We start from the raw sequence: 57253 nt of genomic DNA on the forward strand, positions 1-57253 counted from the left end.
CGACCGAGCGTGACGACGGCACTGCATCTGCTCGAAGGTCGCAAGCTGATCTACTCCGAGCGTGGCATGATCATCGTCAGAGACCGTAGCGCACTCGAGGATTTCGCCAAAGATGCCTACGGGGAATGCGAGCGGGAATACGAGCGTCTGATCGGACCCTTGAGGTAGAAGTCGACCTCAGTTTGTCGCCGCGGGCAGCGAGAACTCCCCAACCTTCGTTCCCTTGTAGTCACGGACCTCAATCATTGGAGAGACGGAAGGACGACCCTGTCGCAACCGGTCGGCCATGATTTCGCGCGCAGACGCCTCGGCCTCGGCCAGGGCGCTTGGAAGATCCGGAAGATCGTTGCCTTCTTCGTCTTCGATCAAATCTTTGCCGTCACGAACGTGGAAATAAAATCGGGGCATGTGGGTACCTAGCGAGCTTTTTATTCATACCCGCGAGGCTCGCTTAGGTTCCAGATCCGTGTTCATGTCGGCAAAGACTGTACGGTTGCGTACATAGGCTCAGGCGCGCTCTTCCCAGAGCTTGGCCAGTTCAACGATCGTGTCGACCGCCTTTTCCATATCCTGGCTGCTGACCCATTCCAGCGGGGAGTGGAATGCATGGCCGCCGGCAAAGATGTTGGGGCAGGGCAGGCCCATGAAGGATAGCCTTGAACCGTCAGTGCCGCCGCGGATGCTGCCGCGCTTCGGCGTCAGACCGGCCCGCTTGATCGCATCGATCGCATTCTCGACGATCTCAGGATGACGGTCGAGCACCAGCTTCATGTTGCGATACTGCTCGATGACGGTGAACGTGTAGGTCGAACCGGGATAGTCGTGCATGACGTCCTTGACGATATCCTCGAGCAACGTCTCCTTGGTGTTCAAACCCTCGTCGGCGAAGTCCCTGATGATCAGGCTGATCTTTGCCTTCTCCATGCTGCCGCTCAGATCCGTCGGATGGATGAAGCCGTCCCGGCCTTTCGTCGTTTCCGGCGCCATGTGTTTTGGCAGGCGATCGACGATGGCGCCGGCGATGCGGATCGCGTTTTCCATCTTTCCGTAGGCGAAACCGGGGTGGATCGCGACGCCGGTGATGGCGATCTCGACCGCGTCGGCAGAAAACGTCTCATCCTCGATCGTGCCGACTGTTTCGCCATCCAGCGTATAGCCAAAATCGGCGCCGAGCTTTTGAATATCCACCTTTTCCACACCGCGGGCGATCTCTTCGTCGGGCGTGAAGAGGAGGCGGATCGCGCCGTGCTTGATGTCGGGGTTGTCGATCAGGTATTTCGCGGCCGTGACGATTTCGGCAAGGCCCGCCTTGTCGTCGGCGCCGAGAAGCGTCGTGCCGTCGGAGGTGATGATGTCGTGGCCGATCTGGTTCTTCAGTTCCCTGTGCTCGCTCTCGCGGATCACGCGACCCGCATGGCCGGGAAGTGCGATATCGCCGCCCTGGTAGTTACGGATTACCTGCGGCTTGACATCGGTGCCGCTGAAGTCTGGTGCCGTATCCATATGCGCGCAGAAGCAGACGACGGGCACGTTGTTCTTACCCGTATTGGACGGCACCGTTGCATAGACATAGCCGTGTTCGTCGAGATGCGCGTCTGAGAGGCCGATCTCCAGCAGTTCTTCGACCAGAACACGGCCGAGCGTCAGCTGTTTCGAGGTCGATGGCTGGGTGGGTGAGGAGGCATCCGACTGGGTATCGATGACGACGTATCGGAGGAAGCGGTCGGTAACGGTATCGGTCATGAGCAAATATCCGGATCAAATCAAAGCCGGACTGTAGCCTGACATCTCCAAAATGCAAAAGGTCCCGTGCTGGACGGGACCTTTGATTTCAGGAGCGATGACTATCCGACTTGAACAGCCTCGGCCTACTTGAACAGAGCCGGCAGCCAGAGCGACAGGCCGGGGATATAGGTGACCAGCAGCAGCACGAAGATGCTGGCGCCAAAGAACGGCCAGATGGTCTTCATAGCTTCGCGGATGGTGATGCCGCCCACCGCGCAGCTGACGAAGAGCACGGTTCCGACCGGAGGCGTGTTCAGTCCGATACCGGCGTTGAGGATCATTACCACGCCGAAATGGACGGGGTCGATGCCGAACGCCTTGACGACCGGAAGCAGGATGGGCGTGGCGATGATCACCATCGGCGCCATGTCCATGAACGTGCCGAGCACCAAAAGGATGATGTTGATCATCAAGAGCACGATGATCGGATTGTCGGAGATCGCCGAGATCGCCGCGATGATCAGCGTCTGCACCTGCAGGAAGGCCATCAGCCAGCCGAAAGAGGCGGCCGTGCCGATCACCAGCAGCACCATCGCCGTGGTGCGGACCGCACCCATCACGGCTTCGACAAAGCCATCCCAGTCCAGTTCCCGGTAGACAAGCATGGCGACAAGGAAGGCGTAGAGCACCGCGATGCAGGAGCTTTCCGTGGCCGTGAACACGCCCGAGCGGACGCCGCCGAAGATGATGGCGATGAGCAGAATGCCCGGGAGCGAGGCGAGGAAAAAGTAACCGACACGTCGGAAACCGGGGAACGGGTCTGAGGGATAGCCGCGCTTGACGGCAACCCACCAGGCCGTAACCATCAGCGCTGCGGCGAGAAGCAGTCCGGGAATGATGCCCGCAGTAAAGAGATCGGCGACGGAGACATTGCCGCCAGCTGCGATCGAATAAAGGATCATGTTGTGCGACGGCGGGATCATCAGCGCGATGATCGCAGCGTTTGCCGTCACGTTGACAGCATAGTCGCGGTCGTAGCCGCGGGCTGCCATCTGCGGGATCATCAGGCCGCCGACGGCCGAAGCATCAGCCACCGCAGATCCGGAAATACCACCAAACAGGGTCGAGGCGACGACGTTGACCTGGCCGAGACCGCCGCGCATGTGGCCGACGAGGCCTGCTGCAAAACGGATCAGCCTTGTGGCGATGCCGCCGCGCACCATCAGGTCGCCGGCAAAGATAAAGAACGGGATCGCCATCATGGCGAAGACGTTCATGCCGGAATTCATCTGCTGGAAGACGACGATCGGGGGAAGGCCGATATAGAGCACTGTCGCAAACGATGCGATGCCGAGGCAGAATGCGATCGGCATGCCGATGATCATCAGGAAGGTGAAGGAGCCGAGGAGAATTGCATAGGCCATTACGCGGCCTCCTGAACAAGCACGTCCGCTGCGATTTCCTCGCCGATCGCGACGTCGATGAAACGTTCGAGTGAAAAGATCGATATCATTGCGCCACCCAGGATCATCGGGAAGAAGTCCGTGCCACCAGGCCATCCCAGAACTGGGATGCGGGCCGTCCAGGTTCCGATTGCCAGCAGCGACGAGTAATAGGCCATGCCGATGCCGAACAGCACGATCAGTCCGAGGCTGAGCAGGTCCATCGCCCGCTGGATGGCCGGCGGCATCACGTAACGAACGACGTCGAGACCGAGATGGACGCTTTCGCGAACGCCGACAGCAGCGCCAAGCATGATGAACCAGGACATCAGATAGAGCGCCAAAGGCTCCGACCAGCTGGGACTATCGTTGAGGATATAACGGCTGAAAACCTGCCAGCCCACGATCAGCGTCATCGAGACCATGCCGATACCGGCGATCCACAATGATAAGCGGCTGATCACGCCCAGAACCGGTCTTACGGCCTGCATGAAATTACGCATTGTCCCGTCCTCCAAAGCCCGACCCGTTCCCCGATGTCGGAAAAGCACAGCCGGCCCCGGTGTGGCGGGGCCGGCCGATCAGGGCTGTCAGTTGACGGCCTGGATTTCTGTCAACAGTGCCTTCATGGTCGCGTCGGTGACGAACTTGTCGTAGACCGGCTTCATCGCGGCGGAGAACTCGTCCTTGTTGACGTTGATCACCTTGACTCCGCTGGCGCGGACCTTTTCTTCCGAGGTCTTTTCGCGGGCGGTCCAGAGCTCGCGCATCTTTACGACGCTGTCCTTGGCTGCCTGGCGGATGACCTTCTGGTCATCAGGCGTCAGCTTGTCCCAGGAGAGTTTCGACATGACCAGGATTTCCGGGTTCATCGAATGCTGGGTCAGTGTGTAGTTTTTGGCGACTTCATAGTGACGGGCCGATTCGTAGGACGGCCAGTTGTTTTCAGCGCCATCGACAACGCCGGTTTCCAGCGACGAGTAGACCTCGCCCATCGGCATCGGTGTCGGGTTGGCGCCAAACGCCTGCATCATCGAGATCCAGAGATCGGACTGCTGGACGCGGATCTTCATACCCTTGAGGTCGGCCAGTTTCTCGACAGGCTTCTTCGTGGTGTAGAAGGAGCGTGCGCCTGAATCGTAGTAAGCAAGACCGATCAGGCCGTGCGGTTCGAAGGCGGCCAGGATCTTGTCGCCGATCGGTCCATCAACGACCTTGTGCATGTGGTCGGTCGAGCGGAACAGGAAGGGCAGGCCGAGAACGACCGTCTCCGGGATGAGATTGTTGAACGGCGCGGCATTGACGCGGTTCATATCGATGACGCCAAAACGGGTCTGTTCGATCGTGTCCTTTTCGCCGCCGAGCATCGAGTTGTTCATCACCTGCACGCCAATGCGACCGCTGGTGCGCTCCTTGACGAGTTGACCCATGTACTTGACCGCCTCGACAGTCGGATAGCCATCGGGATGGATGTCGGCGGAACGCAGGGTAATCTCCTGCGCGCTCACGCTGGTATGGGCCGTGGTGGTGGCCAGTGCGAGGCAAAATGCGAGCCCGAGGGCTTTCGTCAGTTTCATGTCTTCCTCCTCCAAAAAGCCGTCGCCTCCACGCGCCGGCGGTGATTAAATTTATTTGGTCGATGCACTCCAGTCCGGAAGGCCAAACAGTTGTTCCGGGTTCTTCACGAGCGCCAGCTCAAGCGCTTCTTCGTCCGCCAGCCAGCTTAGAACCGTGTCGGTCAACGCGACGTCGTCCGGATAGTCCTTCTGCTCGCGTGCAAGGTTGTGCGGCCAGTTGCTGCCCCAGACGATGCGTTCAGGCGCATAGGCGGCGATGTCGCGCGAGAAGGCCGCGACGTCGGCATAGTCAGGTGCGCCGGACTTCGAGGACTCGTAGACGCCTGCAAACTTGAACCAGCATCTGCCGATATCCATCAGTCGCTTGACGGCTGCGATCTCCGGGCCCTCTGGCGTTGCGCCGGAGAAGAACTTGCCGTGATGGTCGAACACCCAGCGGCTCTTGAGTTTGGCAAGGCGTGGCTCATGCTCGAGGATGTTGCTGCCGTCGAACTGGACTGCGAGCATCCAGCCGCGGGCGGCAGCCTTGGCGTCGAGTGCTTCGAGCGCCGAAAGGTCCACGGCACCGCCGGGCAGATCCATGATGCGCAGGCCGACAATACCGGCTTCGGCGAGTTGGTCGAGTTCGCCATCGGAGACATCACCCGCGACTGCAGCGACGCCACGGGCAACACCGCCCATTTCCTTCAGGCAGGCGACCAGGTTGGTGTTGTCGCGCTGGTGGGCATTGCCCTGCGTGATTACGACACGATCGATGCCGAGCCATGCCATGAACTGGCGATACTGCTCCGCATCGGGGAGAGTTCCGACTGGCAGGCCTGGGCCGCCGGGCTGCGATGGGAAACCCGGCAGGTACATATGCATCTGCGAGTCGACTGCGCCCGACGGCAGTTTGGCCGTTGGCGCGTCTCCGGAGAGCGGACGAACAAGCATCAGACGTCTCCCGACTTCGGTTCAGGCATTTTGAATTCCTTGAGCGCATCGCGGTTGATCTCGATCCCGAGACCAGGGCCATCGGGGATCTGCACCACGCCGTGCCGATGTTCGATCGGTGTTTTGATCACCGCCTGGCGGAAAGGGTTGTCGGTGCGGTCGAATTCGAGAATGGGTTCGATCGGATTGACACGAACCGGGCTCGGGATCATCGCCGCCATGAACTGCAGGGCTGCTGCGATATGGACGGCCGTGCCCCAGACATGGGGCACAACGCGGATACCATGGAGCGCCGCGAGATCGGCGACGCGCTTGGCCTCGGTAAACCCGCCGACGCCGGCAAGATCCGGCTGGAGAATGTCAACGGCGCGGGTTTCCACGGGCTCGCGCATGCCCCACCGGCTGTGCCAGGTTTCGCCGCCGGCAACCGGGATCGGCTGGCGGGCGCGCACTTCGCGGTAGGCCGCCAGCTGTTCCGGCACGACGGGCTCCTCGAACCAGTCGATATCGTATTGTGCCGCCGCGTTGCCGAGTTTGACGGCTTCGATGGTGTCATAGCCGTGGTTGGCGTCGATCATCAGGCGCATATCGGGACCGGCTGCTTCCCGCACGGCGCGGATGACGCGAAGGTCTTCCTCGACGCCGAAGCCGATCTTGATCTTCGTCGCGTGGAAACCCTCGTCGCGGTAGCGGGCGACATCGCGGGCATTGTCCTCTACGCGGTCGACGCCGTCGCGCTTGAAGCTGCCGGTGGCATAGGCCTTGACGCTTTCGCGAAAACGGCCTCCGAGCAGGATGGAAACAGGCACGCCGAAATGCTTGCCCTTGATGTCCCAGAGCGCGATGTCGATGCCCGAGAGTGCAGTGACGGCAAGGCCGCGCTGGCCCTGGTCACGCAACGCGTTATAAAGCCGCGCCCAGATCTTTTCGGTTTCCAGCGCGTTTTCGCCGATCAGCCAGTTTGTATACGCCGCCACCACAGCTGCGTTGGGCCGGGCCGGGCCAAGGCATTCGCCCCAGCCGATGGTTCCGTCGTCGCACTCGATCTCGACCAGGATATGGGCGCGGCGGTCGAAGCGCATCGAGGCGCTTTCGAAGGCGACATCCAGCCTGTGTTCAAGAAGGTGGGTGCGGACCGAAGCGATCTTCATGGGTTCACCGCTTCTGATCGCCGATGAGCTTCAGCAGGATCTGCTCTTCTTCTTCCGTCAGGTCATCAAGCGGCGGGCGGACCTTGCCGGCATCGAAACCCTGCAGACGCACGCCGGCCTTGATGGCCGAGACGGCATAACCCTTGCGGCGGCCGCGAAGCGCCATGAACGGGTAGAAGAATTCGGTGAGGATCTGTTCGCAGCGGGTGCGATTGCCGGCCCGCAGCGCCTTGTAGAACTCGACGGCAAGACCGGGCACGAAGTTGAAGACGGCCGACGAATAGGTGGTGAAGCCGGCACCGAGATAGGCTTCGGCGAACAGTTCCGCCGTCGGCATGCCGCCGAGATACATCAGCCGGTCGCCCATCGTCGCGGTGATCTGGCGCACGAGGCCGATGTCGCCGGTGCCGTCCTTGAAGCCGATCAGGTTCGGGCATTCGTCGCAGAGCCGCTGCAGCGTGTCGACCTGAAGCACGGAGTTGTCGCGGTTATAGACCATGACGCCGATGCCGACCGACTGGCAGATCGCCTTCACATGCTTGTACAGGCCTTCCTGCGGCGCATCGATCATGTAGTGGGGCAGCAGCAGAATGCCGTCCGCGCCTGCTTTCTCGACCTTCTTTGCAAGATCGACGCCCACATGCGTGCCGAAGCCGCAGCCCGACACGATCGCGGTCTTGCCGGACGCTTCCTTGGCGGATTTCACGATTGCGGGAATTTCGTCGGGTGCCAGCGAGAAGAATTCTCCGGTGCCGCCGGCGGCAAAGAGAACGGGCGCCTCGAAGCCGGAAAGCCACTCGATATGACGCTGATAACTTTCAGGCTGAAACTGGCCCTCGGCATCGAAATGGGTCACAGGGAACGACAGCAGGCCGGCGCCAAGCGCTGCCTTGATCTCTTCAGGCGTCATGTAGTGTTATCCTCTCAGTGTCTCCTCCAGACAATGTTGTCGTACATGTATGATGAATTTGTGTCAACACGTCATCTGACAGATTGGCGAACTTCGCGCAGCAACGTCCGGTAGCGCAGTTGCGCGCCACGCAGATGGCTGCGCATGGCCTGCCTTGCGCCTTCTTCGTCGCCTTCCGAAATTGCCACGACGATCGCGTCATGCTCCTTGTCGAGAAGGGCGATATAGGCCGCCTGATCGGATTCGGAATCGTCCGGACGCAGGGCCGCACGGGGGATCAGCCGCTTGCCGATCATGGTGAGGAATTCGCGGAAGCGAGGGTTGTTCGTCGCTTCGGCAATGGCGAGATGGAGGGCAAAGTCCGCCTCGCTGGTCGGCTTGTCTGCCTCGAGACAGGCGCGGACGGCGTGGTGGTGTTCGAAGATGCTTTCCTCCTGCGCGGGCGAGCGACGCACCGCTGCAAGGCCTGCAGCCTCGACTTCGACGGCGGTTCTGAGCTCCAGGAGCTCGATCATCGAGGACACCTGAGCAAGATCGATATTGTTGAGCGAGAGCATCGTGGGCTGGGTGTTTTGCCGTGGTTCCAGCACAAAGACGCCGGCACCCTGGCGCGCTTCCACAAGACGGTCGGCGCGGAGTGCGGCGATCGCCTCGCGCACAACGGTGCGGCTGACGCCGTGGGTTTCGGTCAGCTGCGCTTCGCTCGGCAGCCGCGCGCCGGCGGTAAACTGGCCGGCGGCGATCGCCTGGCGCAATGTATCCGTCAGCTGAGACACCAGCGTTCCTGCACCCTTTGCCGGCTCCAGCCGCGTCTCTCCAGCCATTCGTCTCTCCTTGCGCTCTCGTTATCTGCTCCCCTTAACCTGTATGATAAGTCGGCTTCGTTGTCACGGCTTTTGCTTATGGAGCCTTTGCGGCAGTTGAAAGCGGCCGCACTTGTCTCTAGGTTGCGGCATTGATTTCAGATGTCCGGTGATGAGTGCGCGAGAGAGTTCGGTGTATCGGTCTGTTGTGTGCTCTTTTCCTCTGGCCGGCGGCGGCGCAGGCGCAGTGGAAGCCGGTGGAGAAGGTGAAGACCTATCCGGTTAAAGGCACGTCCGGCATCGAGCTCTACTCCTCGATCGGCGAAAACGGCCCCAAGGTCGGCAGCCAGGTTCGGGCGATTGCCCATACGGATTTCAAGCTGACCTGGTCGCGCAAATACGAACCGCAGCCGGACGGCGCCTGCACGCTGGTTTCGGCGCGGCCCAACATCGTCATCATCTACACACTGCCGAAGCTTGTCTCTAAGCTTTCGCCCGAGCTTCAGCAGAAATGGGACGCGTTTACTGACGGCGTGCGCCGGCATGAGCGGGTCCACGGCGCGATGATCGAGGATCTCGTGCGCCAGATCGAAGCGGCCAGTATCGGGCTTTCGGTGCCTAACGATCCGAAATGCACCAAGGTGCGGACTGAACTGCAGAGTAAGATCGCCGTCATCTTTCCCGCCCATCAGCAACGCAACCGGGATTTCGACAAGGTAGAACTCGGCGATGGCGGCAACGTGCAGCAGCTGATCCTCCAGCTCGTCAACGAGCGCTAGAGACAGGCGAATTTTTCAAAGGAAGCTTTCAATGACGCAGGTTCTTTCCGCTGGTGATGTCGATGCCGAGGCTCTGATCGAAGAGCTGAAAGAGTGGGTGCGGATCGAGACACCCTCCGGCAATGCGGCGGCGGTGAACCGTCTGGTTGATCGCGTCGAAGCAATCGCGGAAAAGGCCGGGCTTTCCATCGAACGGCTGCCGGGCACGCTCGGGTTCGGCGATATTCTCGCAGTCCGATCACCCCGGCAGGCAGGCAGCAACGAGAGATCGGTTCTGGTGCTCGCTCATCTGGATACGGTCCATGCGATCGGCGTGATCGATAACCAGCTCCCACTTCGCCAGGACGGCGACAAGCTCTACGGACCCGGCATCTACGACATGAAGTCCGGTGCGCTGATGGCGCTGGAGGCGTTGAAGATCGCGGTTGCGAAGGGCAGCAGAATGCCGGTCGATCTCGTTTTCGTGCCGGACGAAGAGGTTGGAAGCTTTTCGTCGCGGGCCTTCATGGAGGAATGCGCGCGCAGCGCCGGTTATACGCTGGTGGTGGAACCGGCGCGCGACGGCGGCAAGATCGTCATCGCCCGCAAGGGTGTGGCGATGTACGATATCGTCGTGCGTGGCCGGGCCTCGCATGCGGGCACACGGCCACAGGACGGACGAAGCGCCGTGCGGGCGGCAGCAAGGCTGGTGCTCGATCTGGAGGCGCTGAACGACGCAGGGCGCGGCATCACCGTCACGGTCGGAACGATCAGCGGCGGCACCGGCCGCAATACGGTGCCGGCGGAATGCCGCATGCAGGTGGATGTGCGCGTGCCCGACGATGCGGCCGCCACGGAAGTCACGGCGAAGATCGCCGCCATGCAGCCGGTCGATCCGGATATTACGTTTGAGATCAATGGACAGATGAACCGGCCGCCATTCGCGCAGTCGGATGCGGGGCGGAGACTGTTCGATAGCGCAGCGAAGGTCGCAACGGATCTGGGCATTGCGCTGGAGGGCGTCACGACCGGCGGCGGTTCCGACGGCAATTTCACCGCAGCGCTTGGCGTGCCCACGCTCGATGGTCTTGGCGCCGACGGTGCGGGGGCGCATACGTTCGACGAGCATATCTTGCTGTCGAGCGTCGCACCGCGGACGGCGCTTCTCGCCAACCTGATGATGTCGCTCGAGCCCGAAGCCTGACGGGTGCCGCTTTGTGAACGGTGCGGCACCGGCCGCACCCGTCACGGCATCTTTTCATCGTCCAGAAATTGCGTCCATATGGCTGATATCGAAGACCAATCGGGAATTCCGACATGACCAGCGGCCTGCACCACATTACCGCCATCACCCGCAAGATACAGGCGAATGTCGACTTCTATGTCGGCTTCCTCGGATTGCGGCTGGTGAAACGCACCGCCGGTTTCGAGGATGCGCAGCAGTTGCATCTGTTTTACGGCGACGGTGCCGCATCGCCCGGATCGATCGTGACGTTTCTCGCCTGGGAAGATGGATCGCTCGGTCGGGTCGGGCATGGGGCGCCGAGCGAGATCAGCCTGGAGATTTCGCCGGAAGCGATCGGCTTCTGGCTGACGAGGGCCCTCCAATATAACATCAAGCTATCCGGGCCGGCGCAGGAATTCGGCCAGCCCGTGCTGCGGCTGACGGATCCGGACGGTATCATCGTCAAGCTCGTCGGCGTCGAGGAGACGGGACCCTGGGTCTGGTGGCCGGATGGCGGTATCGCCGAAGAAAACGCAGTCCGCAGGCTTTACGGCGCGACGATCCTTTCCGAGAAGCCTCAGGAGACCGCTGAATTCCTTGTGAGGCATATGGGGTTGGCTGTTGGAAGCCGGGAAGGCAACATCCAGCGGCTGGTTTCGGATGCGCATGATATCGTCGATGTCCGCGATGCATCGGGTTTCTGGACGTCGGCGCCGGGCACGGGCGCGATCGATCATATCGCTTTCCGGGCTGCGGATCGCGCGGCGGTCGAAGCGGTGTATGCAGACCTTGCCGCTGCCGATGCGGGCGAAATGAACATCCACGACCGGCAGTATTTCCATTCGCTCTACGTGCGCGAGCCGGGCGGCACGCTGATTGAACTCGCCTCGGACGGGCCGGGTTTTGCCACCGATGAACCGGTCGAGACGCTCGGAAGCCAGCTGTTCATTCCGAAGCATTTCAAGGCGGATCACGAGGCGCTGAAGGTGATGCTGCCGCAGTTCGGTCTCCCCGGCGAAGAGCGCGTCATCTACCGCGATCTGCCGTTTGTTCATCGTGTTCACATGCCTGATGACTGGGATGGCACGACGCTGGTGCTGATGCACGGCACCGGCGCCAATGAAACGTCACTGCTGCCGCTTGGCCGCAAAGTGGCGCCCAATGCCATGCTGATCGGTCTGCGCGGCCGTTCCGTGGACGAGGGCTATCCGCGGTTTTTCCGCAGGCTCAGTCAGACGACGTTCGACCAGAAGGAGATAGCCTCGGAAGTGGAGGCTTTCGTCGGGTTCATCGAGGATATCGCTCCGGCCTATGGCGCGGATCCGGCGCGCACCGCGTTCCTCGGTTATTCCAACGGCGGCAACATGATCGGCGCGACGATGCAGCTTTACCCGGAGGTCATCCGCAGAGCAGTGCTTCTGCGCTCGATGAACGTGCTCGAAGAGCGCCCCGTCGTTGATCTTTCCGGGACAGAGTTCCTGTCACTCAGCGCCACCAACGATTTTTACGGCCCACTTGCCGGCGAGATCGAGGACAGGCTACGGACGGCCGGGGCGGACGTGACGGTCCGGGTACTCGACGCGGATCACGGCCTCGGCGCGGAAGACGAGGTCATCGTGCACGAATGGCTCAAGGAGCGGATTGGTTGACAGGTAACGTGTTCACGACCGGAAACGACAAGCCGGTATTCTGTGCCGATATCGGCGGTTCGTTCATCAAGTTCGCGGTGTCGCCGACGCATGGTGTCATCGAGCCTCTGGAGCGGGTTCCAACACCCGCGTCCGACTGGGATGCGTTCGTGGCAGCGCTGTCTGACCTGATCGCGCGGCATGCCCATCTGGTCGAAGACAATGACTCGACGCCGCTGGCGTTGTCGATCACCGGGATCGTCGATCCCAAGACCGGTGTTTCGATTGCCGCCAACATTCCCTGCATCACAGGACGTCCCGTGGCGGCGGAACTTTCCGCGCGGCTCGGAAGGCCGGTCGTTGCGGCCAACGACGCCGATTGCCTGACGCTTGCCGAAGCCAGTGAAGGTGCCGGCAAGGGCCATGACGTCGTGTTCTGCGCCATCATCGGCACCGGGATCGGCGGTGGTCTGGCGATTGGTGGCAAGCTGGTGCGCGGTGCGGGCGGCGTGACCGGCGAATGGGGCCACGGGCCGATCGTCAATACGACCGTCGAGATCGCCGGCGAGACGATCCACATTCCGCGCCTGGCCTGCGGTTGCGGCCAGTCCGGCTGTGCCGATACGGTCGGCGGCGCACGCGGGATAGAGCGTATCGACGGCCTGCTCCATGAGAGAGCCGAGACCAGTCACACGATCATTGAAGACTGGCAGGCCGGCGATGCGTTGGCGGAAAAGACGATCGCCGTCTGGCTGGAACTGATTGCCGATCCCCTGGCGCTTGCGGTCAACACGACAGGGGCGTCGGTCGTGCCCGTCGGAGGGGGACTGGCCTCCGTTCCGGCACTGATCGACCTGCTGGACGGAGCAGTGCGCAAACGCATCCTCAACCGGATAAGTCACCCATTGGTGATCCCGGCGCTTCGGCAGGCGGATGGTGGGCTGGTCGGGGCAGCGGTGCTCGGCCGGCAGGAGGGCTGATGGCGATGCGGATCACGCTCGAAGTCTGTGTCGATACGCCTGAGGGGTTCGAGGCGGCTGTGGCAGGCGGGGCCGACCGGATCGAACTCTGCGCGGCGCTCGATCTGGGCGGACTGACGCCGTCGCCGGGGCTGATGGCACTGGCGGCGAAAGCGTCGACCCCGGTCTATGCGATGATCCGACCGAGGGCAGGGGATTTCGTCTTCGGTCTCGGTGACGAGGCCGCCATGCTCGGCGATATCGACGCTGTGCGGTCCGCCGGGTTGGCGGGTGTGGTGATCGGTGCGAATCTGGCCGACGGCCGTCTCGATGTGGCGCTGCTCGAACGCCTGATGCGACATGCTGACGGTCTCGGTGTGACGCTGCACCGTGCCTTCGATCTGGTGCCGCATCCGGTTGAGGCCCTCGACGTGGCGATGACGCTCGGCGTTGAGCGCATCCTGACGTCCGGGCTGGTTCCGCGCGCCATAGACGGCGTGAACCTGTTGAAGCAACTGGTCGATCAAGCCGGGACACGGTTGTCGATCATGCCGGGCAGCGGGGTCACGCCGGCAAACGTTGTCGAATTGTTGAACTGCACCGGTGCCCGCGAGGTCCACGGCTCCTGCCGCGCTGTTCTCAAGCGCGGTGACGGCAGGGCTGTCGAGTTCGGTTTTGAAGCTAACCAATCATACCGGACAAGCGAAGTCATCGTGCGCGAGATGCGGACGATCTTGGATGGTGTCGGCAGCTGAGGGTTCGCTCAGCCTCAGGCGCAGAGGCTGGCGAGGGCCTTGAAGTCCTGGATCTGCACGCAGCGGACGCTTTGCAGTTTGATCAGGTTGGATGCGCGCAGCTTTGCGAACACACGCGAAACGGTTTCGATCGTCAGGCCGAGATAATCCGCGATGTCGAGCCTCGACATCGGCAGGTCGAAATGGTCGAGATTGCCTTGGCGGTTGGCCATGTCCAGCAGGAAGCCGGCGATGCGCTCCACCGCGGTCTGGCGGCCGATGACCGCCAGGTGCTCCTGGGCGCGCAGCATGCCGCGCAAGGCGAGCTTCAGAATGTCGTCGCCATTGCCGGGTTGGGAAATGCTGCGCAGTCCCGTCGGAACGATCGCTTCCGCAAAAAAGGCATGCGTGCGGTCGGCTTCAAAACCAAAGGTCTCGCCGGCAAGGTAGAAGCCGATGACCTGACGGCGGCCATCGGACAGCAGCCGATGGAGGCGGACGGCGCCGAATTCGACCTCGTAGAACGTGCCGGATTTCTCGCCGGGCGTGTAGATTTCCTTGCCGCCGGCATAGGTCTGGACCTGGGTAACCCGGGTGACTGGTGCGGAGGAACACGGAAACGCGATCGGCGTTGCGTTTAGCATCTTTGCCTGGGCGTTCGCGACCGGAGCGTTCACGGCTCTTCCTCCAAGTGATCAGAGCTAGGATGCCGCAAGCCACTCTTCGGCGATATTGAGGTGTCTCCCTACGGAGTTCTACGTAGCAACCGGTGCCGGCGTGGCGTGGCTGAGATGGGCGAAATCCCTCACCATCCGCAGCAGTTCCGCGCCATCGAACGGCTTTATCAGGATGCGCGCCGTGTTTTTGGATGGGATCGGCGTCATTCCGTCTGCCAGCATGATGAAACGGCTGGGAGAGTCGAGAAGCTTGTGCTGGGCGTCGAGGTTGCCGTGGACTTCGTGGGAGTCGATGATCGTGCACGCTGACGAGGCTGCCGAAGCGTGGCCCGCGCACCAGCTTTCATAGGAGAGGACCTGAAAACCTTCGACCTCCAGCGCGAACGCCAGCGACTGTCTAAGCCCGGCATCCGGAGCGATCACTGCAATAGTGGTCGAGAGTGACAACACGTGGACTATCCAGGATCCGGGGGGCGCTAGGGCGACATTGGACGCCGATTGTAATATGCGCGCCACGCCCCAAGCGGACTTTGCGTTAGATCAAGAAGTTGCAATTAAATCGCGGATTGTCCGTTTGTTCAGGTTCGGCGTCACTCCTGGTCGAAGCCGGCCGCCATGGTCATCCGAACCAGTTGCGGCAGGCTGCGCGCCCGCATCTTGGCCATCACGTTGGCGCGGTGGACTTCAACCGTCCGGGGGCTGATGTCGAGATCGTAGGCGATCGACTTGTTCGGCAAGCCGGCAACGACTGCCAAAAGGACCTGGCGCTCGCGATCGCTGAGCGACTGGAGGCGGCTCAACACTTCCTGCACCTCGGTCACTTCCGTCGGCTTTTCGACGAGAAGCTTGGCAGCCCGCTCGATTGCTTCGATGATGGTCGTATCGTCGAACGGTTTTTCGATGAAATCGACAGCGCCGGCCTTCATTGCTTCCACTGCCATTGCCACGTCGCCGTGGCCGGTTATGAAGATCACAGGCATCCGGATCTTCTGGGCGGCGAGTGACCTGATCAGCTCGAGACCCCCGATATCGGGCATCCTGAGGTCGCTGATGAGCAGGGCGTTGCGAGTTCCGGGCGCAAATTTCAGGAAGGCTGTCGCGCTTTCATGCACGCGCACGGCAAATCCGTTCATCGTCAGCATGAAGGCGAGCGACTTGCGCACCGGCTCCTCATCGTCGACGATATGCACCACGTAGTCAGCGGTCGGCATTCTCTTCGTCCTCCTTGTACAACGGCAGCGTGAACCGGAACGTGGCACCTCCGGCGACATTTCGGGTGACCACCATCTCACCGTCATGGGCTTCGATAATACGTTTGCATATCGAAAGTCCGATTCCCATACCACCCGCCTTGGTCGTCACGAATGGCTTGAACAATTGGGCCTCGATCTCCTCCGCAATCCCGGGGCCTGTGTCTTCGACGACCACAGCCACGTGCTCGTCGTCCTGGACCAGCGTGCGGATCGTGAGCTCTTTCCGCTCACTGTCGCGCATCGCTTCGATTGCGTTGCGCATCAGATTGGTCAGGACCTGCTGGATCTGGATCTTGTCAGCGACGACGATTTCCGGGCCGTCGTTGAATTCGAACATCGTCCGCACGCCGTTTTCCCGAGAGCCGACCAAGGCCAGAGCCGCGGCTTCTTCAATCAGCCGGCGTATGTTGTGGGGTGCTTTCTCCGTTTCACCCTTCGTCACGAATTCGCGCAGGTGCTTGATGATCTGCCCGGCGCGGAGCGATTGGTTGCCGGCTTCCTTCAGCGCGTCTCGCAATCGCGACGCCATGTCGTCGTCCATGTCCCGCAGGAGTCTTGCGCAGCCGTGGACATAATTCGCGATGGCCGAAAGCGGTTGGTTCAGTTCATGGGCAAGGGTCGAGGCCATTTCACCCATCTCGTTCAGTCGCGCGAGACGGGCAACTTCACCCTGCATTTCCTGCAATCGTGCCGCCGATTCGGCGCGTTCGGTAAGATCTCGCACGAAGCCGGTATAGAAGGTCTCGCCACCCGACCGGGTTTCGCCAACGGCAAGCTTCATCGGGAAGGTGGAGCCATCCTTGCGACGGCCGACCACGACGCGATCCCGGCCGATAATCCGCTTCTCGCCGGTGCGCGCGTAGCGCTCGAGATAGCCGTCATGCTCCCTGTGGTAGGGCTCCGGCATGAGGATACGCAGGTTGCGTCCGACGACCTCGTCTTCCGTATATCCGAACTGGCGAACGGCCGCGGAATTGAAGGAGACGATGATGCCTTCCTTGGTAATGACGATAGTGGCATCGAGCACGGTGTCGAGGATCGATCGCAGATGCGCCTCGCGAACCTCGGCCTTGGCCTGGGTCTTTGCGATGATGATCCGGGCGATATGCAGGACCTTGCCGGTGACGGCGATTGCCAGGCTGGTCAGAGCGACCACTCTCAGTTCCGCCGAGGTCGCGCTGACGGGTGACAGTTCCTTCAACGCCCAGACACCGATTACGGAGAGGATTGCGGCGACCACGCCCGGTCTCAAGCCTCCGATGACGGAGGCGAAGATGATCGACGGCACGAAAAAGAAGTAGATCCCCTTGCCGTTCATGGGAACGGACAGAGCCAGACGAACTGCAAAGCCGACCAGGAAGCCGACGACAGCAAGGAGATAGACCTCACCACGGGTGAAATCACGTTTCTGAATGAACTGTACGAAGCGTTCGGTGCGCCCGGTCATTTCGCTTAGGATCATCGCTCATCCTACTGAAAAGGCGATCGACAGGCGCGCGGAGAGACGGGCGCGGATGTCTTGAACGCGTTGTAGCACAGGCTTAAATGCAGCGTCCAACGGGCAAATCGGGGAGGGGTCTTCATACACATGCTTTTCACCATATGTCAGAGAAACCACGCATTCGCTCCGGAACCCTGTTCATCCCGGCGTGCAATTGATCGGTAAACCCGATAAGGCTGGGCCTTGGCCTAAACATTCCGCTAGGTTATCAACCAGAATCAGACTGGTAACACACACGCAGCCATGGCTGCTGCCGGAGAATTTGATATGTCGACCGTAGCCGCCGAAGCAAATGAAGGGCGCGCCGCACCGATCAAGGTTTTGTTCGTAGAAGACGAAGCCCTGATCCGCATCTCTACAGCCGATTTCCTGCAGGATGCCGGCATGGGCGTCGTCGAAGCCGGCACAGCGGGTGAGGCGCTAGGCCTTGCCTCCGAGCAGCCGGTCGATATCCTGGTTACCGACGTGCATCTGCCCGACATGACAGGCCTGCAACTGACCATCAAACTCCGCGCCCAATTTCCGGATCTCCCGGTCATCTTCGCGACGGGCGATCGCAATGTCGAAGGCGCCGAAGGCCTGTCGCGTTCGGGCCTGGTGACCAAGCCCTATGACTACGACAGCCTTGTCTCGCTGATCCGCTCCATGGTCTCGGCCGGCTGACCGGCGGAACCGGCCGTTAGATCCGGCCATCCGCCTCCACGATCATCTTCGTCAGGCTGCCATCCGCGGGAAACAGCGGGATGAGGCATGCCTGCAGCGCGTGATAGATGTCGCCCTTGCCGGGAAAAAGTGTGTGAGCCGGGACCAGATCTTCCGTCAGTTCCTCGTGCCAGCCGCCGTTCTTGTGGTCGATGAACTTGTTGGCGATGGTGCCCCAGATCAGCCTGTAGCTGTCTTCGTAGAAGCTGTCGGCCGGCAGATGCTGGTTGATGAAATGCGCAGCGCCAGCGCCCTCGCACATCGGCCACCAGAGCTTGTTGGTCTTGGCGGGCTTGTCGTCCCAGTCGAGTGTGTAGAAAAAGCCGCCTTTTTCCTTGTCCCAGCCGAGTGACATGGCCTGCACGAACAGGTTCTTGGCCGCATCCGGCATCCAGGCGTGCTTCTTGTCGCCGAGCGTCCACAGTTGCAGCGTCAGTCTTGCCCATTCCAGCCAGTGGCCGGGCGTCGTGCCGGCCGGGCGGAACATCTCGTCCTGGTGGTAGTAGTTCTTGTCGATCTGCCAGTCGCTGTCGAAATGCTCGGCGACGCGGAAGCCGACGCTGCCGGCGAGGCGCCTGATCACGAGGTCTGCAATGCTTTCGGCCTTGTCCAGATAATGCCGTTCGCCGGTTGCCTCAAAGGCCGCCATCAGCGCTTCAGTCAGGTGCATGTTAGAGTTCTGGCCACGGTAGCTGCCGCCGTCGATGGGGGACCAGTCGGGCGCGAATTCTTCGGCAATGGCGCCGTGTTCGATATTCCAGAACCGGGTCTCCAGCACGTCGGTGACGTCGGCGAGCATCGCGTCGGCGAGCGGATGGCCAACGACTTTTGCGGAGGATGCGGCGAGAAGCACGAAAGCGTGGCCGTAACCCTGCTTGTTGCTGTCGGCCGGGCCATCGTCGTTCATCGACCAGGCATAGCCGCCATGTGTCTGGTCGCGGTGACCGTTCCAGAGAAAATTCATGCCGTGGTCGATCAGGTCGCCTGACCCCGGACGTCCGAGCAGATAGGCGATCGAATAGCAGTGTACCATGCGGGCAGACGCGTGAATGCCGCGAACGGGATTGTCCAGGGGGAGCGGGTTGCCGGTGGGGTCGAGATCGAAGAAGCCGCCCTTGGGATTGATGGCTCTGTGCTGGAAGAAATCGAACAGGCCGTCAGCCTGTTGCAGTAGCCAGCGCCGGTGGTAAGGCAGATCGCTCCAGAATTTCGATACCTGGCCCACGTCGCTCATGCTTCTCTCCCTTTTGCTTTCGGCTTCAAGGCTATACCGTCAGGAGTATGGCCTGTCATCGACAATTCGTTTATTGCTCACGGCACAGAGGCTGGACATCATATAAACGCATCTTTATATGATTATGAATACCGTTTGATGCTGTTCAGGAGTGTGTCCCTTGTTTGATGAACTCTTCGGTCCCGAAGGCGATCGCCGCGACGGCGCGGAAATCCTTGCAGCCCTGAAAGCGGCCGCACGCGAACGCATTCTCGTGATAGATGGCGCCATGGGCACCCAGATCCAGGGGCTCGGCTTCAACGAAGACCATTTTCGTGGAGAACGCTTCATTGGTTGCGCCTGTCACCAGCAGGGCAACAACGACCTTCTGATTCTCTCGCAGCCCCAGGCGATCGAGGATATCCACTATCGTTACGCCAAGGCCGGCGCCGATATTCTCGAAACCAACACCTTTTCTTCCACCCGTATCGCGCAGGCGGATTACGAGATGGAAGGCGCCGTCTACGATCTCAACCGCGATGGGGCACGGCTTGCCCGCCGCGCCGCGATCCGCGCCGAAAAGGAAGACGGCCGCCGCCGTTTCGTGGCCGGCGCTATCGGCCCGACCAACCGGACGGCCTCGATTTCTCCTGATGTCAACAATCCAGGCTACCGCGCTGTCTCCTTCGACGACCTGCGGATTGCCTATGGCGAGCAGATCGACGGTCTGATCGACGGCGGTGCAGATATCATCCTGATCGAAACGATCTTCGACACGCTCAACGCCAAGGCCGCGATCTTTGCCTGCGAGGAGCGCTTCGAGGCGAAGGGTATTCGCCTGCCGGTCATGATCTCGGGTACGATCACCGACCTTTCCGGTCGTACGCTGTCCGGCCAGACGCCGTCCGCGTTCTGGAACTCGGTGCGCCATTCGAACCCGTTCACGATCGGCCTCAACTGCGCGCTTGGCGCAGATGCCATGCGGCCGCACCTCCAGGAATTGTCGGGCGTTTCCGACACGTTCATCTGCGCCTATCCGAATGCTGGTCTCCCCAACGAGTTTGGCCAGTATGACGAGACGCCTGAGATGATGGCGAAGCAGGTCGAGGAATTTGCCCGCGAAGGTCTGGTCAATGTCGTCGGCGGCTGCTGCGGCTCCACGCCGGAGCATATCCGCGCGATTGCCGATGCAGTCTCCAAGCACAAGCCGCGCGAGATCCCGGAGCATTCGCCGTTCATGTCGCTGTCGGGCCTCGAGCCCTTCACGCTGACCAAGGACATTCCGTTCGTGAATGTCGGCGAACGCACCAACGTCACCGGTTCGGCTAAATTCCGCAAGCTGATCACCGCCGGAGATTATGCGGCAGCGCTGGTCGTTGCCCGCGACCAGGTAGAGAACGGCGCGCAAGTCATCGACATCAACATGGACGAGGGCCTGATCGATTCGGGCCAGGCGATGATCGAGTTTCTCAACCTGATCGCCGCCGAGCCGGATATCGCGCGCGTTCCCGTCATGATCGACAGCTCGAAGTTCGAGATCATCGAAGGCGGACTGAAATGCGTTCAGGGCAAGCCGATCGTCAACTCGATCTCTCTCAAGGAAGGCGAGGAAAAGTTTCTGGCGCAGGCCAAGCTGATCCGCAATTACGGCGCAGCTGTCGTGGTCATGGCGTTCGACGAGACCGGCCAGGCGGATACCTATGACCGAAAGGTCGAGATCTGCAGCCGCGCCTACAAGATCCTGACCGAGCAGGCGGGCTTTCCGCCCGAGGACATCATCTTCGATCCGAACGTGTTTGCGGTGGCGACCGGGATCGAGGAACACAACAATTACGGCGTCGATTTCATCGAGGCGACGCGGACGATCCGCGAGCGCATGCCGCTTGTGCATATTTCCGGCGGCGTTTCGAACCTGTCCTTCTCGTTCCGCGGCAACGAGCCGGTGCGCGAGGCGATGCATGCCGTGTTCCTGTACCATGCCATTCAGGCGGGCATGGATATGGGCATCGTCAACGCTGGGCAGCTGGCGATCTACGAGAACATCGATCCGGAACTGCGCGAGGCCTGCGAGGACGTGGTGCTGAACCGCCGCGCAGACGGGACTGAGCGGCTTCTGGAAGTGGCCGAAAAATATCGTGGCGGCCCCGGCAAGGAAGCCAGGGTCCAGGATCTCGCCTGGCGCGAGCGTTCGGTCGAAGAACGGCTGTCGCATGCGCTGGTCAACGGCATTACCGAATTTATCGACGCCGATACGGAAGAGGCGCGGCTGCAAGCCGCGCGTCCGCTGCACGTCATCGAGGGGCCGCTGATGGCCGGCATGAATGTCGTCGGCGATCTGTTCGGTTCGGGCAAGATGTTCCTGCCGCAGGTGGTGAAATCCGCCCGCGTAATGAAGCAGGCGGTCGCGGTGCTGCTGCCTTACATGGAAGAGGAAAAGCGCCTCAACGGCGGCGACCAGCGCAAGACGGCCGGCAAGATCCTGATGGCGACTGTCAAGGGCGACGTCCACGATATCGGCAAGAACATCGTCGGCGTCGTGCTCGCCTGCAACAATTACGAGATCGTCGATCTCGGCGTGATGGTACCGGCGACGAAGATCCTCGAAACGGCAATTGCCGAGCAGGTCGATATCATCGGCCTGTCGGGCCTGATCACGCCGTCGCTCGACGAAATGGTGCATGTGGCAGCCGAAATGGAGCGGCAGGGTTTCAACGTGCCGCTGCTGATCGGCGGCGCCACGACCAGCCGGGTTCATACAGCCGTCAAGATCCATCCACGCTATGAGCGGGGCCAGGCGGTCTATGTCACGGATGCCTCGCGCGCCGTCGGCGTCGTCTCGGCGCTTTTGTCGCCGGATGCCAAGGATGGCTATGTCGAGACGATCCGCGGCGAATATGCCAAGGTCGCCGCGGCGCATGCCCGGTCGGAAGCGGACAAGAAGCGGCTTCCAATCGAGCGTGCCCGCGCCAATGCCGAGAAGGTCGACTGGACATCCTACGATCCGAAGCCACCGCAGTTCTTCGGCACGAAAGTGTTCGAAGGCTACGATCTGGCGGAGCTCGCGACCTATATCGACTGGACGCCGTTTTTCCAGACATGGGAACTGAAGGGGCGCTATCCGGCCATTCTCGAAGACGAGAAGCAGGGCGAGGCCGCGCGTCATCTGTTTGCGGATGCGCAGGCGATGCTTCAAAAAATCATTGCGGAGAAGTGGTTCCGGCCCCAGGCGGTGATCGGCTTCTGGCCGGCCAACGCTGTCGGCGACGACATCAAGCTGTATACCGACGAGACGCGCAGCACGGAGCTCGAGACGCTGTTCACGCTGCGCCAGCAGCTGTCCAAGCGCGACGGCCGGCCGAACGTGGCGCTGTCGGATTTCGTGGCGCCGGTTTCGAGCGGCAAGGCCGATTATGTCGGCGGCTTCGTGGTGACAGCAGGTATCGAGGAAGTAGCGATTGCCGAACGGTTCGAGCGGGCAAACGACGACTACTCGTCGATCCTGGTCAAGGCTCTGGCCGACCGGTTTGCGGAAGCGTTTGCCGAACGCATGCACCAGCGCGTGCGCCAGGAATACTGGGGCTATGCGCCGGACGAGACGCTCACGAGCGACGAGTTGATTCACGAGCAGTATGCGGGCATCCGTCCGGCGCCCGGCTACCCAGCGCAACCCGACCATACGGAAAAGGAAACGCTGTTCAGGCTGCTCGACGCCACCAAGGCGACAGGTGTGACGCTGACCGAAAGCTATGCGATGTGGCCGGGATCATCCGTCTCTGGCTTTTATATCGGCCATCCCGCCAGCTACTATTTCGGCGTCGCCAAGGTGGAGCGGGACCAGGTCGAGGATTACGCGTCGCGCAAGGGCATGGCGATCGAAGAGGTCGAACGCTGGCTCGGGCCTGTGCTCAACTATATCACGACCAATGTGGCGGCGGTGGAAGACGCCGCTTAGGCGGTCTGCTGCCATGTTCACAGATTGAATCAAGAAGCCGGCAAGTTGAATCACTTGCCGGCTTCTTCCGTTTGATATTGCGGTCTTGTTAGCGATCAAGCATTCGCCACTCGCGGCGCGCTGCGCCTATTCCTTGACCACCAGCAGGTCGCTTGCGGCGAAACGCAGGGTCACTGTTTCGCCTGGCTGCGGCAGCACCTTGTCCGGCGCGTTGAACATGTCGAAGGATATCTGGTTGCCGCCGACCGTGACCTTGGTGCGCACGACGGAGCCAAGGAAATGCGTCGAGACGACGGTGCCGGTCAAAGCCGTATCGCCCGTGGCGCTCTCCGAAAGCGAACCAGCTTCAGGACGCAGCGCGATCGAAACGGTGTCGCCTTGGTTCAAGGCGCCGATCGGTTCGCGCAGCGTGATGATGTTGTCGCCGATGCGGATGGTGTTGGCGGCTGGATCGGCGACGATCGCATCGATGATGTTGAGCGTGCCGACAAACGATGCGACGAAGCGGGTGGCCGGGCGGTTGTAGATCTCCGACGGCGTGCCGATCTGGTCGGCGCGACCGGCGTTCATGACGACGATCCGATCCGAGATGGACAGTGCTTCTTCCTGATCGTGGGTGACGAAGACCGTGGTGATGCCGAGCTTCATCTGGATCTGGCGGATCTCCTCACGCAGGGATACGCGGATCTTTGCGTCGAGCGCCGACAGCGGTTCATCCAGCAGCAGGACCTGCGGTTTCGGCGCGAGCGCACGCGCCAGCGCGACGCGCTGCTGCTGGCCGCCGGACATCTGGTACGGGTAGCGGTCGGCCAAATGTTCGAGGCCGATCAGCTTCAGCATTTCCTTCACGCGGGCGTCGATATCCGCCTTCGACATGCCAGCGACCTTGAGGCCGAAGGCGACGTTGTCGAACACGCTCATGTTGGGAAACAGGGCATAGGCCTGGAACACCATGCCGATATTGCGCTGGCTGGTTTTCAGGCCCGACTGGTTGCGGCCGTTGATGAAGATCGTGCCGTCGCTCGGGTTCTCGAACCCGGCGATCATCCTCAGAACCGTGGTCTTGCCGCAACCGGACGGTCCGAGAAAGGAGACAAATTCCCCTTTCTCGATCGCCATATGGAAGTCCTTGACGACCTGCGTCTGGCCGAAGCTTTTCTTGATACCGTCGAGAACGAGAAACGACATGAGGTGAAAATCCTTGAGGCGCAGTCCCTAAGCCCGGGAGGGTGCCATCTTGCTGAAACGGGAAACGAGCTGGAGCAGGCCCATCGAAAGCCAGGTGATTGCAAAGGCGATCACGGCGAGCGCCGAAGGCTCATAGGCCTTATTGGCGCCCACGAGCTGGAGATAGGGACCGAATGCGGGTCGGTTGAGGAGGGCGGCCATGGTGAACTCGCCCATCACGATCGCGAAGGTGATGAAGGCGCCCGACAGCACGCCCGACATCACGTTCGGGAAGATGCAGCGAAACAGGATCGTCGGCCATTTGGCGCCAAGGATTTCCGCCGCTTCCGTGAGGGTTCGAACGTCGATGGTGCGCATCGCCGTATCGACCGAGCGATACATGTAGGGCAGCGACAGGGTGATGTAGGACATGACCAGAAGCACGTTGGTGCCGAAGGTCGAACCGGTGAACGGGATGTAGGACGACGAATTGTAGAGCCGGAGGTAGCCGAAGACGATGACGATCGCCGGGATGACCAGCGGCATCAAGGTGATGAACTCCATCACCGGACGCATCTGCGGAACGCGGAGCCTGACCCAGTAGGCCGTCGGCACAATCAGCAGCATGCCGAAAATGATGGTGAGCAGCGCCATCAGCATGGAGAAGCCGAAGGTTGCCCGGAAGGCGGCATCCGAAAACACCGAGTCGTAGGCATCGAACGAGTATTCGCCGCGCCGCATGCGCAACGAGAATTCAAACGTGCCGATCAGCGGCACGAAAAAGTAGATGACGCCGATGGCGATGGCGAGCCAGGCGAAGAATTTTGTCATCTTCATCTCGCGCATCCTCACTTCTGCCAGCGTTCGGCGCGCATGCGCAGCCAGATGTACAAGACGTTGGAGGCGCCGGTGATGACGATCATGCCGAGTGCCAGCGCATAGCCGAGGTTCGGATTGTGCAGTACGTCGCCGCGGATTTGCGCATAAAGCAGGATCGGCACGATGTTGAGCGAGGAGCCGGTCAGCGCATAGGCCGTGGCGATCGCGCCGAAGGCGTTGGCGAACAGAAGCAGGCTGGTGCCGAGGAGGCTTGGCCACAGGATCGGCATCGCCACCATGCGCCAATATTGCCAGGTGGATGCGCCGAGGATCTCGGAGGCTTCACGCCACTCCTTCTTCAGACCGTCGAGTGCCGGGGTCAGGATCAGCACCATCAGCGGGATCTGGAAGAACATGTAGGTGAGGGTCAAGCCCACGAAGGAGAGGAGATTGAAGCCGGTCGAATAGAGATTGAAGCCGAACCAGTCGCGCATGAAGACGGTCACGAGCCCTGTGCGGCCGAGCGTGGCGATAAAGGCGAAGGCGAGGGGCACGCCGGCAAAGTTCGAGGCGACACCGGAGAAAGTCAGGAGGCTCGATCGGATCCAGGACGGCAGGCCACCAAGAACGATTGCCCAAGCGAGCGCAAAGCCGATGATCGCGCCACCGAGCGATGAGGCGAAGGAGACCTTGATCGAGATCCAGTAGGCCGAAAGGATTGTCGGCGTGAACAGGTCTGCGATATTCTTGAAGGTGAACGTTCCCTCGGGCGTGAAGAAGGCGCCGACGACGAGATAGAAAGTCGGGACGATCAGAAACATCAACGCGAAGATCATGAACGGCGCGACGCCGAGCCAATCGACGACGGTACGGCGGTCGATGAAGGACGATGATGCGGTGGACATGAATCCGGTGTTTCTGTCGGAGGAGGAAAAAGGCCTCCCCGCGCCCATAAAAGCGGAGCGGGAAGGCCGTCTAGGCTAGATTACTTGACGTTGGCGCCGACCACGGAATCCCACTTCGTGGTGATCGCGGTCTTGCCGGCAGCCTGCTCTTCGAGTGTCGGGAATACGGCCTTCTCATAGGACGCGGCCGGCGGCAGGGCGTCGAGCAGTGCCTTCGGGATCTTGTTGTTCTTGGCAAGATCGTTGAACCGGATCGGGTGGCAATAGCCCTTCAGCCAACCGAGCTGACCTTCGTCGGAATAGAGGTATTCCATCCACAGCTTGGCAGCGTTCGGATGCGGTGCGAAAGCGGAGATCGCCTGCACATAAACGCCCGCGACGACGCCCGACTGCGGAACGACGACTTCGTAAGGCGGGTTGCCCTTCAGGCTTTCGCCCCAGGACAGAGCGTTGTAGTCCCAGGCGATGATGATCGGGGTGGAGCCCTGTGCGAACGGGGCAGCCTTGCCGATGACCGGAACGAAGTTGCCGGCCTTGTTGAGTTCTGCGAAGAACTTCAGGCCTTCTTCGCCAGCCTTGGCGGCATCGCCCTTAGCGGCGGAGAGACCGGCAGCATAGACGCCCTGGACAGCCTGGTTTGCAGAGCGCGGGTCGCCGGCGAGTGCGACGGCGTTCGCGTAGTCGGACTTCAGAAGATCCTTCCAGTCCTTCGGCGATTCCTTGACGAGATCCTTGTTCACCATGAACGCGAGAACGCCGTAATAGTCGCCGTACCAATAGCCTTCAGCATCCTTGGCTTCAGCCGGGATCGAGTCCCAGGTGGAAACCTTGTAAGGCTGGATCAGGCCTTCGGCCTTGGCGGACGGGCCGAAGGACAGACCAACGTCGATCACGTCAGGAGCCTGCGGGCCCTTGTTGCCCTTGTTGGCCTTGATGGCTTCGATTTCGTCGCCCGAGCTCGCGTCCGGGTTCAGTTCGTTGACTTCGATTCCGTACTTTGCCTTGAAGCCGGCGATCACGTCGCCGTAGCCGCACCAGCTGTGGGGCAGGGCGATGGTGGTCAGCGCGCCTTCCTTCTTGGCGGCGGCGATCAGTTCCGCGCTCGGCTCGGCTGCTGCAAGGCTGGTGGAAGCGATGAGGACTGCTGTCGTCAGAGACAGCAGACGATGGGCGTTCTTGAGCACGGGTGTCCTCCTGGGGTTGAGCGTCTCGGCGCGACTCGTAGAGCCATTGTGTGTATCGTATGTGACAGCGCGCATTCCAAGCGCATGCTAGAAATCAGGCCTGTATTTCAGGAATTTAGAAGATATCCCTCACCAATTGAATCCGTTTGTCCGGAGGGAACTGCGCTCGGACACGGCAATCGTGTTTGCCCTGTCATCACTGGTCAATCCTGCCGGTCATAAGAAAGCCGTTCCCTCCGGTCTGCGCCGGTTTGTGACAGGATTAACATTCGTTTCCAGGACCGAGTCAACGGGGCCTATGGAGGAGATCTGAAATTACCGTTGACGACGCGGCGGAAGTGAAGAATTCTCGTCGTGGTTAATGCGTGTTCATACTTCACGAAATCGCTTCAAGACCGATGTCGGCGTGATCAAAGGACAGTCATCGCGTCCGGCACTGACTTCACGACCTAGACTATGAACGAGTTTATTCGAAACGAAGCCGCCTACGGTCGAGGCAGGCTTTCGACGGGCCGGTGTGGGAACTCTCCAGCCGGTTTACTGAAAGACCAAGGGAACAGCCAGAGCTGCGGGATACCGACACCGACAAAAGCGGGCGGATCCGGAATGGACGGGGACGGCGGGCCGGACGGCCTCGCTGCCTATTTCTTTGATCAGGAGAGAAGGCATGGAAAGTTCATCAGCGGGCGTCAGCTACAAGAAGGCGGATGCTGCCTATTTCGAAAAGCGCGGGCTTTCGCGCTATGCAGGGGTCTGGTCGCTTTGGGCGCTCGGCGTCGGCGCCGTCATCTCAGGGCATTTCTCGGGCTGGAATTTCGGTTTCGCGACCGGCGGATGGGGAGGGATGCTGGTTGCCGGCATCATCATCGCCGTCATGTATCTCGGCCTGACGTTCTCGATCGCCGAGATGAGCCCGGCGCTGCCGCACACGGGTGCTGCCTATTCCTTTGCGCGAACGGCGATGGGACCCTGGGGCGGCTTCATTACAGGGCTCTGCGAGAACGTCGAATACGTGCTCACGCCCGCCGTCATCGTTACCTTCATTACGGCCTATGTGAATTCGATCCTCGGCCTCGATCCCGTCTACTCGCCGATCCTGTGGATCCTGTTCTACATCATCTTCCTAGCGCTCAACGTGTTCGGCCTCGAACTGTCGTTCAAGGTGACGCTGGTCATCACGATCGTTTCGCTGGCGGTGCTGGTGTTCTTCTGGGTCAGCGCCATCCCCAACATGGACTTTTCCCGCTGGGCGCTGAACATCGGCGTCGGACCTGATGGTGCAGCGATCGAACTGCCTGAAGGCAATGGCGACTGGTTCCCGTTCGGGATCACAGGCGTGCTTGCAACGCTTCCCTTCGCGGTCTGGCTGTTCCTTGCCATCGAACAGTTGCCGCTGGCGGCAGAAGAATCGGTCGATCCGAAGCGTGACATGCCGAAGGGCATCATCCTCGGCATGATGACGCTGATGCTGTCGGCCTTCATGATTGTGCTCCTCAATCCTTCTCTGCCGGGTGTCGGCGCCTTTCATCTGAGTACGGCGCTGGAGCCGCTTCTCGACGGGTTCAAGTCCGTTTATGGCGACGGAGGCGTCGTTATCCTCGGTCTGGTGGCGCTGACGGGTCTGATCGCCAGCTTCCATACGATCCTCTATGCACAGGGTCGCCAGATCTACTCGCTCTCGAGGGCCGGCTATTTCCCGACGGCGCTCTCGGTCACGCATCCGACCTACAAGACGCCTACGTTGCGATGCTGGCTGGAGCGCTGGTCGGTCTTGCCGTGATGCTGGTCATCTGGTTTTCGCTCGGTGCAGAAGCAGGTGGCAGCGCCATCGGCAGCGTGTTGCTCAACATGGCGGTGTTCGGCGCGATGTTCTCCTACATCATGCAGGCGATCTCGTTCATCATCCTGCGCAAGAAACTGCCCAATATCGAGCGGCCGTTCCGGTCTCCACTGGGCATCCCGGGTGCCGTCCTGACGATCGTCATCGCCGTGGTGACGCTTCTCTATCAGGTTCAGGATCCCAACTTCTTCAAGGGCGTCGTCTGGGTGGTGATCTGGTTTGCAGTCGCGATCGCCTATTTCGCGCTTGTTGGCCGCCATCGTCTGATCCTTTCGCCGGAAGAAGAGTTCGCGATGGAGCACAAGCAGGCGGCGGCGCTGGTCTGATCCCCAGACATCCGTGATCAACACGTGGCCCGCGATCGCTTCGCGGGCCACATTTGCGTTCTCAGCCTTTTTAGGTCGGCATGCTGAAATGTGACAGGCAATATGCGTTAACCCTTAATTTACGTCTCGTTAACCAAGTTCATGAAGAATACGTTAACTGCGCATGAAGCGGCGTGGTGGTGAGCGATGCGGCTCTATTTCATCAAGGACCGAGAATGCCCGTAATTTCATTTGCCAATGCCAAGGGCGGTGCCGGCAAGACGACTGCAGCCCTGCTGCTTGCCACGGAACTCGCCCACCAGGGATTTCGCATCACGATCATCGATGCCGATCCGCAGAAGTGGATCAGCCAGTGGTGCGAGATCTCCGGCCCCGTGCCCAACCTCTCGGTGATTTCAGAAGTCACGACGGCGTCGCTTCCATGCCACCTGCGCGAGATGGCATCTTCGACCGACTACTTCATCATCGATCTTGCCGGCGCGCGAGACGCGCTGGTAACCACTGCAATCGGGCTTTCCAACCACGTCATCATCCCGGTCCAGGGCTCGGCGATGGATGCGAAGGGCGCAGCACAGATTCTCGATCTGCTCGCGCAGATGAAGGACAAGGCCAAGCTCGACATTCCCCATTCCGTCGTCCTTACCCGTGTCACCTCGATGGTGACGACGCGCGCCATGCTGGCGATCAAGGGGTTGCTGGCGGCCAAGGGCGTCAATGTGCTGGAGACGTCGATCGGCGAACGGGTCGCGTTCAAGGAATTGTTCGAGACCGGCGGAACCCTGCACACGCTCGACGCGACAAAGGTCAGCAATGTCGACAAGGCAAAAGACAATGCGCGCAGTTTCGCTCAGGAAGTGATGCGCATGATGCCTGTCCGCGTCGTGCGCTCGATGGGATCGAAACTGTTTCCGTTTCGCCGAAACGCCGCCTGAAGCCAATTCAACGTAGCCATAAAAAAAGCCTCTCCGGTTTGCCGGAGAGGCTTTTTGCGTTGTTAAGTCTGGCAAAACCTACTCGAGGAATTCGACGGTCGTGCCGGGCTTGACCATCTTGGCAAGTTCCGTCGCATCCCAATTGGTGAGGCGCACGCAGCCGTGGCTGTTGGTCTTGCCGATCTTGGAAGGCTCCGGCGTGCCGTGAATGCCGTAGGTGGGTTTCGACAAGGCGATCCAGACCGTGCCAACCGGGCCGTTCGGACCCGGAGGGATCTGCAGGATCTGGGTGTTGTTGCCCTGTGTGAAGTTGATCTTCGGATTGTAGGTGTAGCCCGGATCGAGCGCGATGCGCTGGACGGTATGGTTGCCCGACGGCGATGGCGTATCGCTCGAACCGATCGTGGCCGGATAAGCCGAAATCAGAACGCCGTCTTCACCGTAGGCGAAGACCTGCTTGCGATACTTGTCGGCAACGATCCGCGTCACCTGTCCGGTCTTCGGCGTGCCGGGGTTGATCACCTTGATGGTCATGCCGGGAATGGTGAAGTCGACGTTCGGGTTGAGCGACTTCAGGTAGTTCTCATCCATGTGGAACTGCTCAGCGAGCTTTTCGGTCACGGATGTGTAGGACATAGCCGGCAGAGTGGCCTTGTGAGCGTAGTCTTCCGGGATAGACGCAACATATGGTCCGGCAGCGTCCGCGGCCGTGATCGTATAATCGATGATCGGCAGGCCGCCCGAATAGGTCAGGCGCTGCATGATGTCTTCGGAATTGTTCGGATCAAGCGTCTCGCCGGTCATTTCCTGCCAGGCGGCGATCGCCTTGTTGACGTTGTCGCCAAGATGGCCGTCGATCACACCCGGCGAAATGCCCTCGCGGTCAAGAAACACCTGGAGTGCGGCGATCTCGGCCTGCGGCTTCTTAGTGACGGTGATGACCGGTTTGGCATCATGCTGCGGTGCCGGAAGCTGCGAGCCCGCATTCGGGTCGATCGAGGCTTCTTCGGGCTCGGAATAGTTCTCGTCGATGCCGGGAAGTGCATCGTTGGTAAGTGGCTCGCGGGTAATCGAACCGGGGCCGGCAATCGACCCGGTCACGGCACCCGGTTCTTCGCCGGGACGATACTGGCGGTAATCCTGATATCCGCCCTGGTCTTGCGGATACTGATCCTGCGGTTGATAGACGGTGTCGCGACGGTTGCGGTAGCCACTCGGTGCCGGCGGATATTCCGCCTGCTGGGGGCGGTAGGCATCCTGGCGCGTTTCGGTCGCAACGATGTTTCCGCGGCGATCGAGATAGACGCGGCGGCCCATACCGTCGCGGCTGATCACCACGTCGCGCGGATCCGGCATGTAGTCGAGTATGGCGCCGTCAGGTGCCACGAGGGTCGTCTGCTGCTGATAGCGATATCCGCTCTGAGCCTGCGCCGACGATGGCCCGAAGGCTGCTGATATTGCCATTAGGCTGATACTTGCGAGAATGAGACGCTTCACGTTTCCACCGAAAGAAATTATTCCGTCTACGGTAAGCGGGGGAATGCGCATATGGTTCCCGACTCCGTATCTGGTGCCATAGACAACGTAATTTCGACTTTACCGTGAGAAAAGTGAATTCGTTATGAACCGATGGTAAATTCGATCACGATCCGGCGAGAGGCGCCGTGAGGGAGGTTTTATGAAAGCGTTTTCAGCAGGAAACGGGCCGAAGCTCACCCTGGACGAGGCGTCTGTGCTGGATATCGGCGCGTGTTTCGTCGGCGGCATCGACATTGCGCCCGGCCGGGCCATTCCCGACGACGGCGATCCGCGAATCGATCACTCGCTGGAAGGGTTTTTGTTTACCTGCGGTCCCGACCACATCCGTCATCCCGAACCCATACCCGGTCGTCCCGATGGCGCGAAGTTTCCGCTGCACGGCTCCTTCTCGTCGCACCCGGCCGAGATCGTGTTCTGGGATATGGAGGATGCCGAATGCCGGGCGCGCATCGCGGTTGCCACGGCCGACGGAGGATCGGCGCTTCTGGAGCGCCACTGGCGGATCGATGGTGTGACCGGCGAAGTCTGCCTGTCCGACAGGGTGACGAACACCGGCACGAAAGCCATCGCCCGGGTCCACATGTACCATATGAATATCGGGGCCTGGCTGCTGGACGACAATGTTCGTCTTTCGGGCGCGATGTTCGAGCAAAAAGACATGGCCTGGAATTTCGGACCGGAGCCGGGAAGCGTATTCTGCGTAGAGGCGAAGGGTGAGGGCGATGCTGATCCCTGGGCGGAAGTGGCATTGGGGCCGATCGCGGCGCTCGGTGGTCTGACGCTCAAGGTGCGTTTCAGGACCCACACGCTTCCATACCTGCAGATGTGGCGCAACCAGAAGGCTCCGGCGCATGTGCTGGGGATCGAGCCCGTCTCGCACCGGCTGGCGAGCCGCAGCGAACTTGAAGCGTCCGGCGAGCTGAAATGGCTCCAACCCGGCGAAAGCGCCGACTACGGCTTGAGCTTCGTGTTTGCGTAAAAGGCCGCTTGGCGATTGACGCTCCCGAGGGTGCATCGTAAAGCTTGCGCCCTATCGAGAATGGAGGCTCTGCCATGGATATCCGCGAGATCAACGACGAATACTCGGTCTCAGGCCAGATCACGGTCGAAGACCTCGATCAGATCAAGGCGCTCGGCTTCAAGTCCATCGTCTGCAACCGCCCCGACGAGGAAGAGTCCGGCCAGCCGGATTTTGCCGCGATCGAGGCACGCGCCAAGGAGCTCGGTCTCGACATCCGCCATATCCCGGTCGGCCGCATGGGCCTGACACCGGAAGGCGTGACCGAGATGGTCGACGTGCTCGAAGATTTCCCCAAGCCGATGCTCGGCTATTGCCGCTCGGGCGCACGCTCCACGGCAATCTACGAACAGAGCTCGCGCCTGCGCGGCTGATCGGTCCCAAGCCTTTTCCACGCAGGGTCGCGGCTTGCCGCGTCCTGCATTTCCGAAGCTCAGCATTCAGGAGCATTTTATGAGCATTCAGCGTATCGAGCCCGGCGCCCGCATGAGCGGCGCCGTCGTCCATGGCAACACCGTCTATCTGGCCGGCCAGGTTGGCGACGGCGACAGCGTTACCGACCAGTGCAAGGACGCGCTCGCCGAAGTCGATCGTCTGCTGGCCGCTGCCGGTTCCGACAAGTCGAAGATCCTGCAGACCCTGATCTATCTTTCCGACATCGCGGATTTCGCTGAAATGAACGCCGCCTGGGAAGCATGGGTCGACCCTGCCAACACACCGGCCCGCGCCACCAGCGAAGCCAAGCTGGCTGCGCCAAAATACAAGGTCGAATTCATCGTTACCGCGGCGATCTGATCGCTCGGTTCATACGGACATGAAAAAAGGGGGCCAGTTTTCACCGGCCCCCTTTTTGTATTGACGATCGCTCAGGATCACGGCTCGCCCGGCGTCATGCCGATGAAGTAGTAGGCCGCGAGCGCGAGACCGATGAAGAAGATGACGGCGACGAAGGTCGTCATGCCGCCCAGTGCTTTGCGTTTTGTGTCATTTGCCATGCGCCATCAACGGCTTGGCCGGCGAAATGTTCCGCCGGCTGACTTCGCAGATGCCTCAGTTCCTGTTGCGGATCTGGGTCAGCGTTTTCGCCGGCGTGATCGCTTCCGGATCGAGCCTGACTTCGATGATGGCCGGCTTTCCGCTTTCGCGGGCACGCAGGTAGGCCGGACCGAAATCCTGCGTCTTCTCGACCAGCTCGCCATGACCACCGAAGGCTTGCGCATAGGCGACGAAATCCGGATTGACGAGATCCGTCGCCGAGACGCGGCCCGGATATTCCCGTTCCTGATGCATGCGGATCGTGCCGTAGATGCCGTTGTTGACGAGCACTGTGATGATCGGCAATCCGTAGCGGACCGCGGTGATGAATTCCTGGCCGTGCATCATGAAGCAGCCATCGCCAGCAAAGCAGACGACTTCGCGTTCCGGAAACAGCTGCTTGGCGGCAACCGCCGCCGGAAGGCCGTAGCCCATCGATCCTGATGTCGGTGCCGACTGGGTGTTGTATTTCCGGAACCGGTGGTACCGGTGCACCCAGGTGGCGTAGTTGCCGGCACCATTGGTGAAGATCGCGTCGGTCGGAACGTTTTCCTCGATCCAGGCCATGATCGGTCCCATGTGGACGTTGCCGGGGCCGCTTTTCGGAGGGGTCGACCATTTCAGGTAGGAATCGTGCATCGACGATTTGCGCTCGGTCCAGAGCGGCAGCGCCGGCGATTGCAGATCCTTAATGGCCGCGACGAATTCCGCCGGTGCCGCGCAGATCGCCAGATCCGGGCGGTACATACGGCCAAGCTCTTCCGGATCCGGGTAGACATGGACCAGGGTCTGCTTGGGGTAGGGAATGTCGAGCAGCGTATAGGACGAGGACGGCATTTCCGACATGCGGGCGCCGATGAGGATCAGCAGATCGCTATCCTTGATCTCATAGGCAAGCGCCGGGTTGATGCCGATACCAACATCGCCGGCATAGGATGGGTGGAGGTGATCAAACAGCATCTGGCGACGGAAGGAGCAGCCGACCGGAAGTTTGAAGCGGCTGGCGAAATCCTGGAAGTCCGAGACCGTCTTCTCGTCCCAGCGGGTGCCGCCAAGGATCACCATCGGCCGCCTTGCATTGCGCAGCATCTCGTCTAAGGTCGCGATCTGGCTCTTGCCGGGATGGCTTTCGACCGGCGTATAGGGGCGGGCCTGAACCGCCTCGACCGCTTCCGTCAGCATGTCCTCCGGCAGTGTCAGCACGACCGGGCCGGGGCGGCCGGAGGTAGCAACGGCAAAGGCGCGGGTGACGAATTCCGGAATGCGGCGGGCATCGTCGATTTCGCCGACCCATTTGGCGAATTCGGTAAAGGCGCGCCGGTATTCGACTTCCTGGAAGGCTTCGCGTTCCTTCATGTCGCGGCCGATCTGGCCGATGAACAGGATCATCGGGATCGAATCCTGCTTGGCGATGTGAAGCCCAGCCGACGCGTTGGTGGCGCCCGGACCGCGGGTGACCATGCAGATGCCGGGTTCGCCCGTCAGGCGACCCCAGCTGTCCGCCATCATCGCCGCGCCGCCTTCCTGGCGGCAAACGAGAACCTCGATACCGCTTTCATAGAGCGCGTCGAGCACGGCAAGATAGCTCTCGCCCGGAACGCAGGACACTCTGCTCACCCCGTTTGCCTTCAGTGCCTCGACGATCAGTTCTCCACCCGTCTTCATCGATTGCGCTCCTTCTCGATCATGTTCAGTTCGGCAAGAATTTCGGCCGTGTGCTCGCCCACGTTCGGGCTTGGCCGGTGATAGGCAAGCGGCGTCTCCGATAGCACGATCGGGCTGCGGACGCCGGGAATGATGGTGCCGTCGGCTGCCTCCAGATCGACACGCAGGCCGCGCGCCTTGACCTGGGGATCCTCGAACATTTCGCCGATCGAATTGATCGGTCCGACAGGCACGGCATTGTCGCCGCAGGCGGACAAGAGATCAGCCTTGGTCCACTTGATCGTCTCGGCGATCAGGAGACTGCGGACCTCGATCCGGTGCGCGACGCGCGCCTTGTTGGTGGAAAACCGCTCGTCATCCGCGACGTGCTCGATGCCGAGAATTCGGCAGAAACGGCGGAACTGTCCGTCATTTCCAACGGCGAGAATGATGTAGCCGTCCTGCACGTTGATCACCTCGTAAGGAGAGATGTTCGGATGGGCGTTGCCGAGGCGGACCGGCGAGATGCCTGATATCAGGTAGTTCATGTTCTGGTTGGCAAGGACCGCCGACATGACATCGAGCAGCGCCATGTCGATATGCTGGCCTTCGCCCGTCCTCATGACGTGGATCAGCGCGCTCTGGATGGCGGTGACGGAATAGATGCCGGTAAAGATGTCGGCGATGGCGACGCCCGACTTCATCGGCTGGCCGTCGGGTTCGCCAGTGATCGACATGAAGCCGGACATGCCCTGGACGATATAGTCGTAGCCGGCAAGGCTCGCATAGGGCCCGTCCTGGCCGAAACCGGTAATCGAGCAATAGACCAGTTTCGGATTGATCGCCTTCAGGCTCTCGTAGTCGAGCCCGTATTTGTTGAGGCCGCCGACCTTGAAGTTCTCGATCAGGACGTCCGACTGCGCGGCGAGGCGGCGGACGATGTCCTGGCCTTCTTCGGTCTTGAGATCGACCGCGATCGACCGCTTTCCCCGGTTGGTCGAATGGTAATAGGCGGCAGAGAGGTTTTCGCCGTCGATGCTTTCGACGAAGGGAGGGCCCCAGGCGCGGGTATCATCGCCGCCATCAGGGTTTTCGACCTTGACCACATCGGCACCCATATCGGCCAGCATCTGGCCGGCCCAGGGGCCTGCGAGCACGCGGGCCAGTTCGAGAACGCGAATGCCGGCAAGCGGCGGCTTTTTCTTCGGCTCATCCATGATCAGGGGCTTACCACTGTGTTTTCGCTGTTGGTGACGGGCTTGAGCGAGGCGGCGCGGCGTTCGCGCCAGATGATGTAGAGGCCTGACCCGATGATGATGGAGATGCCGAGCCATTTGACCGGATCCGGGAAATCACCGAACACCAGCCAGCCCAGCAAAGTGGCCGAGACGATCTCGAAATACTGAAGCGGCGCAATGACCGAGGCGGGCGCGGCGCGATAGGCATAGACGGCAAGCAGGCCGGAGAGGGCAGCGACGGTGCCGACGCCGACCATCCATGTGGTCGTCGTCAAATCGGGGACCGAGGGGGCCATAAATTCGATGCCGCTGACATGACCGATCAGGAGGAGGGCACCTGATATCGGAATTCCCCAGAGCGACATCTGAAACTGCATCGACCATGGGTTTTCGCGATGGGCGAGCGCCCGCGTCATCAGGGCGAAGACGGCGACGCCGAAAGCTGTGACCACGGGCAATACCGCGATATAGCCAATTTCCTGGAAGCTCGGGCGGATGACGATCATCGCGCCCAGGAAGCCGACGCCGCAAGCCGTGTAGCGCCGCCAGCCGATGATTTCCTTGAGGAAGATCGACGACATGACGGTGAGGATAATCGGCTCGACGAAGAAGATCGCGACGGCATCGGCAACTTCCATGACGGCGAGCGTTGCGACGAAGCAGATCATCGAGAGCGTGATCACGGCCGCGCGGATGGCGTGATAGAAACTGAGCTCCCAGGAGAAATTGCGCCATGACCCGGTCCACAGCACGATCGGCAGCATGCAAAGGCCCTGGACGATGAAGCGCACCATCGTGATGAGCGTTGGGGAGGCGTTGGCAGTCGCAAGCTTGGAAAACACGTCGATCAGCGGCGTGATCAGCATGGCAAGCAGCATCAGGCCCATGCCGGCGGAAATGCCGGACGCTTGCAGAGCAGGTCTCGTATGCGCATGCGGTGACGTCATGGCGAAGCTATACCTTCGGCATTCTCCGAGCGCACTTGAGGAAATGTCATGAACTCATTCCGTTTGCTTGCGGGTATCGCGCGACGGATCTGAGCGACGCGAGGTGAGCGTTTTCGCCCATTCGGCGCAGGCGTTGGTCGCGCGGTCGCGGACGCGATCGTTCAGGGTCTCGTGGCGGGTTTGCGGGTAGATGATCGTCTCGACATTGTGCATGCCGCGTTTCTGGAACCTGTCCGCGAGCCAGCGGATGGCGCGCCCTCCATCCGTCGCCGGATCGTCCGTGCCACCGACCAGATTGACCGGCAAGTCGGCGGGCAGGCGGTCCAGAAGCGCGGGTCCCCGGTAGGACATCTCGAAGATGTCGAGCCAGAGCGAGACGCTGGCATCGAAACCGCAGAGCGGGTCGGCAACATAGGCATCGACTTCGGTTTGGTCGTGGCTCAGCCAGTCGAAATCCGTGCGATGGCCGGGGATCGATTTTCCCCATGCCCCGAAAGTGAGTTTCGGCAGATGCGTGCTTGGAACATCAGACCCTTTCAGCGCGCGCTCGACAAGCAGAATTGCCTGGGCACCGCGCCCGGCAAGGCCTGGATCGAAGTTGGAGTTCCAGACGGCAATCCCGTCGAAGGCCTGCGGATAATCGATCGCGGCATTGAGGGCGATGAGGCCGCCCATCGAATGCCCGACGAGAATGATCGGCAGGTCCGGATGGGCATCAGCCGCGAGATCGCGAACCGCTTTCACATCCGCAGTTACATGCCTTGCACCGTTGCGCAAAGCAAAGCGGCCGAGCGGTATGCCGGGTGCCGTGGTCTCGCCATGGCCGCGGTGGTCGGGCGCATAGACATGAAAACCGTGCGTCGCCATCGCTTCGGCAAACCGCCGGTAACGGCGGGAATGGTCGGCGAGACCGTGCAAGACGAGGATGACGCCACGGCCGTCCGATGTCGCGGGTTGATGATGAAATGCTATGCGTGCGCCCGTCGAACTATTGAGCCAGTTGGTTGTGTCAAACATCGCTATTCCTGCGGCACCGACGCTGTCAGTCGCTTGTCCTGCCCGGCCGCTTCTCCCGTTCGATCTTTCGCAGAGGCAATCCGGTAGCGCAATGTTAATTCAAGCTAGGTAAGCCGGTGCTGAAGGGCAAAACGCAGGTGGCTTCGAGGATGGCTGGCGCGAGGAGAGGCGAGGCAGGCGCGTCATCGACGCGGCAGGAAGGATCGCTTCTGCGGATCTTTTTCGTTGTCTACCTGACGGCAATCCTTTTGCTGCTACTCGACCTTTCCGATGGACGGCTGTTCTTCGCGGATGTGGATGATGTTCTCCGGGGCGTTCAGATTCGCCATCTGTTATCCGCATCCGGGTCCTTCTGGGACGTGACATTGCCGATGATCGACAGCCCAGGGATCTACGTCTCGCCCTGGTCTCGTCTCGTCGACCTTCCCTATGCCGGCCTTTCGCTTCTGCTGACGCCGCTGCTCGGCCGCGACGGCGCCATCTCCGCATCCCTGCTGATCTGGCCGCCGATGCTGCTTTCGGTCTATGGGCTGTTTGTTGCCATGATCTGGAAACGCATTGCTCCGATCACCGAGGGTATTCATTATCTCCGGCTGGCGGCTGGGACGTTTGCGATGCTGTATGCGGTCTTCGAATTTGTGCCCGGTCGGATCGACCATCACAATGTCCAGATCGTTGCTTTGATGGCCGTCGCCTACGGTCTTGTCCGCTTCGATCGTATCGGCGGTATCGTTGTCGGGGTAGGCACCGTCATGTCGGTCGCCATCGCACTCGAAGGTCTGCCGTTCCTGGTCATCATGTTCGGCGGACTTGTTGTGGCATTCGTCGCAGGGGCGACCAGGGCGGCCGAAACGCTCTCGGCGGCGTCGGCCACAATATGTATCGCCACTGTTCCAACAGCTTTGGCACTGCTTGGTGCCTCGGGTACGATGTCGACGCAGTGCGATGCGTTTTCTGCACCCTATATCGTTCTTCTTGTCGGTCTGTCCGGCACATCCTGGATTGCCTGCAGATGTTTCGCCGATGCATCCGGCTGGGTAAAACTCGCCGTTCTTGCCGCTGCCTCGATCGGCGTCATCGTTGCAACCGGAATCTCTTTTCCTGAATGCCTTGCGGGCCCCTATGCCGGGATGGATCCGCTCGCCAAGCAGCTATGGTTCGACCGGGTGCCGCAGGAGCAGGGACTGCTCCATTATGCAGGCGGCTCGCCGTTGCCGGGCATCTTGTTGATCGGTATTTTCCTCACCATACTGGCTCTTGCGGCGCCACGGGTCTTGAGTGAGGTTCGCGCCGGTAATCCTGCCCTTGCGATCCTGTTCGTCACCGCACTCGTCAGTGTGCTTCTGGCAACCGGTCTGCTTCGCTATATCCGCTTTCCATTCGTCTTCGCCGCACTTTTCGTGCCACTGGCGCTCCGCCATATCGATCAGACATCAAGGCAGCCCGGCCGAGCGTCAAGGACCTTGTTCAGCGTCGGGACCGGCGTCTTTCTGCTCATGGTCGGTCTCTGGGGCCTTTCGCGGCCACAAACGATACATGGCGATGCCGTTCAGGCGATGACCATCGACGACTGCAAGGCCGGCGACATGTCCGCTCTCTCAAATCTCGGAGAAGGGCATCTTCTAGCACCCCCGACACTTGCCATGTCGGTGCTGAGGAACCCGATGCCTTCAGGGCTGACGGTCGGGCCGATTCCGTTTCATCGGGCCTCACACGGGATGGCGAACGCCTATACAGCCCTCATCACAACCGACCCAGAGACGCGTCGCGAAGCGCTTGCACCGTTCGATTATGTGGCGGTCTGCCGTTTCCCTGCGCAGGCTGAGCCTGGATCGGCGCCGCTCTACGATGCATTGTCCGCGGGCAAGGACTGGCCCGGTCTCGCACGGCTCGAGACCGGTCGCGCAAATCCGTTTCAGCTTTTCCGGATCGACCACGCAAACCTGCGCTAGAAAGCCTCCGGTGCCACGATTCCGTTCGGAAAGCGCATGGTTTGCGCCTCGTATGCGTTGCTCCCAAGCCCGTCTTCGCCTACATAGCGGGCAAACAAATTCCCCGGAGCACATTTATCCATGGCACGTCAGTTCATCTATCACATGTCGGGGCTGAACAAGTCCTACGGCGCCAAGAAGATCCTCGAGAACGTCAACCTGTCCTTCTATCCGGATGCCAAGATCGGTATCCTCGGTCCGAACGGCGCGGGTAAGTCGACGGTTCTGCGCATCATCGCTGGACAGGACAAGGAGTTCACCGGTGAGGCCTGGCTCGCTGAAGGTGCGACCGTCGGCTATCTCGAGCAGGAACCGCATCTCGACCCAACGAAGACGGCTTTCGAGAACGTCATGGTCGGCGTTGCTGCCAAGACCGCGGTGCTCGAGCGCTACAACGAACTGATGATGAACTATTCCGACGAGACCGCCGACGAAGGCGCCAAGCTCCAGGACGTCATCGACGCACAGAACCTCTGGGATCTCGACAAGCAGGTCGAAATGGCAATGGAAGCCCTGCGCTGCCCGCCGAAGGATTCGGACGTCACGCTGCTTTCGGGTGGTGAACGTCGCCGTATCGCGCTCTGCCGCCTGCTTCTGTCGCAGCCGGACCTGCTGCTGCTCGACGAACCGACCAACCACCTTGACGCCGAGACCATCGCCTGGCTCGAAAAGCACCTGCGCGACTATCCCGGCGCCGTGATGATGATCACCCACGATCGCTACTTCCTCGACAACGTCACCGGCTGGATCCTCGAGCTCGACCGCGGCCGCGGGATTCCATACGAAGGCAACTACTCGGCTTACCTGCTGGCGAAGGCCAAGCGCATGCAGCAGGAGTCCCGCGAAGATGCCGGCCGCCAGAAGGCGATTTCGCGCGAACAGGAATGGATCGCCTCCAGCCCGAAGGCCCGTCAGGCCAAGTCGAAGGCCCGTATCAAGGCCTACGAACAGCTGGTCGATGCTGCCGACGGCATCCGTCCCGGCGATGCGCAGATCATCATCCCCGTGTCCGAGCGTCTCGGCCAGGTGGTGATCGAGATGGAAGGCATCAACAAGGGCTTTGAAGGCCGCACGCTGATCAACGACCTGTCGATCAAGCTGCCACCGGGCGGTATCGTCGGCATTATCGGCCCGAACGGCGCCGGCAAGACGACCCTGTTCAAGATGATCACCGGACAGGAAAAGCCGGATGCCGGTTCTGTCCGCATCGGTGAAACCGTGCATCTCGGCTATGTCGACCAGAGCCGCGATGCTCTCGACGGCAACAAGACGGTGTGGGAAGAAATCTCGGGCGGTGCCGAAGTCATCAAGCTCGGCAAGTTCGACATGAACTCCCGCGCCTATTGCGGCGCCTTCAACTTCAAGGGCGGCGATCAGCAGCAGAAGGTCGGCAACCTGTCGGGTGGTCAGCGTAACCGCGTCCACCTTGCCAAGATGCTGAAGGCCGGCGGCAACGTTCTGCTGCTCGACGAACCGACCAACGACCTTGATACGGAAACACTGGGCGCTCTCGAAAGCGCGCTCGAAGCGTTTGCCGGCTGCGCGATCATCATCAGCCATGATCGCATGTTCCTTGACCGGTTGGCGACGCATATCCTCGCGTTCGAAGGCGATGGCCATGTGGAATGGTTCGAAGGCAACTTCGAGGATTACGAAGAGGACAAGATCCGTCGTCTCGGCCCTGATGCTCTCAATCCCGGCAGCCAGGCCCACAAGCGTCTGACACGCTAACTGCAGACGCAGTTTGAAGCTTACAAAAACCCGGGGTCGTCCCCGGGTTTTTTTGTAGGAATGCCTGCTCAGCTCCCGTTGCGTCTTGCGTGGCAATTTGAAATCACATAAACATATCTTTATATGTTGATTGTGAAGGCGTGTTGTATGGGGTTGGTCCTCGATGAACTGGTAGATGTGCTGAAGACAGCAGGGGAGCCCACACGGTTTCGTTTGCTGGTGCTTTTGGCCGCAGGCGATCTGACCGTCACGGATCTGACCGAAATTCTAGGTCAGTCCCAGCCGCGGATCTCGCGTCATCTCAAGCTGTTGACCGAAGAAGCGCTGATCGAGCGATACCAGGAAGGCGCCTGGGCTTACTTTCGGCTGCGCCAGGAAGGGAACGGCGCCGCACTGGTCCAGACTTTGCTCGCCTCCGCTTCGCAGGATGATCCGGTGCTTGTGCGTGACCGCGAGCGTCTGACAACTGTGAAAAACCAGCGCTCGGCGAAGGCCCAGGAATATTTCAGCCGCAACGCTTCGCAGTGGGACGAACTCCGTCGTCTGCATGCCAGCGACGAGACGGTCGAAGAGGCGCTGCTGCGGCTGATCGGCCCATCGCCAGTTGATTCGCTGCTCGATCTCGGCACGGGAACGGGCTGGATCCTGCGTTTGCTGGCAAGCCGCTATCGCCGCGCGATCGGTGTCGACGCCAGCCGCGACATGCTGTCTGTCGCCCGGTCCAATCTCGACGATGCAGGCATCGTCAAGGCATCGGTCCGGCACGGCGACATTCTCAATCCGCCTGTCGAAGGCCAGGATTTCGATCTAATCACCATTCACCAGGTGCTGCATTTTCTCGACCGGCCTGATCTTGCGATCGCCGAAGCCGCCCGCATGCTGCGGCCCGGCGGGCGATTGCTGATCGTCGATTTTGCGCCGCATGCGCTGGAGCATCTGCGTGACGAGCACGCGCATCTGCGCCTCGGGTTTTCCCATCAGGCGATGAACGAGTGGCTGAACAGAGTGGGCCTGGACGTCCAGAAGGTGATCGACCTCAGCCCCGGCCGCGAAGGCGCACTCACGGTGACCGTGTGGCTTGCCGGCGACCGTCGCCTGCTGATGGCGAAAGCCGACACACCCGCTCTCGCCGAAACCGTTATCTAGGAGCCTGATCATGGATACACCCGCAGCCAAGGCCCCGTTCAAGCTCTCCTACGAGTTCTTTCCGCCGAAGTCCGATGAGATGCAGACGCAGCTCTGGGAAACGGTCGATGCGCTTGCAGCCTTCAAGCCGGAATTCGTCACGATGACCTATGGCGCCGGAGGCTCCACGCGCGAGCCGACGCTCGCAGCGGTTCAGCGTATGATCAACGATGCCAAACTCCAGACCGCTGCGCATCTGACCTGCGTCGATGCCGCGCGCGAGGAGGTCAAGTCTGTTGTCGAGGAGTACCGGGCAGCGGGCGTTCGTCGCATCGTTGCGCTGCGTGGGGATTCGAGCGCAGGCGTCGGCGCGGCCTATACGCCGCATCCCGACGGTTTCTCCGACACAGCCGATCTGGTGCGCATGCTGGTCGAGTATGGCGACATGGATATTTCCGTCTCCGCCTATCCGGAAATGCATCCGGAAAGCCCGAGCATGGCTGCCGATATCGATACGCTCAAGCGCAAGGCGGATGCAGGTGCCAACCGCGCCCTGACGCAGTTCTTCTTCGACAATGAGGTGTTCGAGCGCTATCTCGAGGCCGTTCATGCAGCCGGCATCACCATCCCGATCGTGCCGGGTATCATGCCGATCCAGAACCTGACGCAGCTGAAGCGTTTTGCGGGCCGCTGCGGCGCCACCGTTCCGGCGTTTCTCGATGCCCGTTTCGAAGGTCTGGACGACAAGCCTGATGATCGTGCCAAGGTTGCGGCCGATGTTGCAGCCGAGCAGATCGCAGACCTGATGCGCCGCGGTCACGATCACTTCCATCTCTACACGATGAACCGCGTCCCGCTGGTCTCAGGTGTGCTGGAACGGCTTGGCCGGCACCCTGACAAGGTTGCGAACGTCGGTAACGCTGCGTAGCTCCGACAATGAAAAAGCGCATGTTCCATGCGGGAACATGCGCTTTTGTAATGCTGCCGATTATCAAACGGTCAGTCCGAGGTATCACCGGTCACCGGTTGCATGCGTTGTTTTGGAATGCGTCTAGATGAACAACATCGAAGCGACGAACACAAACGCAATACCAACCACCAGGACATTGAGAGGGTAGGTTCTTCCCATGTCTGCCTCCTTGCGTTGACTGACAGAGTTTATGTCTGTTTCATGGCAAATGGAAAGAGGGAAACTGTGCTGCGGCGCATCAAGATGCGGCCGGAACCGACCGATCATTTTCCATCTTATTGATTTGACAACGGAAAGCCCCGTTAACGGAAGTTTTCAAAGTGTTAAATATCGCGATCAGACGGTTAACAGTACCGTTTCCAGCGAGGACTACGTCGCTGTTGTGCGGGTGCGAAGGATTCGCCCATCCAGCAGAAGGAGCCCTGCACAGATGACCGCCATGCCGGCAATATCATTCCATTCCAGTCGTTCGCCGAGGAAGAATACTCCCAGAAGAATGGCGCTCGGAGGGATGAGCAGCGTGACGAGGGAAGCGTTGGTTGCGCCGGCCAGTGCCAGGACCCTGAAGAAGATCAGGTAGGCGAGCGCGGTCGAGAGTAACGCCAACGCTACGATAGCCATGACGACGTGAGGAGACGGTGCAGCAAGCGTCCAGGGTTGGTCCGCAACCAGCGAGACCGGCAGTATCATCAGGCTCGACGCCGTGAGCTGTCCCGTGGCCGTCACCGGGGCCGGTATGCCGCGGAAGCGTTTTCCGTAGGTGCCGGCGATACCATAGGAGATCGCGGCGCCGATCGGCAGGAGCAGCGCCCAGAGCGGTGCTGCCGTATCTGTAATCGTGCTCGGGCCGATCAGGATGCAGGTGCCGACAAGGCCTGCAGCGCATCCTGCGAGCTTTGCCCCGGTCAGCTTTTCGTCCGACGTCCACTGGTTGGCGATGATGACGGTCCAGATCGGCGTCGTCGCGTTGAGGATCGAGGCAAGGCCTGCGCCGATCTCCGTCTGGCCGAAGAAGATCAGCGTGTGCGGCAGAGCGTTGTTGAGGAAGCCCATGACGAGAAAGGCGCGCCAGTGGGTGGCAAGGATGGAGTAGGTTCCGTTGCGGCCGTGAAGGTAGATGTGGAGAGCGAGCGCCGCAAGACCGAGGCGCAAAAACACCAGCGTGAACGGCGGTACTTCCTGGACGGCGATGCGGGCGAAGAAGAACGAGCCGCCCCAGAGAAGGCCGAGCACGAACAGCAATGCCCAGGCGACGGGGGTCAGTCTGGCTGCGGCGGATGACATGGAATGCCTTTATTGATGCTGCTCGAAGATAAAACGGGCGGCGGTCAGCCCGCCACCCGTTTCATGTCATGTGATGCAAGGCCCGCTGATCAGAGCGCGGACAGCAAAGCCTGGGTCGGCCAGCCGTCGGCCGGCATGCCGAGGCGTGCCTGTTCCTTCTGGACGGCAACGCGCGTGCCGGAGCCCAGAATGCCATCGATCTTGCCGACGTCATAGCCATGCGCCTGAAGCTTGGTCTGCAGTGCCTTCATGCCCGTATCGTCGAGACCCGGTTCCGGGTTGCCCTTCAGGTAAGGCGGGGCGCCGGAGAGGCGGGTGGCGAAATAGGCGGCAGACGTCGTGTAGATGAACGACTGGTTCCACTGCAGGTAGATACCGAAGTTCGGATAGGTCAGGAACGCGGGTCCCTTGCGGCCCTGCGGCAGAACGAGTGCTGCCGGCAGGTTGCCAAAGGACGTGACACCATCGCGCGGCGTGACACCGTAGGAGAACCATTCGCTGGCGGGGATCTCGTTGCCGAGGCCGCTCTTTTCGAAGGGCAGGCTTTCCGGCAACGTCACTTCCTGGATCCAGGGCTGGCCGGGCGTGAAGCCCATGCTCTGAATGAATTTGGCCGCCGTCAGGATGGCGTCGGGACCGCTCGTCTTGACGTTGATGTGGCCGCTGTTGTCGCCATCGACGCCGTGGGCGATGATGTCTTCCGGCAGCATCTGCACCTGGCCGATTTCGCCGGCCCAGGCGCCGGTGTTGGTGGCCGGGTCGAGATCGCCGTGCTGGACCATTTCGATCAGCGCGATCAGCTGCGGCCGGAACAGGCCCGGACGGCGGCAATCATGCGACAGCGTGACAAGCGCGTTGCGGGTGTTGAAATCGCCCTGAACGGCACCGAAATCGGTTTCCATCGCCCAGAATGCGGTGATGACTCCCGGCGCAACACCGAATTCGCTCTGGGCGCGGCCGAACACGTCCGAAAGCTGCTTCATCTTCTGACGACCGATATCGAGGCGGCCCTGGCTGACGGTGCGCTGCGAGAATTCGAGGAAGGTCTGGCGGAAGACGCCCTGCGCGCGGTCGCGTGACAGAACCTTCTGGTCGATCTCGGCGCCTGCAAATGCCTGATCCGCGGCGGCAGCGGTAGCGCCGGCTTTGATCGCGTCAGCCTTGACGCCGTCGAGGAAGGTCGCAAGATCGCCGCCGCAAGGTGCTGCCGGAATTGGCGGAGCGGTCGGCTGAGTGGCTGTCTGGGCAAGGGCGGTGGAAGAGAGGCAGGCGGCGAGAGCACAAGCCAAAGCTGCGCGGCGGACAAGTGTCGAAGACATCAGCGGTTTCCTAAAATCGATTTCTTCCGCGCGACATGGTCACTGGTGGACATGGGCGCAGACCCTCAGGTCGCGCCGGTTTTAGCGTAACGTCAGATACATTGCCAGAGAGCTTGTGCGGGTTAGCACATCAGTCGGCCGACGCAATAAACGTCTTCCACGCTTTGCTGTTTCCGGCAAAGACATTGATATCGGTTGCGCCCTTGACGCCCGGGACAACGCCGGTTGCCGTGTATTGCCAGAACGCCCACTTGCGGTCCGTATAGATCTTGGTCGGATGGGCGGCGACCGAGCGAACCCAGAAATGGTAGTTGGGGAAGGCGCCGACGAGGTTGTCGCGGTGGAAATCGACCGACGTGTAGATGATCGGCCGCTTGCCGTAGTGGGCCTCGATCCTGTCCATGAAGCGTTTCATGCTGGCCCGCACGGTCTGCGGATCCGGCTTCAGCTTGCAGGTGGGCGAGGCGTGGTTCCATTCCATGTCCAGCACCGGCGGCAGCATGTTTGCTTCCTTGGGAACATTGGCGATGAACCAGTCTGCCTGATCTTCCGGTGTCGAGCAGAAATAGTAGAAATGATAGGCCGCGTGCGGAATGCCGGCATTGGCGGCGTTGCGCCAATGGGTGGTGAAGGCGGAATCGATGCGGTCCTTGCCCTCGGTGCCCTTGATGAAGACGAAGGCGACGCCGGATTTCTTCACCGTCTGCCAGTCGATGTCGGTGCCGTTCCATTTCGACAGGTCGATGCCGTGAACCTCGTGGCGGCCCGGATGGTTCGCGCCGAAATCCTGCGGATCCGTGTCCTTGAACTTCATCTGCCGGACAGAGCCAGTATCGACCAGATCGTAGCTCGTGGACGTACAACCGGACATCAGAAGCGCGGCAGACAGGACGGCAGCAGAAAGAACGGTTGGAAGCCGGGGCATGAAGGTTCCGTGTTAGGGCAGAGACAAAGAGCCTTGTCCGCGATCGAGTGGGCAAAAGGGAGGCGTAGCGTCCCGTTTACCATAAGCTCGTAAAAATTCAGTTAGAAAGCAAGATCTGGAATACGCTTAGTGATTATCCCCGGCGGCGAAGGATCGCCCGCCAGGCATAGCCGCGGCCGATCACCTCGAACATCATGTCGGCCTTTGCCGTTGCGAGACGCTTTTCCAGCGCCTGTTCGAGGGTGGCGCGCGGGGTCACATGAAAGCGGGCGAGCCAGGACTTGAGCGCAGACCCCATGATGTTCGGCAGGTTTTCCTGCTGTCCGAAGTCGACGATATGCAGCGACCCTTGAGGCGAAAGCGCCGCAAGGGCGGCGTCGATCGCCTTCTCCCAGTCTGGGATCATCGACAGGGCATAGGAAATGAGGATCCGGTCGAAACCGTTGACGCCGAACTCCTCCGCCGTGAATGTCGTGGCATCTGCGACCTTCAGAATAGGCTTTATTTCCGTGCCGCGGAAATTCGCGTCTGCCGTCTGGAGCATCTGCGCGGAGATATCGAGGCCGTAAAGTTTCGCGTTCGGGAAAAGCTTGTGGGCGAGGAGAAGGTTGCGGCCGGTTCCGCAGCCGACTTCCAGCACGCTTCCACCGACTGGCGGAGCAAGACCTGCGATCGTGCCATCGCGTCCCAGGAGATAGTATTTTCGGGTGAGGTCGTAGATATGCCGCTGGTAGCGGTACATCCGGTCCATCCTGCCGGCATGGCCGATCTCTTCACGATTGGCCGGTCCGAGGTTGCCTGCGTCGGTCTCTGCCATCAGTCGGCCTTCGCGTAGACATGGAAACCGCCGTAGATGGCGGAGCGGTCCTGCAGGTTCAGGGCCTGCGAGCGCTCGTCGAGATAGGTCCAGCGGGCGGCAAGCGAGGGCGAGAGGCGCCCTTCGATGACGCTGCGCTCGGCGGCCGTCCGGAAGATCACCCGGGCGCCGACAGCGGCCGTCCGGTCGATCTCCGACCAGAGGTCGTTGATCTGCTGGTCGTTCATCCAGTCTTGGGCGTCCAGCAAGACGTAGCGATCGATTGAGCCTGCCGTCTTGCGCTTGAGGAGAGCCGTGAAACTCTCGTGGTGAACGGCGACCCGGTCTGTGGCGGCACGGATCGCCTTGTAGTTGCCGGCCTTGAGATAGGTGGGCAGCGTGCCTTCGTGGGCGGCGGGATAGCGGCGGACGAACGCCTGCCAGGCGAAATAATTGTCCTTCAGAGGAAAATGACAGGCGAGCTTTTCGAGACGCTCCCGCAGCACGGTCGCGATTGAGCCGTTATCGCTGCCGCCGGTCGCCATGCCGGCCAGCTCGTCATATTGCTGCGGCGGAATGCCAAGTCCGAACAGCGAGCTCTTGTTCGAGGTAATCCAGCGGACCAGTTTTCTGTCGAACAGGGGCGCGATCTCTTCGTCGAAGAAGCGGCGCTGATCTCGGACCGATTTGGTCTGCGCCATCTTCGTCAGATCGACGCCATGCAGGCGCGCCAGAAGGTGTCCCGCGCCGATGAACCGGCCTAGAAGACCGGTGCGGTAGATGTTGCGGTCGAACACGGAGATGCGGCGACGGCCGGTGATAGACCGCTTCTGCCAGTAACTGCGGGTTGCGCGATCCAGATTCGGCGCGATCAGTCTGTCGAAGGTGACGCTGTTCGATCGTGTACCTTGCGCCGAGAGAAACCTGACGACATCCATATGGCTCGGCAGATGACGGAATGCCGCGAGCTTTAGCCGATTCAACGCGACATGGTGGGGGTTGAGATCCACGACATCGATGCTGCGCGGATTGCGGGAGAGGTAGGCCAGCATGTTGCAGCCGCCGGAGCCAATGGTGACGATCGCGTGCTCGGCTGAAAGCTCCATTGCTTCCATGTCGACGTCTGGATCTTCCCAGATCTGAGGATAGACGAGACCGGAAAACAGGAGCCCGAACAGCCGTTCCGACAGCCCTTCGCGCGAAAATAGTTTGTGCTGGAGCAGCGCATCCTTGAGCTTCTGATTGCTGGTGAAACCGGTTTCCCTGACGACGTCGGCCATTGCGTCTCTCGCTGCGTGAATTATTCCGAGATGTGTAGAACGCAGGCCTAAACCCGGCATGCTACAGCTGGATGACGCGGGCTGTTGTTGAACAAGGACATTTTGCGCATGCGCCTGATGAAGCGGATTGTGACGGGAACTGCAGGAGCCTTGGTACTTGGTATCGTCGGGGGACTGGCGTGGATCACCATTGCGCCGCCGCAACTGCTTCGGGTCGGAAGCGGCTATGCGGCCAAGATCGTCTGCTCCAACGTGTTTCTGGCCGGACGCGATCCGCAGGAGGTGCTGGCGATCGACGTGCAGGCGCCGGGCAACCCGCTGCTCCTGATGATGCGGGTGACCGTTGACCGCGATGCCGGACGTGTCGATGCCGGGCTGCTTGGCTTCATCGGAACCAATCAGGCAACCTACAGGCCTGGCCTCGGCTGCACCGTTTCGCCGGATGGTTCGGCGTTGCCGCAAGTCGCGCTGCCGCCGCGATCATCACCTTCCGTCGATGAAGCTCCGGCCTGGCCGGTGGGGCAGGGGGTCGAACGCGATCCGCGTGTGATGGCGGTGCTAGAGGATAAGGCACTGACGGGGCCTGGCATGCGGGCGGTGGTGGTCGTCAAAAACGGGCGCATCGTCGGCGAGGCTTATGGAGAGGGCTTCTCGAAGGACACGCCGTTGCTGGGATGGTCGATGACGAAAACCGTCAATGCGGCGCTGATCGGCACATTGATGAACAGCGGCCGGATGTCGCTCGGAGATCGTGATCTTCTGCCAGCGTGGAGCAACGACAAACGACGCGAAATCACGCTGGCGAACCTTCTCGCCATGGAAAGCGGGCTTGGTTTCAACGAGAATTACGGTGCCGTCGCCGATGTCACGCGGATGCTCTACCTCGAACCCGACATGGCCGCCTTCACGGAAACGATCCCGCTCGAGGCCGATCCCGGTTCGCGTTTCAGTTACTCGTCGGGCTCCAGCGTATTGCTGTCGAGGATCTGGATGGACAGGATCGGTGATCGCGCGACGGCTCTTGGCTATCCATCCAGGGCCTTGTTCGATCCGCTCGGCATGACAAGTGCTGTCATGGAGCCCGATGCGGCAGGGACGTTCGCCGGCAGTTCCTACCTCTATGCGACCGGGCGCGACTGGGCGCGGTTCGGGCTGTTTCTGGCGCGCGACGGAGTGTGGAACGGGACGCGTCTGCTGCCGGACGGCTTCGTGCGGCTGATGCAGGAGCCGAATGCGCACTCGGGCGGACGGTTTTCGAAGATGCAGACGTGGCTACCAAAGCCAGACGACGTCGCTCTGCCTGAAGATACGTTCTATCTGCAGGGCCATGACGGGCAGACCATCGCTGTCATGCCGTCGGCGGATCTCGTGGTGGTGCGGCTTGGGCTGACGCCCCGGTCGCTGGGTTACGAACCGGGCTTGCTGTTCGGCGCCGTTGCAAAGGCGACCGGTGTCGTGGGGCTCTGATCGGCCTTCAGCACATGCAGCATGTCGCGGCGCTTGGCGTCGTAGTAGTAGCCGCGGGCATAGAGGCGGATGGCGTTGTCGTTCTTGTTGTCGGCAACGAGCCAGGCGCCGCGGAGATATCGGATCGCGTATTTGAGATTGGTCTCGGCGTCCAGCAGGCCTTCCGGCTTGCCCTGATAGCCCATCGACTTCGCGGTCGAGTACTTGATCTGCATCAGGCCCCAGTAGCCATTCTTGTGGTAGGCCTTGGGATTGTATTTGCTTTCGCGATGGACGACGCGGTGCACCAGCGATTCCGGCACGCCGTAGAGACCGGCATAGCGCTTGATGAGCTTCTTGAGGTCTGCAGGCGCGTTCGACGCGGTATCCGGCATCGGCTCGCCGGGAGCTGGCGGAAAGTCCTTGATAGTGCCCATGGCCGAGACCGCAGCCACAGCGCGGGGTGCGGCTGCATAGGCAAGCGTGGAGCTTGCGGCAGCCGGCGTTGCAGCACCAGCAATAGCGCTCGATGTAAGCGTGGCTGGACGCGGTGTCGGCACGACCGATTGCAGCGCCACCATATCCGGCGTCAGTTCTTCCTCGTCGAGCGCGATGGCCTGCGCTGCTGCCGGCTGGATCTGGCCAGACGCAACGGCGGTCGCGACCGGCGGCGACACGAGACGGCTCGACTTCTGGGTCATGACCGAACCGGCTGCGGGCTTGAGCGGCTGCGCGGAAGCAAGGCTCACGGGCTGGACTGCGGTTGCGATCGGCGGCGGCGTGAAGGCAACGATCGGCGCCATGGTCGGAGACGCCATGGCAGCATTCTGAGCCGATACGGTTTCTACGGTCGGCGGAACCGGAACGGCGATGCGACCGCTCTTGGCGATCTGTGCCATTGTCTGGCCGGGCGCCATTTGTTGAGATTGATCGGCGGAGGAAGAATTGTACTGGATGACGAGCTGACCGTCAGCTGACGTGGTCTGAGACGGCTGACCGGAAGCGACTTTTGTATCGCGCTCAACGCTGGAGCATCCAGCCAGAACGGAAGACATCGCAAGCGCCACAGCAGCTCTACGGCTGACGAATCTGACCACCGTCATCAGGTTGCTCTCATTTGAAATGGTTACCGTACCCGCCAAAAAGTCACCGATTGTGGATTTCCATTAACGTATAAGGCGGCGCCCGGCAAGTCGAAGGACGCTTTCTGTTTCTTCAAGCAGCGATTCGCCGGAAACCAGCCGTCACGGCACGCCTGGCGATGAATACCGTGCCGGGCTTGTTCAAGGCTGGATTGCGCCTCGAAAATCGCTTTGTGCCCCGCAGCGCAAGGCTGGGGATGAGTGCCTGTGCCAACGCACTGCCAGCGATGGAGGCGAGAAAAATCGCCGTCAGCACTTCGGCCTGGAGCGAAAGCGACAGCGAAGGGCGCAGAAACTGTGCAGTCAGCGCGGCAAGAATGATCGCGTATCTGGGGGTGCGAACGCATCGAACGAAGACGTCTGCGAAGATCCGGTCAAACCGCCGCGTCGGCAGATTGTCATTGTCGGCGAGCGGCGCGCGGACCTGTGGGTCCTGGAAGCACCAGAGTACATAGACCATGGCGTAGGCGATGCCGACCCAGCCGATCGCGGTCATGGCCGATGGCGCGTAAAAACAGACAAGCAGTAGCGGCGCGAGGCCCGCGGTGAAGGCGAGACCCAGTCCCAAGGCCAATGCGGGGACCGTCACGACTGCGCTTAGACGGCCGCGCTGCTTGGAATAGAGCGCGACTGTCCTCGTCAGCGGGTTGGGAAGGATGACGAGGGCCACAGCGGTCGCGGCAAATGCGAACCATGTTTCGATCGTCATCACATTCCTCCGGAGCCCACGGCTCTCGTTTGTCGCTCAGCGCGACGCGTTATACGGTTTCGTAGGGCTGGCCGATATGGTCCATCACCTCGCCAAACCATTTTGCCGTCAGATCGAAATGTTTTCCACCCTTGATTCGGGGAAATTCGATGGTTCTCAGTTTTCCGCCCTGGTCTTCATCATGGCCGGTGACGCCGGACACCTTGTTGAGAGCGCTTTCGACCGCAAGATCGACCATGCCCTGGATGAGGCGAAGATCATCACCATTGGCCGGGGCCGAGCGGGCGAAATAGCCTGACTTCTGCACCATTGAGCGTTCGGCACCGATCAGGCCCGCAAACTGGTTCTGGAACCAGCCACCGACATTGATCGTGTCGAGCTTCACATGGCCGAACGCATCGCGCTTGACGGTGTCGCCGGCGGCTTCCCGTTCCGCGATGATCGTATTCATGCCGGCACCTTCCGAGACGAAGATCGTCACGGTGCCGCGTTCTTCCATCACGCGCTTCAGGCGTGCCGACTCTTGTTCGAGGTCGAACTCCAATTCCGGCAAATAGAGGCCATCGATGCTTTTCAGCTCGGTGTTCATCATGAGGCCGTCGACATACTCGTTGCCGCGGCTCTGCTCGATATAGGCGCGTGCCGTTGCAGCCGTCAGCCAGCCGCAGTGGCGACCCATGACTTCGTGGATCACGAAGGTGCGGGGGGCGGCGGTCTGCTCGTTGCTGACATTGTCGAAGAAACGCGCGCCGACTTCGGCCGCCGTCCAGGCGCCGAGCGACTGGCGGATTGGCACGACGTCGTTATCGACGGTCTTCGGAAGACCGACGACGGTGAGATCATAGCCATTGGCGCCGAGGTAGGCTGCGAGATCGGCTGCCGTCGTGTTGGTGTCGTCGCCGCCGATCGTGTGAAGGATCGTCACGCCGTCCTTGGCAAGCCGTTCGGCTGCGACCTGCAGTGGGTTGTCGCCTTCCTTGACGAGGCCGCGCTTGACGCAATCGGCGGCGTTGGTGAGCTTGACGCGACTGTTGCCGATCGGCGAGCCGCCGTAACGATGAAGGAGAGGAGCCTTTTCACGCATCTCGGATGTGATCGCGATACTGTCGCCCAAGAGCACGCCCTGGTAGCCGGAGCGGTAGGCAATGATGTCCAGATCAGGGGCAACATCCGAGTAGCGCTCGATCAATCCGCCAACGGCAGACGAGAGGCAGGGCGCAAGGCCGCCGGCGGTCAGCAGTGCGACTTTCTGTTTGGACATCGATCCTCCTTGATGCGCTCAGGGCGCAAGAAACTGACAAAACGGGATGAATGGATGCGACACCAGCCGGAGCCTGTAAAGTGAATTTCTCAAGAAAATTCCGCCGCTTCGAGGTTTTTCCTGTCCGTTCCCCGATCTAATCGTTTCAAAGAAATCACTTGCGATGCGGTCTGCGCTGGCACGATAGGGCGGCCGTTTTTGTCAGCGTTTCGACCCATTGGCCGTCAACGACTTTGTACCGTTGCCGGACAGACCGGGCATTCAGCATGATTGTTCGAAAAACATGAACAGAGTTTAATCTTTAGCGGACCGTCCTCAGCTTGCCAAAACGTCGGTTATCTGGTCATTTAAGGGATGATTTTCGATTTCAATTGCCTTCAATTGTCCTCCCTGTGGGAAAGGTTGCTCGGTGCCGTCGGCGATGCCGCGGGCGGTGTGCTCAACCGAGTCGTCGATGCGATCCGCACCATGTTCGAGGGCGATCCGGAAACCCGGCGCCAGGTTTCCTTCTCGGTGGCGATCATTGCCCTGTCTGCAAAGATGGCGAAGGCCGATGGCGTGGTCACCGAAGCCGAAGTGAGTGCCTTCCAGCAGATTTTCGATTTTCCGGCCGAGGAAGCGCGCAACGTTGCACGTCTCTATAACCTCGCACGCCAGGACATTGCCGGCTACGAGGCGTATGCCACGAAGCTTTCGGGGCTGTGCAGCAGCGGCGACATGGAAAACTGCCCGATGCTTGAGAGCGTCGTCGATGGTCTGTTTCATATCGCCAAGGCGGATGGTCTCGTGCATGAGAGCGAGCTGGCGTTTCTGGCGCGCATCGCCGAAATCTTCCGGATCGACGAGGAACATTTCCGCCGCATCATGGCCCGCCACGTGCATCTCGACGGTCGTGACCCGTATCTGGTGCTCGGCGTTTCGCGTGACGACGATTTCTCGGCAATCCGCAAACAGTACCGTCTGCTGGTTTCGGAGCATCATCCCGACCGGCTGATCGCACGCGGCGTGCCGGCAACACTGCATGCGGCTGCGACCGAACGGATGGCCGCGCTCAACGCGGCCTATGAAGCGATCGAGAAAGAGCGCCGCGCGGCATGACAATTCCGGCTTCCTTTGCCGCCGATCATGCCCGCGCCACGGTCGAGCCTTCGCCAAATCATGGGGAAAGGGCAGGCGGGCGCCAGCCGGACATGATCCTCCTGCATTATACCGGCATGCCTGATGCCGATCAGGCGCTGGCATGGCTTCGCAACGAGGCGAGCCAGGTCTCCAGTCACTATTTCATCCATGAAGACGGCCGGATCGTGCAGCTTGTTCCCGAGGCGCGGCGCGCTTGGCATGCGGGCAAAAGCAGCTGGGCCGGCGAAACGGACATCAATTCCTGCTCCATCGGGATAGAAATCGCCAATCCCGGACATCCCGGCGGACTTCCCCATTTTCCGGATATCCAGATCGATGCGGTCGTCGAATTGTGTCGAGACTGCGGCAATCGCTGGGGAATATCTCGGGAACGGGTCGTCGGACACTCGGATGTCGCCCCCATCCGCAAGCTCGACCCGGGCGAAAATTTCCCCTGGCAGAAATTGTATTTGGCGGGGATCGGTCACTGGGTCGAGCCAGGTCAGATCAGTGGCGGCCGGTTTTTCCAGCACGGCGAAAGTGGTCAGCCGATCGAGGCCCTGCAGTCGATGCTGTCGCTCTACGGATACGATATTGAAATCACGGGCACATTCTGCGATCGCACGAAGGGCGTCGTCGAGGCTTTCCAACGGCATTTCAGGCCCGCCCTGGTCGATGGGATTGCCGATTTTTCGACGATCGACACGCTGCATCGGCTGCTCAAGGCACTGCCGAAATACAGCTAGGCGCAAGCTTCGCGAAACTGTCGGAAGCGTTTGCGGACAGGGCTTTTTTGCATTGCCACATGATCTCCTTAATGCGGCTTTCTAAAGAGTTGCTAACGCAGCGTCCCCAGACGGGGGCTGCCAAGATAAACCTACAGGTCTTGTAAAACCTCGCGTCGTCGTCCGGCGTCGCGACGAGGGATGTTTGCGTATCACGATATCCCGCGAGCCTGTTGTTCCGGAGATACTTTAGAATTGACTAAGATGACTTGTGCGGTCGCGGCAGGCATTGCCATGCTTTTCGCGGGATGTGGATCTGTGCGTGCCGAAGACGGCGGAGACGTGGTTCGGGTTTATGTCAAACCGCTGACCATTCCCTGGGAGACACGCGAAACCGGGTTTGCTGCCCCGACGGCCACCGACAGGCAGATGGTTCGCCGGATGCATTATACGACGCTGATCGCCAAATATGCCGATCAATACGATGTGCCGTTCGACCTTGCTGAGGCTGTCGTGCAGATCGAAAGCAATTTTCGCCCGACTGTGAAGGGCAGTGCCGGCGAGATCGGCCTGATGCAGGTGAAGCCGGCGACCGCAAGGCTGATGGGCTACAAGGGCCCTGATTATGGCCTCTACGATCCGGAAACCAACATTCGCTACGGCATGAAGTATCTGG

General features: G+C 60.8%; 52 protein-coding genes and 1 pseudogene (2 of these 53 only partly in view). 21 read left to right on the top strand and 32 right to left on the bottom strand.

From position 1 onward, the window contains the following. Positions 1–168 carry the 3' end of a Crp/Fnr family transcriptional regulator gene (locus ACQY1L_RS05020; RefSeq protein WP_062456004.1) on the top strand. 546 nt of this gene lie to the left of the window's left edge, so only the last 168 of its 714 coding nucleotides appear in the window; the start codon falls outside the window, past its left edge; its stop codon occupies positions 166–168. A 9-nt stretch (positions 169–177) separates the two neighbouring features. Here ACQY1L_RS05020 and ACQY1L_RS05025 read toward each other — a convergent pair whose 3' ends face one another. From ACQY1L_RS05025 to ACQY1L_RS05065, 9 genes are all read right to left on the bottom strand, one after another. Beyond that, a complete protein-coding gene (locus tag ACQY1L_RS05025) occupies positions 178–408 on the bottom strand; it encodes a DUF6894 family protein (protein WP_062456007.1) in 231 nt (76 codons plus the stop codon). A gap of 99 nt (positions 409–507) precedes the next feature. Beyond that, entirely contained in the window at positions 508–1743 is a 1236-nt protein-coding gene (gene pepT, locus ACQY1L_RS05030) for a peptidase T (protein ID WP_430243112.1), read from the bottom strand. A gap of 125 nt (positions 1744–1868) precedes the next feature. Continuing rightward, on the bottom strand, positions 1869–3149 hold the full coding sequence (locus ACQY1L_RS05035) for a TRAP transporter large permease (RefSeq protein WP_430243114.1): 1281 nt from the start codon (positions 3147–3149) through the stop codon (positions 1869–1871). Next, a complete protein-coding gene (locus tag ACQY1L_RS05040) occupies positions 3149–3670 on the bottom strand; it encodes a TRAP transporter small permease (RefSeq protein WP_430243116.1) in 522 nt (173 codons plus the stop codon). The genes ACQY1L_RS05035 and ACQY1L_RS05040 overlap by 1 nt, the downstream gene beginning before the upstream one ends. 87 nt (positions 3671–3757) lie before the next feature. Beyond that, the gene (locus tag ACQY1L_RS05045) at positions 3758–4744 is read right to left on the bottom strand and encodes a TRAP transporter substrate-binding protein (RefSeq protein WP_430243118.1); all 987 of its coding nucleotides are present in this window, start codon (positions 4742–4744) and stop codon (positions 3758–3760) included. A 51-nt stretch (positions 4745–4795) separates the two neighbouring features. After that, a complete protein-coding gene (locus ACQY1L_RS05050; RefSeq protein WP_430243120.1) occupies positions 4796–5677 on the bottom strand; it encodes an amidohydrolase family protein in 882 nt (293 codons plus the stop codon). Further along, the gene (locus ACQY1L_RS05055; RefSeq protein WP_092660565.1) at positions 5677–6828 is read right to left on the bottom strand and encodes a mandelate racemase/muconate lactonizing enzyme family protein; all 1152 of its coding nucleotides are present in this window, start codon (positions 6826–6828) and stop codon (positions 5677–5679) included. Before ACQY1L_RS05055 ends, ACQY1L_RS05050 begins: the two co-directional genes overlap by 1 nt. Before the next feature lie 4 nt (positions 6829–6832). Then, positions 6833–7738: a 5-dehydro-4-deoxyglucarate dehydratase gene (gene kdgD / locus ACQY1L_RS05060; protein WP_062581182.1), complete on the bottom strand. Its 906-nt coding sequence runs from the start codon at positions 7736–7738 to the stop codon at positions 6833–6835. A gap of 71 nt (positions 7739–7809) precedes the next feature. After that, a complete protein-coding gene (locus ACQY1L_RS05065) occupies positions 7810–8562 on the bottom strand; it encodes a FadR/GntR family transcriptional regulator (protein ID WP_092660568.1) in 753 nt (250 codons plus the stop codon). Positions 8563–8747: 185 nt separating this feature from the next. Between ACQY1L_RS05065 and ACQY1L_RS05070 the strand changes: the two genes are divergently transcribed. From ACQY1L_RS05070 to ACQY1L_RS05090, 5 genes are all read left to right on the top strand, one after another. Next, on the top strand, positions 8748–9320 hold the full coding sequence (locus tag ACQY1L_RS05070; RefSeq protein WP_430243122.1) for a DUF922 domain-containing Zn-dependent protease: 573 nt from the start codon (positions 8748–8750) through the stop codon (positions 9318–9320). A gap of 31 nt (positions 9321–9351) precedes the next feature. After that, positions 9352–10503, top strand: a complete 1152-nt coding sequence (locus ACQY1L_RS05075) for a M20 family metallopeptidase (RefSeq protein ID WP_430243124.1) — start codon at positions 9352–9354, stop codon at positions 10501–10503. A gap of 113 nt (positions 10504–10616) precedes the next feature. Further along, a complete protein-coding gene (locus ACQY1L_RS05080) occupies positions 10617–12173 on the top strand; it encodes a VOC family protein (RefSeq protein WP_430243126.1) in 1557 nt (518 codons plus the stop codon). Next, positions 12170–13132: an ROK family protein gene (locus ACQY1L_RS05085; RefSeq protein WP_430243128.1), complete on the top strand. Its 963-nt coding sequence runs from the start codon at positions 12170–12172 to the stop codon at positions 13130–13132. The genes ACQY1L_RS05080 and ACQY1L_RS05085 overlap by 4 nt, the downstream gene beginning before the upstream one ends. Before the next feature lie 5 nt (positions 13133–13137). Further along, on the top strand, positions 13138–13866 hold the full coding sequence (locus ACQY1L_RS05090; protein ID WP_430243831.1) for a copper homeostasis protein CutC: 729 nt from the start codon (positions 13138–13140) through the stop codon (positions 13864–13866). Positions 13867–13880: 14 nt separating this feature from the next. Here ACQY1L_RS05090 and ACQY1L_RS05095 read toward each other — a convergent pair whose 3' ends face one another. From ACQY1L_RS05095 to ACQY1L_RS05110, 4 genes are all read right to left on the bottom strand, one after another. Further along, on the bottom strand, positions 13881–14522 hold the full coding sequence (locus ACQY1L_RS05095) for a helix-turn-helix domain-containing protein (RefSeq protein ID WP_430243130.1): 642 nt from the start codon (positions 14520–14522) through the stop codon (positions 13881–13883). Positions 14523–14600: 78 nt separating this feature from the next. Next, on the bottom strand, positions 14601–14972 hold the full coding sequence (locus tag ACQY1L_RS05100) for a transcriptional regulator (RefSeq protein ID WP_430243131.1): 372 nt from the start codon (positions 14970–14972) through the stop codon (positions 14601–14603). 140 nt (positions 14973–15112) lie between these two features. Further along, the gene (fixJ, locus tag ACQY1L_RS05105; RefSeq protein ID WP_062456050.1) at positions 15113–15733 is read right to left on the bottom strand and encodes a response regulator FixJ; all 621 of its coding nucleotides are present in this window, start codon (positions 15731–15733) and stop codon (positions 15113–15115) included. Continuing rightward, on the bottom strand, positions 15720–17237 hold the full coding sequence (locus ACQY1L_RS05110) for a PAS domain-containing sensor histidine kinase (protein ID WP_281400861.1): 1518 nt from the start codon (positions 17235–17237) through the stop codon (positions 15720–15722). The genes fixJ and ACQY1L_RS05110 overlap by 14 nt, the downstream gene beginning before the upstream one ends. Before the next feature lie 306 nt (positions 17238–17543). Here ACQY1L_RS05110 and ACQY1L_RS05115 point away from each other — a divergent pair, with 306 nt between their 5' ends. Continuing rightward, complete coding sequence (locus ACQY1L_RS05115) at positions 17544–17939, top strand: response regulator (protein ID WP_062456056.1); 396 nt, start codon at positions 17544–17546, stop codon at positions 17937–17939. Positions 17940–17955: 16 nt separating this feature from the next. On the opposite strand, the gene ACQY1L_RS05120 is transcribed toward ACQY1L_RS05115, so the two are convergent. After that, positions 17956–19212 carry an AGE family epimerase/isomerase gene (locus tag ACQY1L_RS05120; protein ID WP_430243134.1) on the bottom strand — a complete coding sequence of 419 codons (1257 nt, stop codon included), beginning with the start codon at positions 19210–19212 and terminating at the stop codon, positions 17956–17958. 160 nt (positions 19213–19372) lie between these two features. Between ACQY1L_RS05120 and metH the strand changes: the two genes are divergently transcribed. Then, positions 19373–23143, top strand: coding sequence for a methionine synthase (metH, locus tag ACQY1L_RS05125; protein ID WP_430243136.1), 3771 nt, complete (start codon positions 19373–19375; stop codon positions 23141–23143). A 126-nt stretch (positions 23144–23269) separates the two neighbouring features. Here the strand turns inward: metH and ACQY1L_RS05130 are convergent, their stop codons facing one another. From ACQY1L_RS05130 to ACQY1L_RS05145, 4 genes are all read right to left on the bottom strand, one after another. Next, positions 23270–24331 (bottom strand): ABC transporter ATP-binding protein, encoded by a 1062-nt coding sequence (locus ACQY1L_RS05130; protein ID WP_430243138.1) that lies wholly within the window; start codon positions 24329–24331, stop codon positions 23270–23272. A gap of 27 nt (positions 24332–24358) precedes the next feature. Next, on the bottom strand, positions 24359–25147 hold the full coding sequence (locus ACQY1L_RS05135) for an ABC transporter permease (RefSeq protein WP_113167065.1): 789 nt from the start codon (positions 25145–25147) through the stop codon (positions 24359–24361). Positions 25148–25158: 11 nt separating this feature from the next. Further along, positions 25159–26034: an ABC transporter permease gene (locus tag ACQY1L_RS05140; RefSeq protein ID WP_113110683.1), complete on the bottom strand. Its 876-nt coding sequence runs from the start codon at positions 26032–26034 to the stop codon at positions 25159–25161. An 80-nt stretch (positions 26035–26114) separates the two neighbouring features. Next, positions 26115–27218: an ABC transporter substrate-binding protein gene (locus ACQY1L_RS05145; RefSeq protein WP_062581155.1), complete on the bottom strand. Its 1104-nt coding sequence runs from the start codon at positions 27216–27218 to the stop codon at positions 26115–26117. 667 nt (positions 27219–27885) lie between these two features. Between ACQY1L_RS05145 and ACQY1L_RS05150 the strand changes: the two are divergent. Beyond that, positions 27886–29384: pseudogene (locus tag ACQY1L_RS05150) on the top strand (amino acid permease). A 215-nt stretch (positions 29385–29599) separates the two neighbouring features. After that, positions 29600–30316, top strand: coding sequence for a ParA family protein (locus tag ACQY1L_RS05155; protein ID WP_062456077.1), 717 nt, complete (start codon positions 29600–29602; stop codon positions 30314–30316). Positions 30317–30394: 78 nt separating this feature from the next. Here the strand turns inward: ACQY1L_RS05155 and ACQY1L_RS05160 are convergent, their stop codons facing one another. After that, complete coding sequence (locus tag ACQY1L_RS05160; RefSeq protein WP_174196496.1) at positions 30395–31813, bottom strand: L,D-transpeptidase; 1419 nt, start codon at positions 31811–31813, stop codon at positions 30395–30397. Positions 31814–31994: 181 nt separating this feature from the next. Here ACQY1L_RS05160 and ACQY1L_RS05165 point away from each other — a divergent pair, with 181 nt between their 5' ends. From ACQY1L_RS05165 to ACQY1L_RS05175, 3 genes are all read left to right on the top strand, one after another. Further along, complete coding sequence (locus ACQY1L_RS05165) at positions 31995–32834, top strand: DUF4432 family protein (protein WP_430243142.1); 840 nt, start codon at positions 31995–31997, stop codon at positions 32832–32834. A 74-nt stretch (positions 32835–32908) separates the two neighbouring features. Continuing rightward, a complete protein-coding gene (locus ACQY1L_RS05170; protein ID WP_430243144.1) occupies positions 32909–33247 on the top strand; it encodes a TIGR01244 family sulfur transferase in 339 nt (112 codons plus the stop codon). Positions 33248–33326: 79 nt separating this feature from the next. Then, complete coding sequence (locus ACQY1L_RS05175) at positions 33327–33668, top strand: RidA family protein (protein WP_430243146.1); 342 nt, start codon at positions 33327–33329, stop codon at positions 33666–33668. A 77-nt stretch (positions 33669–33745) separates the two neighbouring features. Here the strand turns inward: ACQY1L_RS05175 and ACQY1L_RS05180 are convergent, their stop codons facing one another. From ACQY1L_RS05180 to ACQY1L_RS05200, 5 genes are read right to left on the bottom strand one after another with little or no spacing between them, the layout of a single operon-like run. Next, positions 33746–33868: a hypothetical protein gene (locus tag ACQY1L_RS05180; RefSeq protein ID WP_256413794.1), complete on the bottom strand. Its 123-nt coding sequence runs from the start codon at positions 33866–33868 to the stop codon at positions 33746–33748. A 55-nt stretch (positions 33869–33923) separates the two neighbouring features. Then, positions 33924–35573 carry a thiamine pyrophosphate-binding protein gene (locus ACQY1L_RS05185; RefSeq protein WP_430243148.1) on the bottom strand — a complete coding sequence of 550 codons (1650 nt, stop codon included), beginning with the start codon at positions 35571–35573 and terminating at the stop codon, positions 33924–33926. Continuing rightward, the gene (locus ACQY1L_RS05190; RefSeq protein WP_430261979.1) at positions 35570–36769 is read right to left on the bottom strand and encodes a CaiB/BaiF CoA transferase family protein; all 1200 of its coding nucleotides are present in this window, start codon (positions 36767–36769) and stop codon (positions 35570–35572) included. Before ACQY1L_RS05190 ends, ACQY1L_RS05185 begins: the two co-directional genes overlap by 4 nt. Before the next feature lie 2 nt (positions 36770–36771). Next, on the bottom strand, positions 36772–37737 hold the full coding sequence (locus tag ACQY1L_RS05195; protein WP_430243152.1) for a DMT family transporter: 966 nt from the start codon (positions 37735–37737) through the stop codon (positions 36772–36774). 54 nt (positions 37738–37791) lie between these two features. Next, complete coding sequence (locus ACQY1L_RS05200) at positions 37792–38754, bottom strand: alpha/beta fold hydrolase (protein ID WP_430243154.1); 963 nt, start codon at positions 38752–38754, stop codon at positions 37792–37794. A gap of 149 nt (positions 38755–38903) precedes the next feature. On the opposite strand from ACQY1L_RS05200, the gene ACQY1L_RS05205 reads away from it, so the two are divergent. From ACQY1L_RS05205 to metF, 4 genes are all read left to right on the top strand, one after another. Beyond that, positions 38904–40706 (top strand): hypothetical protein, encoded by a 1803-nt coding sequence (locus ACQY1L_RS05205; RefSeq protein WP_430243156.1) that lies wholly within the window; start codon positions 38904–38906, stop codon positions 40704–40706. Positions 40707–40826: 120 nt separating this feature from the next. Beyond that, positions 40827–42476 carry an energy-dependent translational throttle protein EttA gene (gene ettA, locus ACQY1L_RS05210; protein WP_062456108.1) on the top strand — a complete coding sequence of 550 codons (1650 nt, stop codon included), beginning with the start codon at positions 40827–40829 and terminating at the stop codon, positions 42474–42476. Between the two features lie 147 nt (positions 42477–42623). Then, on the top strand, positions 42624–43622 hold the full coding sequence (locus ACQY1L_RS05215; RefSeq protein WP_062456111.1) for an ArsR/SmtB family transcription factor: 999 nt from the start codon (positions 42624–42626) through the stop codon (positions 43620–43622). Between the two features lie 10 nt (positions 43623–43632). Beyond that, entirely contained in the window at positions 43633–44529 is an 897-nt protein-coding gene (metF, locus tag ACQY1L_RS05220) for a methylenetetrahydrofolate reductase [NAD(P)H] (RefSeq protein WP_430243158.1), read from the top strand. 411 nt (positions 44530–44940) lie between these two features. On the opposite strand, the gene ACQY1L_RS05225 is transcribed toward metF, so the two are convergent. From ACQY1L_RS05225 to ACQY1L_RS05245, 5 genes are all read right to left on the bottom strand, one after another. Next, complete coding sequence (locus ACQY1L_RS05225; RefSeq protein WP_174196505.1) at positions 44941–45855, bottom strand: DMT family transporter; 915 nt, start codon at positions 45853–45855, stop codon at positions 44941–44943. An 89-nt stretch (positions 45856–45944) separates the two neighbouring features. Beyond that, positions 45945–47174 carry a lytic murein transglycosylase gene (locus tag ACQY1L_RS05230; RefSeq protein ID WP_192086331.1) on the bottom strand — a complete coding sequence of 410 codons (1230 nt, stop codon included), beginning with the start codon at positions 47172–47174 and terminating at the stop codon, positions 45945–45947. Positions 47175–47304: 130 nt separating this feature from the next. Then, positions 47305–48099, bottom strand: a complete 795-nt coding sequence (locus ACQY1L_RS05235; protein WP_062456127.1) for a glycoside hydrolase family 25 protein — start codon at positions 48097–48099, stop codon at positions 47305–47307. Between the two features lie 133 nt (positions 48100–48232). Next, positions 48233–48916: a class I SAM-dependent methyltransferase gene (locus ACQY1L_RS05240; RefSeq protein WP_244508751.1), complete on the bottom strand. Its 684-nt coding sequence runs from the start codon at positions 48914–48916 to the stop codon at positions 48233–48235. Beyond that, on the bottom strand, positions 48916–50175 hold the full coding sequence (locus ACQY1L_RS05245; RefSeq protein WP_430243161.1) for a DUF3419 family protein: 1260 nt from the start codon (positions 50173–50175) through the stop codon (positions 48916–48918). Before ACQY1L_RS05245 ends, ACQY1L_RS05240 begins: the two co-directional genes overlap by 1 nt. A gap of 108 nt (positions 50176–50283) precedes the next feature. On the opposite strand from ACQY1L_RS05245, the gene ACQY1L_RS05250 reads away from it, so the two are divergent. Continuing rightward, positions 50284–51642, top strand: coding sequence for a serine hydrolase domain-containing protein (locus ACQY1L_RS05250; protein WP_430243163.1), 1359 nt, complete (start codon positions 50284–50286; stop codon positions 51640–51642). On the opposite strand, the gene ACQY1L_RS05255 is transcribed toward ACQY1L_RS05250, so the two are convergent. The 3 genes from ACQY1L_RS05255 to ACQY1L_RS05265 form a co-directional block, all read right to left on the bottom strand. Further along, positions 51582–52724 (bottom strand): transglycosylase SLT domain-containing protein, encoded by a 1143-nt coding sequence (locus tag ACQY1L_RS05255; RefSeq protein ID WP_430243165.1) that lies wholly within the window; start codon positions 52722–52724, stop codon positions 51582–51584. The two genes, ACQY1L_RS05250 and ACQY1L_RS05255, sit on opposite strands and share 61 nt — an antisense overlap. Before the next feature lie 112 nt (positions 52725–52836). After that, the gene (locus tag ACQY1L_RS05260; protein WP_062456138.1) at positions 52837–53472 is read right to left on the bottom strand and encodes a hypothetical protein; all 636 of its coding nucleotides are present in this window, start codon (positions 53470–53472) and stop codon (positions 52837–52839) included. A 49-nt stretch (positions 53473–53521) separates the two neighbouring features. Next, positions 53522–54733: a pyrophosphate--fructose-6-phosphate 1-phosphotransferase gene (locus ACQY1L_RS05265; protein WP_430243167.1), complete on the bottom strand. Its 1212-nt coding sequence runs from the start codon at positions 54731–54733 to the stop codon at positions 53522–53524. 354 nt (positions 54734–55087) lie between these two features. Here ACQY1L_RS05265 and ACQY1L_RS05270 point away from each other — a divergent pair, with 354 nt between their 5' ends. The 3 genes from ACQY1L_RS05270 to ACQY1L_RS05280 all read left to right on the top strand — a co-directional run. After that, positions 55088–55831: a J domain-containing protein gene (locus ACQY1L_RS05270; protein ID WP_062456142.1), complete on the top strand. Its 744-nt coding sequence runs from the start codon at positions 55088–55090 to the stop codon at positions 55829–55831. After that, positions 55828–56598 (top strand): N-acetylmuramoyl-L-alanine amidase, encoded by a 771-nt coding sequence (locus ACQY1L_RS05275; RefSeq protein WP_062456144.1) that lies wholly within the window; start codon positions 55828–55830, stop codon positions 56596–56598. The genes ACQY1L_RS05270 and ACQY1L_RS05275 overlap by 4 nt, the downstream gene beginning before the upstream one ends. Positions 56599–56841: 243 nt before the next feature. Beyond that, positions 56842–57253: the 5' portion of a lytic transglycosylase domain-containing protein gene (locus ACQY1L_RS05280; protein WP_430243833.1), read on the top strand. Its footprint extends 215 nt past the window's final position; only the first 412 of its 627 coding nucleotides appear in the window; its start codon is at positions 56842–56844; its stop codon lies beyond the right edge, outside the window.

The sequence above is a fragment of the Neorhizobium sp. DAR64862/K0K3 genome, from assembly GCF_050500185.1.
GTDB lineage: Bacteria > Pseudomonadota > Alphaproteobacteria > Rhizobiales > Rhizobiaceae > Neorhizobium > Neorhizobium soli.

Coding starts and splice junctions, on each gene's coding strand:
- ACQY1L_RS05025 (WP_062456007.1), bottom strand. CDS start 408: ATGCCCCGATTTTATTTCCACGTTCGTGACGGCAAAGATTTGATCGAA.
- pepT (WP_430243112.1), bottom strand. CDS start 1,743: ATGACCGATACCGTTACCGACCGCTTCCTCCGATACGTCGTCATCGAT.
- ACQY1L_RS05035 (WP_430243114.1), bottom strand. CDS start 3,149: ATGGCCTATGCAATTCTCCTCGGCTCCTTCACCTTCCTGATGATCATC.
- ACQY1L_RS05040 (WP_430243116.1), bottom strand. CDS start 3,670: ATGCGTAATTTCATGCAGGCCGTAAGACCGGTTCTGGGCGTGATCAGC.
- ACQY1L_RS05045 (WP_430243118.1), bottom strand. CDS start 4,744: ATGAAACTGACGAAAGCCCTCGGGCTCGCATTTTGCCTCGCACTGGCC.
- ACQY1L_RS05050 (WP_430243120.1), bottom strand. CDS start 5,677: ATGCTTGTTCGTCCGCTCTCCGGAGACGCGCCAACGGCCAAACTGCCG.
- ACQY1L_RS05055 (WP_092660565.1), bottom strand. CDS start 6,828: ATGAAGATCGCTTCGGTCCGCACCCACCTTCTTGAACACAGGCTGGAT.
- kdgD (WP_062581182.1), bottom strand. CDS start 7,738: ATGACGCCTGAAGAGATCAAGGCAGCGCTTGGCGCCGGCCTGCTGTCG.
- ACQY1L_RS05065 (WP_092660568.1), bottom strand. CDS start 8,562: ATGGCTGGAGAGACGCGGCTGGAGCCGGCAAAGGGTGCAGGAACGCTG.
- ACQY1L_RS05075 (WP_430243124.1), top strand. CDS start 9,352: ATGACGCAGGTTCTTTCCGCTGGTGATGTCGATGCCGAGGCTCTGATC.
- ACQY1L_RS05080 (WP_430243126.1), top strand. CDS start 10,617: ATGACCAGCGGCCTGCACCACATTACCGCCATCACCCGCAAGATACAG.
- ACQY1L_RS05090 (WP_430243831.1), top strand. CDS start 13,138: ATGCGGATCACGCTCGAAGTCTGTGTCGATACGCCTGAGGGGTTCGAG.
- fixJ (WP_062456050.1), bottom strand. CDS start 15,733: ATGCCGACCGCTGACTACGTGGTGCATATCGTCGACGATGAGGAGCCG.
- ACQY1L_RS05110 (WP_281400861.1), bottom strand. CDS start 17,237: ATGATCCTAAGCGAAATGACCGGGCGCACCGAACGCTTCGTACAGTTC.
- ACQY1L_RS05115 (WP_062456056.1), top strand. CDS start 17,544: ATGTCGACCGTAGCCGCCGAAGCAAATGAAGGGCGCGCCGCACCGATC.
- ACQY1L_RS05120 (WP_430243134.1), bottom strand. CDS start 19,212: ATGAGCGACGTGGGCCAGGTATCGAAATTCTGGAGCGATCTGCCTTAC.
- ACQY1L_RS05130 (WP_430243138.1), bottom strand. CDS start 24,331: ATGTCGTTTCTCGTTCTCGACGGTATCAAGAAAAGCTTCGGCCAGACG.
- ACQY1L_RS05135 (WP_113167065.1), bottom strand. CDS start 25,147: ATGAAGATGACAAAATTCTTCGCCTGGCTCGCCATCGCCATCGGCGTC.
- ACQY1L_RS05140 (WP_113110683.1), bottom strand. CDS start 26,034: ATGTCCACCGCATCATCGTCCTTCATCGACCGCCGTACCGTCGTCGAT.
- ACQY1L_RS05155 (WP_062456077.1), top strand. CDS start 29,600: ATGCCCGTAATTTCATTTGCCAATGCCAAGGGCGGTGCCGGCAAGACG.
- ACQY1L_RS05165 (WP_430243142.1), top strand. CDS start 31,995: ATGAAAGCGTTTTCAGCAGGAAACGGGCCGAAGCTCACCCTGGACGAG.
- ACQY1L_RS05170 (WP_430243144.1), top strand. CDS start 32,909: ATGGATATCCGCGAGATCAACGACGAATACTCGGTCTCAGGCCAGATC.
- ACQY1L_RS05175 (WP_430243146.1), top strand. CDS start 33,327: ATGAGCATTCAGCGTATCGAGCCCGGCGCCCGCATGAGCGGCGCCGTC.
- ACQY1L_RS05180 (WP_256413794.1), bottom strand. CDS start 33,868: ATGGCAAATGACACAAAACGCAAAGCACTGGGCGGCATGACGACCTTC.
- ACQY1L_RS05185 (WP_430243148.1), bottom strand. CDS start 35,573: ATGAAGACGGGTGGAGAACTGATCGTCGAGGCACTGAAGGCAAACGGG.
- ACQY1L_RS05190 (WP_430261979.1), bottom strand. CDS start 36,769: ATGGATGAGCCGAAGAAAAAGCCGCCGCTTGCCGGCATTCGCGTTCTC.
- ACQY1L_RS05195 (WP_430243152.1), bottom strand. CDS start 37,737: ATGACGTCACCGCATGCGCATACGAGACCTGCTCTGCAAGCGTCCGGC.
- ACQY1L_RS05200 (WP_430243154.1), bottom strand. CDS start 38,754: ATGTTTGACACAACCAACTGGCTCAATAGTTCGACGGGCGCACGCATA.
- ACQY1L_RS05205 (WP_430243156.1), top strand. CDS start 38,904: ATGGCTGGCGCGAGGAGAGGCGAGGCAGGCGCGTCATCGACGCGGCAG.
- ettA (WP_062456108.1), top strand. CDS start 40,827: ATGGCACGTCAGTTCATCTATCACATGTCGGGGCTGAACAAGTCCTAC.
- ACQY1L_RS05215 (WP_062456111.1), top strand. CDS start 42,624: ATGGGGTTGGTCCTCGATGAACTGGTAGATGTGCTGAAGACAGCAGGG.
- metF (WP_430243158.1), top strand. CDS start 43,633: ATGGATACACCCGCAGCCAAGGCCCCGTTCAAGCTCTCCTACGAGTTC.
- ACQY1L_RS05225 (WP_174196505.1), bottom strand. CDS start 45,855: ATGTCATCCGCCGCAGCCAGACTGACCCCCGTCGCCTGGGCATTGCTG.
- ACQY1L_RS05230 (WP_192086331.1), bottom strand. CDS start 47,174: ATGTCTTCGACACTTGTCCGCCGCGCAGCTTTGGCTTGTGCTCTCGCC.
- ACQY1L_RS05235 (WP_062456127.1), bottom strand. CDS start 48,099: ATGCCCCGGCTTCCAACCGTTCTTTCTGCTGCCGTCCTGTCTGCCGCG.
- ACQY1L_RS05240 (WP_244508751.1), bottom strand. CDS start 48,916: ATGGCAGAGACCGACGCAGGCAACCTCGGACCGGCCAATCGTGAAGAG.
- ACQY1L_RS05245 (WP_430243161.1), bottom strand. CDS start 50,175: ATGGCCGACGTCGTCAGGGAAACCGGTTTCACCAGCAATCAGAAGCTC.
- ACQY1L_RS05250 (WP_430243163.1), top strand. CDS start 50,284: ATGCGCCTGATGAAGCGGATTGTGACGGGAACTGCAGGAGCCTTGGTA.
- ACQY1L_RS05255 (WP_430243165.1), bottom strand. CDS start 52,724: ATGACGGTGGTCAGATTCGTCAGCCGTAGAGCTGCTGTGGCGCTTGCG.
- ACQY1L_RS05260 (WP_062456138.1), bottom strand. CDS start 53,472: ATGACGATCGAAACATGGTTCGCATTTGCCGCGACCGCTGTGGCCCTC.
- ACQY1L_RS05265 (WP_430243167.1), bottom strand. CDS start 54,733: ATGTCCAAACAGAAAGTCGCACTGCTGACCGCCGGCGGCCTTGCGCCC.
- ACQY1L_RS05270 (WP_062456142.1), top strand. CDS start 55,088: ATGATTTTCGATTTCAATTGCCTTCAATTGTCCTCCCTGTGGGAAAGG.
- ACQY1L_RS05275 (WP_062456144.1), top strand. CDS start 55,828: ATGACAATTCCGGCTTCCTTTGCCGCCGATCATGCCCGCGCCACGGTC.